Here is a 54,977-nt window from a genome sequence, read left to right on the forward strand (position 1 = left end):
GAATCTTCGGGAGATGCCAAGGTGATGCAGGATATCTTCAGTGGTTTTGCGGGGGCTTTGGGAACGGCGGTTTTGTTTATTTATGCTGTGTTGGTGTTGCTGTTTGCGAATTTTCTGCATCCGATAACTATTATGGCAGCCCTACCTTTGTCGATCGGGGGTGCTTTGCTGGGGCTGCTGGTGGGCCAGAAGTCTTTGGGGCTTTACGCTTTGATTGGGATCGTTTTGCTGATGGGAATTGTGACGAAAAACTCGATTTTGTTGGTGGATTACGCAATTCTGAATCAGAAGGAAGGAAAGCCGATGTATGAAGCGACGCTGGAATCTGGGGTGGCGCGCTTGCGGCCGATTTTGATGACAACCATCGCCATGATTGCTGGGATGATTCCCATCGCCCTGGGACTTGGTGCCGGTTCTCAGGTGCGCAGCCCCATGGCGATGGCGGTAATTGGCGGTTTGATGACTTCCACTCTCTTGACTTTGGTGGTGATTCCGGTGATTTTTACCTATATGGATGGTTTCCAAATCTGGATTTTTAATCTCGTGCGGGGTAACAAGGAAAAAGCCAAGAAAGCGCGATCGTCTATTCGTTTGTAGTCAGCAATTCCGTCCTATTCAAGGCTCTGTGTCCTCTGTGTTCTAGTAAGGTTAAATAATTCCCTAGTGCGGCGATCGGCTAAATGCTATCCTATTCACAATCCGGTAATTCGGTCTCTTGCCCTCGGATTCCTGCGCAGCCAACAACCATCTCAAATCTCAAATAAGTTGACATTTTATGAGTATTATGATAGCAATCAATGCCGAGCAGATCCACAATTTAGATTTGTCTCCGGTACAGACAGTAATTGACCAGTGGCTAGCAGCAGGGGCGATCGGCCAAAACGAACAACAGCTACAATTTGAAATAGAGTACCCGCGCGAAGATTTAGATCCGCGAGAAATTTCCGAAATCCCAGAGGTTCGGCTGTGGTTTATTCGCTTAGATGCTTATTATCCTTGGCTCCCCTTTCTGCTAGATTGGAAAGTCGGAGAATTAGCCCGCTATGCCGCCATGTTGGTGCCGCATCAGTTCCACCGCACCGAAGGAATTCAGTACAATCCTGAAGCTTTGGAAATGTTTTTGATGCACAAAATTTTTGTATTAACTGATTGGTTACATCAACAAGGAATTCCTAGCAAATCGAAGTTGCTGTCGATGTCGCAAATGTTGGGCTATGACTTGGATGATGCTTTTTTTGATGTGATTTTACCCCACAAATAGCCGATCGCACATCTAGTTTGCCAAAAATTATTCTTTCCCACCTAGAATATTAGACCAGCAACCCGAATTAGATCGCCACACAGATGAGTGTAGGCGGTTGCTACGCCAAACCCCAAACACCAGTCACTCTTTGTTCTAGTTGCAAGCCCCAACTTGAGCCAAGGTCTGTTCGGGTATTACCCTGAAATCATGTAGTGTAACTATAGTTTACAATTAAGTAGTAAAACCAAAAACACGGAAAAAAAATTTATTGATTCCGCGTCATGGAAATCCAGCCTGTTCCCCTCTTGATAAGGCGGTTGAAGCCGCCCGTGTCGCTTTTATCTCAGGTCTTTAGACACTGAGTTTCCCGCATACCGATTTTTATTATGAAAGATCTCACTCGTTATCGAAATATCGGCATCTTCGCCCACGTAGATGCAGGCAAGACCACTACAACCGAAAGAATCCTCAAGCTGACGGGTAAAATCCACAAGATTGGTGAAGTGCACGAAGGCGCGGCGACGACGGACTTCATGGAACAGGAGCAAGAGCGCGGGATTACGATTCAATCTGCTGCTACAACCTGCTTCTGGAATGAACACCAACTGAATATCATCGATACCCCAGGACACGTCGATTTCACCATTGAAGTCTACCGTTCTCTGAAGGTACTCGATGGTGGTATTGGTGTGTTTTGTGGTTCCGGTGGAGTTGAACCTCAATCGGAAACCAACTGGCGCTATGCTAACGATTCCAAAGTCGCTCGTGTCATCTACATAAATAAGCTCGATCGCACCGGTGCAGATTTTTACCGAGTTGTCAAGCAAGTCGATAAAATCCTGGCAGCTAAACCGATGGTAATGGTATTGCCGATCGGCATTGAAGAAAAATTCTGCGGCGTAGTCGATTTGCTCACCCGCAAAGCCTGGATCTGGGATGATTCCGGCGACCCCATGAACTATGAAATTAAAGATGTCCCCGCCGATATGGTCGATGATGTCGAAACTTGGCGCGAACAGTTGATCGAACTGGCCGTTGAGCAAGATGACACTCTGATGGAACAATATCTCGAAGGCAACGAGCCGAGTATTGAAGACCTCAAACGCTGTATTCGCAAAGGTACTCGCGATCGGGCCTTTTTCCCCACCTACTGCGGCTCATCCTTCAAAAACAAAGGCGTACAGTTAGTTCTCGATGCCGTCGTTGACTATCTGCCAAACCCCATGGAAGTCACACCGCAACCAGAAGTCGATCTTGATGGGAATGAAACCGGCGAATTTGCCATTGTCGATCCCAGCAGACCATTGCGCGCCCTAGCATTCAAGATCATGGACGATCGCTACGGTGCCCTAACCTTCACCCGCCTGTACTCAGGAACCCTGTCCAAGGGCGACACCATACTCAACACCGCCACAGGCAAAACCGAGCGCGTCAGCCGTTTGGTAGAAATGCACGCCAACTCTCGCGAAGAAATTGACTCTGCCCAAGCAGGTGATATTGTGGCGATCGTCGGCATGAAAAACGTCCGCACCGGACACACCATCTGCGACCCCAAAAATCCCGCCACCCTAGAACCCATGGTGTTCCCAGAACCCGTTATTTCAATTTCGGTCAGACCGAAACAAAAAGGCGGCGAAGAAAAAATGGGAGCAGCCCTCACCAAGATGGTACAAGAAGACCCATCCTTCCACATGGTGACGGATCAAGAAAGTGGCGAAATGATTCTAAAAGGCATGGGCGAGTTACACCTCGACATCAAAGTAGACATTCTCCGGCGCACCCACGGCGTCGAAGTAGAAGTTGGCGAACCACAAGTAGCCTACCGCGAATCGATTACCAAGCGCCTAGAAGACGATTACACCCACAAAAAGCAATCCGGTGGTTCAGGTCAATTTGCCAAAATCGGCTATGTAATCGAACCCGGTGAGCCTGGAAGTGGATTCATATTTGAGTCAAAAGTAACCGGTGGTAGTGTACCGAGAGAATATTGGCCAGCAGTCGAAAAAGGCTTTGAAAGCTGCGTCGATAAAGGTGTCCTAGCTGGATTCCCTTGCTTAGACTTGAAATTCACCCTCCTGGAAGGTGGTTTCCACCCCGTTGACTCATCCGCAATGGCCTTTGAAATTGCAGCCAAAGCGGCCTATCGCCAATCAATTCCGAAAGCTGGACCTCAATTGCTCGAACCGATTATGAATGTCGATGTATTCACTCCAGATGATTACATGGGCGATGTCATCGGCGACCTCAACCGTCGCCGGGGGATGATGAAATCTCAAGAAACAGGACAAACAGGAGCGCGGATCAAGGCAGACGTGCCCTTGAGCGAAATGTTTGGTTACATCAGTGACTTGCGTACCATGACCTCTGGGCGCGGACAATTCTCCATGTCCTTCTCCCACTATGCTCCTTGTCCCAGCAACATCGCTGAAGAAGTGATTAAGCAAGCCAAAGAGCGTCAAGCTGCGAAGTAGTTAATTGGCATTTTTACTGGTTCCCCGGCTCTGCCTGGGAACCTATGTCTAGAGGCTCTGCCTCGATCGCGCGCATGGTAGAATTCTACTGGTTCCCCGGCTCTGCCTGGGAACCTATGTCTAGAGGCTCTGCCTCGATCGCGCAGATGGTAGAATTAGAAAGCAAACATCGCAGTTAATCCAAAGTTGGTTTGCTCAACTAGAGCATGGCGAAAAAAAATAATAAGTACAGTGAGGTTCGACAAAAAATATGATTGAGTCGATCGCAACACTTTCACTAACAGACTTCCTCGCTCAACCAGATATTGAATCCTCACCTGCATGGGAATTGATTCTGGGACAAGCAGTTCAAAAAACTATGCCTACCCTTTTTCATTCGCGACTACAACACAACTTGGTTAACTATATCAACGATCGGACCGATCGGTTTGAAGCGATACCAGAGTTGCGCTGCTTGGTACTTCCCTACTCGCCAGTACCAGATATAGCGATTGTAGCAGGCGATCGGCTTACCGATGAAGACGGGCCACTTAACGGCGCACCGGATTGGTTAATTGAAATTCGATCGCCGGATCAAAGCACTTTAAAATTGCAGAATAAGATTCTTCATTGTCTCATTAACGGCACGCAATTAGCATGGCTAATTGATATATCTCACCAACAAGTTTGGGTATGGCAAGGTGAGGAGTTACCTATAATCTGTTCCGGTGCAGATATTTTGCCAGTTTTAGGTATTCCCCCGGAACTTACGGTTGATGCTGTGATGTCTATGATTCACCGACAATAGGCATTTTATATCAATTCCGGTTGCACTCAGACATAATATAGAGGAGACGGCAGTGCCAAGGAGTGTCAACTTAACCTGTCAGCCCGCCAAGTTCGTCTGTGGGCCCGGAGTCCGCCAGGGGTTGAAACCCCTGTCTAATAGCTAAAGTCCTCTCAAAGAGGACTAATGAGTTGAAAATTCTTCTCTTCAGTCCTCTTTTAGAGGACTTTAGCTTTGAGGCGGGGGTTTCAACCCCCGCCGGACTATGGGTTTGACCTTAAGTTGACACTCCTTGGGCTCTTGGAGTGTCCCTACAATTGATCGTGGTAGGGACACGGCACTGCCGTCTCCTCTGTCATTCCTAAATCAATATTTTAATTTTTTTTCGACACATCCTGAAATAGGTCATGCTTCCCCGACTCCTAAAACTTGTGCTACGGTGAGTTTCAGATCGGGAAAAGTCGTCGATGCGATCGCATTGCTTCCTTGAAAAACAGCTTCTTCATACAGTCCATCTACCCATATCAGCACGGTAACTTTTGCTTGACTGGGGTCAACGATCCAGTATTCAGGAATTCCCCGTGCGGCATATTCCGATCGCTTGTAGCGGTAGTCTCGATCTTCATTCACCTTACCCGGAGAAACCACCTCAACCACTAATGCAGGTGGTGGCATATCCTGTGTAATTGTAGCTCGTCTGCCATCGATCGCCGCGAATAATTCCTCAGTCAAGATTATCAAATCTGGCAAACGAACACGAGTCCGTTGACCCGTTACCACAATCTCCGTATCTTTGCAACAGATCAGATAAAAAGGAACGAGTTTGAGAAATTCTGACAGCAGGTAAATGGCAATTCGGTTATTTCGATTCGTTTCTGGAGGCACTTCAACTAATTCTCCGTCTATGAGTTCATATTTGGTGTCTGTCCCATCGTCATAAACAAGGTATTCTTCTAGTGTGAATTTTCTAGTCGCTGTCGTTGTCGTCATGGCGATCGCCCTTACCAATCTCTGTATTTAAACCTATGTCAATTATAATGTTAAGTTCCACATCCTGCCTAATATCAATTCCGGTTGTATCGGAATGATTTAACCGCGAAGGCGCGAAGTACGCGAAGGAAGAGAAGATAGAGTTTAATACAGGACGATGAAGAGAGGATTTTATATAAGTCATATCGTTTCCGGCTGCATCGGAATGATTTAACCGCAGAGAACACAGAGGACACAGAGGGAGAGAATAGAGATCTGAATCATTCAGATGCTACCGGATTTGATATAACTCATGATTGAATCCAGATTTTTCAATCCTTAATTTGAATAGGACTTGGGTTTTAAGCAACGGAGGAGACGGCTTTTGGAGTGTCCCTACATGATTATTTGGGGTAGTCCAAGGGCACTGCCGTGTCCGATTTCTTAAGTTTTTGTGTATAATTTCTGTTGATTTTTTCTAATCCTGTGATAATAATAAACAAGCTGCACTAAATTATTACTTAAGGGGAGTTTGAATGAACGTTTTACTTCTGTATCCACAATTTCCCAAGAGTTTCTGGTCTTTTGAGAAAACCCTAGCTTTACTCAATCGATCGGCAATGTTGCCACCTCTAGGTTTGGTCACAGTAGCTGCCATTCTGCCACAAGATTGGCAATTCAAGTTAGTCGATCGCAATGTGCGTCAAATTACCGAAGCCGAATGGGCCTGGACAGACTTAGTGATTCTGTCCGCAATGATTGTCCAAAAAGAAGATTTACTCATCCAAATTCAGGAAGCCAAGCGGAGAAATAAGCAAGTTGCTGTAGGTGGCCCCTATCCCACAGCATTACCCGACGAAGCAAAAACGGCTGGTGCAGATTATCTAATTTTAGATGAAGGTGAAATTACCCTACCATTATTTGTGGAGGCGATCGGCAACGGAGTCGCTTCAGGCATCTTCCGGTCTGGTGGCGAAAGACCCGATGTCACCGGCACACCCATTCCCCGATTCGACTTACTAGAATTTGAAGCCTACGCCGAAATGTCAGTCCAATTCTCACGAGGTTGCCCCTTCCAGTGCGAATTTTGTGACATTATCGTCCTCTATGGTCGCAAACCACGAACCAAAAACCCCGACCAGATTATCGCCGAACTCGATCGCCTATATGAACTCGGTTGGCGGCGTAGTATTTTCATGGTTGATGACAACTTCATCGGCAACAAACGCAACGTCAAACTATTCCTAAAAGAACTTCTACCCTGGATGGTAGAACATCAATATCCATTTTCCTTTGCCACAGAAGCTTCCGTAGATTTAGCCAACGACCAAGAATTAATGGATGCCATGGTCGCCTGTAACTTTGGTTCAGTCTTTTTAGGCATTGAAACACCAGATGAAGAAAGCCTAGCCCTGACTCAAAAGTACCAAAACACTCGGAGTTCTCTCAGCGAAGCCGTGGAGAGAATCACTCGCACAGGTATACGAGTAATGGCAGGATTCATCATCGGATTTGATGGAGAAAAACCAGGAGCTGGTGCACGAATTGTCCAGTTTGTAGAGCAAACATCAATTCCCACAGCTCTGTTTAGTATGCTGCAAGCCCTTCCTGATACAGCACTCTGGCATCGGTTAGCGAAAGAAGGACGACTACGCAAGGAATCTGCTAACATCAATCAGACAACTTTAATGAACTTTGTGCCGACAAGACCCCTCGAAGACATTGCTCAGGAGTATATTGAAGCATTCTGGGAATTATATGAGCCAAAGCGTTTTCTCGATCGCACATACCGTCATTATCGCCTCTTGGGAGAAGCAACCTATCCCAAAAAAGGCAAAGGTAGTAGCAAAAAAGTTAACTGGGTCACAATCCGGGCGCTACTGACAATTTGCTGGCGACAAGGCGTACTGCGCAGCACACGCTGGCAATTTTGGAGCCATTTGTTCAGTATGTACTACCATAACCCCGGTGGTGTCAGCAGCTATCTCTCCGTTTGCGCCCAAATCGAGCATTTCTTCGAGTATCGCCAGATTGTCCGCGATGAAATTGAAGCACAAGTGGCTGAGTTTCTAGCGACTGAATTTGAACCCATTAACTCAGATGAAAAGATGGCAGTGATTTAATTTTTGCTTGAACAATTAGGCTAGGAAGCGCTTACACCCATAGATTCTAGCGCCCTACGCAAATAATTGACGTCGATTTCGGTGCTAGTCAGAGCCAAAGCTCTGGCTGGTTTTTTGACATCAAGTTCTTCGATGTTTACTTAAGTAAGTGTCACCCAAAAAATACATTAACATCTGAGAAAATACACTTACGAATAAACACTTACACCAGCACTAAAAATTATGAGTAACCACCTCATCAAAAATTGTGGTATGATACATTTAATTTTTCCGGTCAAAATTTTAGTTTCAATAAATAATTGCTCGATTGCGATCGATTATGAACACTAAATTATCAGTATAAGTGGAGGCAGTTAAAATGTATGGTTTAGTGAATCGTGCGATTCAAGACATGGTATGCGATCTGTTTGATGAAGCTACTTGGGAAAAAATCAAACAGAAAGCGGAAGTTATAGAGCAGCAATTTCTGATTTTAGAAGCTTATCCCGATGATTTGACTCATCGTCTAGTTAAATCTGCTAGTCAAGAGCTTGGCTTATCTAGTGCAGAAATTATGCAAGCCTTTGGTGAATACTGGGTTAAATTTACGGCTACTGCGGGTTATCAAGAAATACTAGATATGGCCGGAGATACATTACCGGAATTTCTCGAAAATCTCGATGATTTACATACTCGGATTGGGGTGCAATTCCCTAAGTTGCAACCACCATCTTTTGAATGTACAGAAGTGGCCGAAAATGTGATAGACCTGCATTATCAGTCTACACGGGAAGGTCTGGCACCCATGGTAGTCGGGTTAGTCAAGGGTTTGGGCGATCGCTTCCACACAGCAGTTGATATCACCCAAACTGAATCCCGTGAAGCAGGATGCGAACGTGACACATTTCGGATTGAATACAGAGCCGAATAGACTGCAAAATATTCATGAATAAGCCACTGTATACACTGAATCCCCAGATTTTTTGTGAAATATTTCCATTTCATATAGGATTTAATCACAATCTGGAAATTGTCCAGGTTGGGGAGGTATTACAACGGACTCATCAAATCACATTATTAGGTGAACCAATAGATGGGCATTTTCAAATTCATCAGCCAGCGATCGCCTTTGACATTTTAAAGATTCAGAAAAAAATCAAATCATTATTTATTTTAGAATCGAAGCATAACTCTCTAAAATTAAAAGGGCAAATGGTCGATCTGAAAGAGGAACAGGTGATCCTGTTTATTTGCTCGGTGTGGAATCCAGACTCAAGCCTGCTATCCAAATTAGCTGTCAAGTTGAAAGACTTTGCAATTCACGATCTGACTCCCGATTTTTTGTTTTTGCAACAAACTAGCCAAACGGCTATTCGGGAAGTTCAAAGCTTGACGGAAGAATTAACTCAGCAGAAAATTCAGATTCAAGCATCACTAGAAGTGCAGAAAGAACTGACATCTTTATCCCAAAATCAATCACAACATTTAAAACAGGCTTTGAGTAACATTAAGGAAACACAATCACAGCTAATTCAAGCAGAAAAAATGTCAAGTTTAGGTATGTTAGTCGCCGGAATAGCCCATGAGATAAATAATCCGGTCACTTTTATTCATGGTAATTTGAGATATCTGCAAGAATACGTAGAAAGTCTGCTAAAATTATTACAACTTTATCAAAAATACTATCCGCAACCCCCATCAGAAATCGCCACAGAAGCGGATATAATCGATATCGTTTTTTTAGAAACTGACCTTCCCAAATTACTAAATTCTATCAAAATTGGCACGGAACGCATCTGCAAAATTGTGGATTCTCTCAAAAATTTTTCCCGCCATGATGAAGCGAAAAAGAAACCTGTAGATATTCATTCTGGCATTGATAGCACTTTGTTGATTTTACAGCATCGGCTGAAAGCTTATGGTAGAAATGCCGAGATTCAAGTGATTAAACAATATGGTGAATTACCCTTAATCAATTGCTACGCATCGTCAATTAATCAGGTATTTATGAATATTATCAGTAATAGCATAGATGCTTTGCGAGATGCAGAGGAAAATTGTGCCGACTGGAATCAAGAACCTACCATTGTGATTCAGACTTTAGTCAATGATACTCAGAATTTGGTAGTCAGGATTGCTGACAATGGTATGGGTATGGAACAATCGGCGATGGATAAAATATTTGACCCATTTTTTACAACGAAGCCCGTGGGAAAGGGTACGGGTTTGGGATTGTCAATTAGCTATGGGATTGTGGTGGAAAAACACGGGGGTAAGTTAAGCTGTATTTCTGCACCGGGAGAGGGGGCAGAATTTGCGATCGAAATTCCGCTGTTAAATTCCTAACTCTTGCACCCACCCATTCCCTTCTCTTAATAGCACTTATTTAAAGAAAATTATCACCAATCTCAGTAGGATGTTAAAACAATTGGAGTTAAGGAGATGTTAATAGCAAAGTTTTGGTCAAACTATAGTTTTCGTACTAAGTTATCTATGTTGATCGTGAGTTGTGTGGTTTTACCAACTATTTTAGTAATTCACAACATTCTTCATTTAGCTGAGAATTATTTACTGCAAAGGATGCAACAGACTCTACAAAAAAGTTTAGGAATCCTAGAGTGGCAAGTCAAACAAGTTGAAAAATTTCAGGCAGATATTGCTATCAGTTTAGCAGAAGCTGTAGAAAATACTAATATCGATATCAACGATCCTGTAACCGTAGACCAGCAATTAAAGGTTCTACAAAAAAGTATTAATCATTCGATAAAATTTTCTTTTCAACCTAGTTTTTCTATCCTGACTGATGCTCAGGGAAAAACTATTGCTCAAAATATTCAAATACTAAAAGATGACTTCACTCGCTATCCAGAATTACCTTCCCAGGGACAAGTACCAGCATCTTTAGTGTATGATGTAGTCCCCTTGGCTAGAAAAATAGACATGGGTACTTTGCCCATAGTTAATTATGCTATTAAAGAAGGAAAAATTTTATCTGGCTTAGAATTATTCAATTCCGAATTGTTGCAACAGATGGGTATAGAACGTCAGGCAAATATTGGTGAAAGATTTCAAAAAACCCAGGGATTGCCCATCAATAAACAACCTTTGTCTCCGGGAACTTACAATATTAATGCGGGAAAAATTGGATTAGTAATAATTGTTGTTTATCCCATTAAACGAGAAAATAAAGTTATTGGTAGTACCATTGTTGGTACGTTGCTAAACCGTAATTATCAGATTGTTGACACTGTAAGGCAAATTTCCGGTGCAACCACAGTGACTATATTTGCTCAAGATTGGCGAGTGAGTACCAATGTTCCCTATCCTGATGGTAAGACGAGAGCAATTGGAACAAGAGTTTCGAGAGAAGTTGCTGAAGCTGTGCTGGATAGAGGGGAAATATTTCTGGGGAATACTAACATCGTCGGTCAAAACTATATGACTGCTTATGCTCCTATTTATAACTACGAACATCAGCTAAATATCCAGACAAAACCAATTGGTATATACTATGTTGGCGATTCAGAAGTTCAGGTAAAAGAAGTGTTGATGAAACTGGCTTTAACAGGTTACACCGTGGGCATTAGTATTTTAATATTAGCTGTTGGTGTTGGGTTGATAGCAGCAAAGACATTTTCTTATCCTCTGCACCGTCTCACGGAATTTGCTCAACAAGTAGGACAAGGAAAGCAGGGAGTGCGACTGAAGTTAAATAACCGCAGCGATGAAATTGGTATCCTGACTCGTGAATTAAATCACATGGCAACTGCCATTGAAGAAAATTTGATTAGGTTAGTAGCTTCAGAATCTGCGCTGAAAGAAGCAGAAATAAATCGTCGCCAATTAGCCCAAGAAAAAGCAAGTCAGTTAGAAGCAACACTACAAAAACTTTACTCGACTCAATCCCAACTGATTCAAACGGAAAAAATGTCTAGTTTGGGACTGTTAGTTGCCGGCGTAGCTCACGAAATCAACAATCCAGTCAACTTTATTCACGGCAATCTTAAATATGCCAAGCAATATGTTGGAGGTTTAATGGAATTAATTGATTTATACCAAAGATTATATCCGAATTCCCTAGCAGAAATTAAAGCTAAAATGGAAGATATTGACTTAGATTTTATAGCCAAAGATTTACCAAAAATATTGAATTCGATGGAAATGGGAAGCGAAAGAATTCGCAAAATAGTTAAGTCTCTCCGAATTTTTTCCCGTCACGAGGAAGCGGAAATCAAACCTGTAGATATTCATGCTGGAATTGATAGCACTCTGTTAATTTTGCAGCATCGACTGAAAGCTAATGATGAATTTCTAGAGATTCAAGTGATTAAACAATATGCTGAATTACCCTTAGTCAATTGCTACGCTTCGTCAATTAATCAGGTATTTATGAATATTATTAGTAATAGCATAGATGCTTTGCGAGATGCAGAGGAAAATTGTGCTGACTGGAATCAAGAACCTACCATTGTGATTCGGACTTTAGTCAATGATGCTCAGAATTTGGTAGTCAGGATTGCTGACAATGGTATGGGTATGGAACAATCGGCGATGGATAAAATATTTGACCCATTTTTTACAACGAAGCCCGTGGGAAAGGGTACGGGCTTGGGATTGTCAATTAGCTATGGGATTGTGGTGGAAAAACACGGGGGTAAGTTAAGCTGTATTTCTGCACCGGGAGAGGGGGCGGAATTTGCGATCGAAATTCCGCTGTTAAATTCCTAATTCTGGCACTTGTTTATTGCTGTGTGGTTGAGATTAATTGACCGGATAGGATATAAAAATTGAGGGTAGAGCCACCAGATATACTTGGATTTAGGCACAGGTTTCAATCTATAGCAGTCCTTGCAGGAGTCGTAAAGTTTTTTACCCCACCCCAACCCTCCCCTTATCAAGGGGAGGGAGTAAGAAATTCACAAATGATGCGAGGATTGCTATATGTTATAATTAATCAAAGTTGAGGAATCATTATGTCAAAAGAAAGAAAAAGTAACAAAGAAGTCAAAAAGCCAAAGAAACAGCCTGATGGTGTTGCTAAGCCGAAAAATGACAACAAAAATTATGGTAGTACAGAAGGCCGCAAGTAGAGATAGCTGCCACTGTCGAAATTGCGCTTAAGGTTGTTCAATTTTCATTGTTGCCATTAGTAACAGAGATCGCGCCACGTTTCCAGGATATCCAGTATCAATTTATGTTCGATCGGACCTAGGCGGCGATCGCAAGAGAGAGCGGCATTTGCGATCGAGATTCCGCTCTAGTTTAAATTTAAAGCTCAACCAGTAGCAGCAATCGTGATTGTTTGCGTTTCCCAAGTTGCGACAGCACCCGCAGCAGTTAAACAGAAATAGCCACTGGCAGATTCCGACACTGTGGCTCCCGCTAACTGAGTACCCTCAAAGTTCGCTCCGATTAAGGTAGCTCCCCTCAAGTCAGCTTCGCTCAAGTCCGCGTAGCACAGCCTGGCCCAATCGAGATTGGCTTGCACCAAAGAAACTCCCGCCAAATTCGCCCTGGTTAAATTTGCTCCCGTCAACTTGACATTCCGCAACTGAGCTCCCGTGAGATTGGCTGCTTCCAAATTTGAGCCTTCCAAGTTGACACCGTTGAGTTTTGCTTCGCTGAGATTGACACCATTGAGATCGGTTCCACTCAAATCGATGCCGTTGATGTATGCTTTTTTCAGACAGATGCCCGTGAGTTGGGCTCCAAAGAGCATCGCACCGCTGAGTTTTGCCCCCCCTAAGTTTGCCCAGTTAAGGTTTGAGCCGGTCAGATTCGCGCCCCGCAGGTTGATGAATTGCAAGTCACCATTACACAAATTGGCGTTCCAGAGGATGGCACTCCGCAGGTTGCTACCGATGAGTAGAACGCCACTGAGTCGCGCTCTGGGCAGTTTTGCTTTGACTAGGAAAGCTCCGCTGAGATTGGCTTTGGTCAAATCGGAGTCCGCTAGTCGGACTTCGCCCATTTTGGCAAAACTGAGATTTGCCCTGTGAAGGTTAGCACCGCTGAGTTGTGCTTTGGTGAGAACAGCCCTGCTCAGGTTCGCCCCGACAAGATTAGCCTTTGAAAGGTTTACTCCAACTAAGATGGCTCCACTGAGGTTGGCTCCACTGAGGTTGGCTCCTGCAAAGTCTCTTTTGCCATTTTCATAGTCTTTGAGCAGCTCGGTTACTTCCATAGAAGTCTCATCTCGAAATATGAACTATTGCTAAAAATTTTATATCTAAATTTTATACCTAATCGAGTTATGGCGATCGCACTTGGCACAATTGTGAAAATTAACTTGATATTTCTCAATATATGTTGTTTTTTGTAATTTTTTATTAATAATTTGGTAACAATCTTGTGGGCGAACTACCTAAAATTTAGTGAGATGGTAGTCCACATCGCTCATAGGGAAATCTGTGTGACTGCAATATTGCCACCAAAACAGACATCCACATCAGTACCCGGTGCCCGATCGCGCTTGCTGTATTCACCCACATAATTAAAGTATTCTCCCTCCTGGCGATATACCAGCGGCAAAGGCTCAGTAGAAGGGCGACAAAACACAATTTCCGGTTCCGCACTTCCGGGTGCTAAATGTGGCAAATTCACATTCCAGAAACAACCAGATTTGGGTTCCCGATTGAGCAAATCTGCCAACACCTGCGATGTCCAACGAGTCGCCACTTCCCAGTCTATCTCCCAAGGTCTTTTAATCCAGTGGGAAATCGCCACACCAGGAATCCCGTGCATCGCCGCTTCCCGCACGGCGGCAACGGTACCAGAAAGGTAGACATCAACACCCAAATTACCGCCGGCATTAATACCGGAAAGTACCAAATCGGGTTTTGGACAAAGGTGATTGAGGGCAATGCGAACGCAGTCTGCGGGTGTTCCTCCTACAGCATACTCGACGGACGATCGGCGATCGACATGAATCGGACTGTGAGCAGTCACCTGGTGTCCACAGCCAGACAATTGCCCTTGAGGAGCCACCATTATCGTCTTGCCGTTTACCGCCTGCAAAAGAGCCTGAATGCCTGGAGCATCTATGCCGTCGTCGTTGGTTAAAATTATGGTCATTGCTTATTAGTTATTGGTTATTGGTTATTAGTTATTTCTCTGTATTCCCTGCTCGATTCCCCCCTTGGGGGGGGGTAGGGGGGGGTTGCCCAATACCCATTGGTGTCAACTTAAGCTCAAACCTAGTCACAGATGGCTGTTTGACTATTAAGGCCAGATCCCCCCTAGCCCCCCTTAAGAAGGGGGGAACCGGAATCTTCTCAAAGTCCCCCTTCCCCCCTAGGGGGGGGTAGGGGGGGGCTAGGGCGTGTTTTCAAACTACTCCTTAAGATTTAGATCCCCCTCGCATCCCCCTTAAAAAGGGGGACTTAAAGACTCTTTCCCCCCCTTTTTAAGGGGGGCTGGGGGGATCTTTGGGTTTGAAAACACGCCCTAGGGGGGGGGTGGGGATGCGAGGGGGATCTTGCAGTCGTCTATAAACAAAAGATACAAAGGATTTCAGGCGATTGTTGACACCAATGCCCAATGCCCAATGCCCGATGACCAATGCCCAATGCCCGATGCCCTGAAAACATATAATCCCAAAATCATCTGAACACATCACCAACTTGTGGTAAAGTTTTGTGTCGATCGCCCGATCGCCAAATATTAACACAAGTTCAGTTAAACGCGCTTACAGTAATGTTTTTGCCAATTTTCCCCATCGCTCAAACAATCGCCGCACCTCCTACCCAACAGCAACTGATTATCCAGCCAGAACTACCCCTACCGGAAAACGAACTAGATTTACCGCCACAGCCCAGCAGCAGTCCACTGAAAACCCTGATGCAGCGCCAGCAAGTGCGGATTTTGCCGGGACAACTTGACAACATCCCGGTTTTCAATAGCAACAGCCCGGAAGTCGTGCAAACCGAAGGCATCTTGCTCTCGACATTTCCCCAAGAAGCAAAACAAGTACCTTCGGCGCACTTAAACTTTCCCTTCAAAGGCAGATTTGACATCTTTGCTCACCACATAGCCAAGGCAAAAAATCGCGAACAAACTCGCACTTTATTTCAAGGAATAATTGTCTACAATCCCAATGACGAGCCTGTCACTTTGAATGTATTGCAAGGAGCGACTTATTTAACTCGGCCCGATGCTCTGTTTGTCGATTTGCCTTCCTATTTAGACAATCGATTCGGCACTGTGTTTGCTGGGCCTGGGAGCCGCATCACCAGTGATGTGCTGCGGGGGTACAGACAAGGGATTTTGCCGGCTGCGATCGAAATTCCAGCCAAGCAGAGCCGAATGCTGATGAATTTGCCCATACCTGTGGGGAATGTCACGCCTGCTTCTAATGGTCGATCGACTTTAATGCGAGTATCGAGCAGCAATTCGGTTTATGTTGCTAGTTTGGCGATGTTTGCTCCCAAAACTCCCGCCGGAGTCGAACAATATCCGACGTTAGAACAGTGGGAAAATATTTTAAATACCAAGGGTTTAGCAGGGCCGAGGGATTTAGCACCAACGGCGATCGGCTTAAATCCTGAGCAAAAAATTTATGGTCGGGTTGCGGGAGTAGCGTCTGGTTCCCAGTGGGAAGCTAAAATTACTGATAGTTCAAACACGGATTATTTAACTATTCCCAAACCAGGGGAGGAATTTTCCTATGCCTTGAGCACTACGGATACGGGTACTTTTGGCACTGGTCAAATTCAAAGTGCTAAAATGTTAGCTCGTTATCCCGATACGGCTTATTTTGCCCACGGTAATTATGGCATTCAATATAACTTAAGTTTTCCGCTTTATAACAAATCTCGCGAGTCTCAATCTGTGAGTATTAAGATGCAAACACCGATTAAGGCTAATACAGAATCGGGGGGATTGATGTTTTACGACCCTCCTGAAAATCGGATATTTTTCCGAGGTACGGTGCGGGTAATGTTTAGTGACGATCGAGGTAAGACTTTGACGCGCTACATTCACATCGTGCAGCGCCGGGGACAGCAGGGGGAACCTTTGGTGAATTTGAATATGAAGCCTGGGGAAAGGCGTTTGGTGCAGGTGGATTTCTTGTATCCGCCGGATGCGACGCCGCCGCAAGTGTTGACGGTGCGATCGAGTAATTAGTTGATGGTGATTGAGTTAGGACGATCGGCCAGTAGGTAGAATCTTACTGGCAACAATGATAAAGTTTATACAACTGCCGAATAAGGAGAATAGTTATGTCTGTTCAGATGCAAAGACGGCTATTTACAGTGCAAGAATATCACCTAATGGGTGAGGCTGGCATTTTGGGTGAAGATGACCGAGTGGAATTGATAGAAGGAGAAATTGTTCAGATGGCTGCAATTGGTACTCGTCATGCAAGTTCGGTTAAGCGTCTGATCGCTGTGTTCTCCGATTTGGAGAGAAGACGTGCGATTATAGGCGCTCAAGACCCGATCCAGTTAACAGAAAAAACTGAACCTCAACCGGATGTTGTATTGCTGCAACCTCGCGCTGACTACTACGCTACTGCACATCCAGTACCATCGGAAGTTTTGTTGTTAGTGGAGGTTTCTGATAGCACTGTTGGTTTCGATCGCGATGTGAAAGTTCCTAACTATGCTCGTTCTGGTATTCAGGAAGTATGGTTGTGGGATCTGGATGTGAATTGTTTAGAAGTTTACCGTTATCCGACGGCTAATGGCTATACTTCAATGCAAAAGTTTGAGCGGGGAGAAATGGTTGCGCCGCTAGCTTTTCCTGAGTTTGAAGTAAGCGTTGATTTTATTTTGGGTTAGAGCGATAAGGAAGTAGATAAGCTATCGTACATCTAGGAGGATATCGAGCAAATCCATTAGAATTGCAAATTTCCTAACCTATTCTCCATTCTCTTCAAAAAAACTTTCTAAATCCAGAAGGTCGCATCGCTTCAGGTGAGATGATATATTGGCTCATGGGCGATTATACCGATCGCGCTTGGTGGAATTTGGCTCGGATTTGAGCGATCGCCGTTTCACCATCCACTCCTTCACCGCGATCGAGTTGTGTGGCGGCGATGTCGATTTTGGCGCAAACTTCTTCTACCCAGCGATTGTATCGATCGCGTTTTTCCAGCAGCCGTAGCGCGTCAGCAATGATTTCGGTAACGTTGGTATAGCGCCCGCTAGCGAGTTGGGCGAGTATGAGTTGTTCTTGTTCGGAGGTGAGGGTGATGCTCATAGGTAAAGATCGGCTGGCTATTGTTTTATTGCATCGGGGGGATTGCACGTTTGTCTCTATTCTAATCTATGACTGATGGAGTCCGTAAATCTCCTCCTATTATTTTAAGCTAGAATTAATTACTCGTTTAGTTAAAAGGAGAATATTCTGTCAACCAACCGCGAGTATTATATACCAGAATTCTCTCTTACACAGCAAACAATACAGGGAGAGGATATCCCCTTACCAGATCCCGAAGCAGAAGGACGACCCCATACAACACTTGGAAAAAGAGATGGAAGTGATAATATTTGTTACCGCCAGTCAGCAACCTTTCCCTTATCAACTTGGCCGAAAGCTAATGGCTGCGATGTGCCTTGGGGTAGAGTAGATTGGACGGATCATAATCGACCCTCAGACCATTCCAACCCGCATATCCACGAATTCCGCTACAATTGGGAACAGAAAAGATGGGAATGTGGGGCGCAACAATTTTGGTGGTATCGCAGAGAAGTTGATTAACTAAAGGAGAAATTATGGATGCTTGTTTTGAAATATTACTTTCGACAAGACAAACTCTTGATTATTTAGAAGTTCATCAGGAAACTTTTACTTGGGGTGGCATAGAATATCCCCAAGGTGAAAAGTATTACGTTTGGGGCAAATATATAAAATTAGTAGAGCGGGAAATTCCAGCCCATATAATCAAGCGTTTACCCCCCGTTTACGGAAATCTGCAATGGGTGAATTTTTCGGTGCAAGGGAAAGGATTGGACTTGTTAGAATCCGAGGTGAATGGTGAGCAGATAGATTGGGAAGGCAAAAGTTTTGATGATTTTCTCAAGTTGATTCTGACTGAACAACCTCAATGGGTTGTGGTATTTGAATGGCACTGCGATCGCATAGATAGTCTATACGAACAAAATGTTAGTGAGTGCATTGGTCAGATTAAAAATAATTTGAAATGGGAGAATAATAGAGAGGGATTTCTCGTACTATCTGTCCCAGAAAATGAGATTTACTCATCGATGTCTGTCGGTGGTGTCGCACAGACCCAACCGGGGTTGAAACCCCTGGCTAATAGCGAAAGTCGGTTGAAACCGACTGAAAAGCTGAGATAAAAATCAAAAACTCTTTAGTCCTCTTTAGAGGACTTTCGCTATGAGACAGGGGTTTCAACCCCGGTTGGACTATGAAGCTAACCGAGGTTTCAGGACACTCGCACAACCAAAGAAACCGGGTTTTTTCCCGAATCTTCGCACTGTAACAAAGTATCTCACAAAAACCCGGTTTCTTTATGAACGCTACCGACTACCAATCAGTTGAATAGTGGCTAAATTTTAGTTAGCGTTGTTATCGTTGATGTCTAGATTTTGTATTGACAATTCTGAAGGTAGCGGTATAATTATTTGTAATAAGACATCAATTGTTATTTGATTGTTATCAATACTTATATTACTTATATTAACGGCGCTATTTTTAGGTAAAGCGTCTTGAATAGGTAATTTAGCAGGTGGCTTAGTTTTATATCCAGCATCCTCAAGCCATTCAGCAATATTTCTCCAATTTTCGATCTTTTCAATCCCTTTACCCACAAAGCCTTTAACGTATTTATAAATAGAGGCACACAGGTCAGTTTCCACACCTTTGGGATTCTTTTGTAGCTTTTCGGCGATTTCAGCGGGACTGTTGCCACAAAGCAACCCCCGCAGATGCAGCTTTTCAACGGGGGTGAGAGGTTTTCCCTTAACGGCGGCCAAGTCTGCGTACAGAGTTTTTAGATCCCAGCGGCTTTCTGCTTCGACGAAGCGATCGTTTGTGGATGCCATAAATAGGTGTGTGTGAAGTTCCTGATGGAAGTCTAACATAATTCCTGATGTATGTCAGATTATTATCAGACTCAGCTAGCTTATTATACTTGAAAGTTCAAGTTTAAGTGGTGCAATTCACAAGTTAAAATCTTTGTGGTAGGGCTTTTGAGTAATTACTGACTACAGTTAGTGTTACGACAGGGATTAGGGCTGAATTTTGGTAATTTTCTGGGTTTGACTCTAGTTTCGGGTACTGGTGGTAATTTTTTTAATTTATTTTCTGGGTTCTGCATAATTTTGTGGGTGTGGCCCCGATATATAAGTGAGAGGCTGCAATGCGGCTTCTGCGGACTGAGTTCTTTGTGAGTGCGATGGTGAAAGCTTTGCTATGCAGGACTTTCGCTGAGTGATACGCGACTTTAGACCACAAAAACAGTAGGGAAAAAGTAAGGATTACAGGATGATAGTTAAAAATCAAGCAGAAATACTCAGTAAATTTAAGAAGAAAGTCTTTTTTCAAGGCTTAATTTTATCTAGCATTTGTCTGGCGCTGACAGGCTGTCCAAAACCAGAACCTCCCCCACCAACAACCAAGTATCATTTTTACATCGTTCTGTCACCCATTAATCAAGAGCAAGTCACACAAGCCACAGCATTTTTGACCCAAGCTAAAGGCAAGGTTGATCCAAAAGCGCAAATTATTGTTCCAGGGAACCGCTACACAATCGCCAAGTTTTGTGAAAAGGACACACCTGAATTTCCCACTCCTGGTATTGAATTACCAGATGACAAAGCAGTATCAATGCAAGCTGTAACTGGGGAAGCAGAGAAAGTCTTAGCTCAGATATCGACTGGGCAAATAACCTGTAAGGCTAGTGCAGCATCCCTAGTCAATCTTGCACCTTACTTAAATGATGCTACATCTAAATACCCAGAAAAAATGATTGTCTTGATTCAAGCTCCTTGGAACCTCACTGATGTAGATAAAGTATTTCCAAAGATTAAAGATGGGATGGATAAATTAGCTCAATCAGGCAAAGTAGAAAAAATCATTTTATTTGGTGTCAATGACGGGGCTGCCAATCAAGTTGCTACCGCTTTTCAACAGTTAAATCAAGATGGTAATAGAAGGGCTGAGTCTCCAGCCACAAGTGTTCCACAAACGCTTACATACCTCAAAAAGATTCACAGTGATGTCTTAAAGTTAAACTAGCTGAATTTACATTTAATAGATCATGAATAACTACGATGAAACAGAAATAGAGAAAAATCTTCAAAGCCAATTTCCTGAAGATATCCGTAAGTGGTTGAGGAGAAACGATCCAGAACTCTATTTTATATTATTGTCAAAGTTGCTCCCCAAGTGTAAAGAACAACTGCTATTACAAAAAAAACTGAAGACTAGAGAGGAGGATTTGCAAAAATTAGATAAGTTGTTAAAAGATGCAGAAATTGAAGTAGCAGCTACAACAGCAGCACTTCGTTTTTGGGAGCGAGACACCCCAATCATTTTCCCAGGCGTGAGATTTGGGAGATTTAGCATCGGCTTTTGGTCTATTCCACCTTGGTCATTTTTTAACACTTTCTTTGATTGGATACTGAAAATAGGACTCAGTGTAGTACCCGTTCTTTCTTTATTCAGCATTTTCACTATTTCTGACTTGAATAACCTCCCATATACTCCGGGTGTTATAGCTAGTATTTTATGTGGAATCTCACTTGTTTGGTTGACCTCAGCCACAGTAACTAACTGGATAGTTTCTCAGGATCAAAATAAACCGCAGACTCAAGAAAATAATGAGTTACCAGAATCAATAGAGGAAGAAAATACAGGCCTGACTAGGTGGGACAAGTTTTATAGAGCTTGTTTTCCGCTGATTACCAAGTTGACTAAACTTATATTTCCTATTCCTATTTTGACAAGCTTGATCAAAATTGTAGTAGGGACTGATTTAAGAATTGATGGCGATACATTCTTGTTTTTTATAATTTGGCTGTTGGAAGCTTTAATTGGGTATGCTACCGTACCGCCACTAATTGATTTAGCAAGAAGCAACAATATCAACTTAAATACAGGTGTTCCCGAACCACTAGCAGCCCTGACGGGTGAGCAGAAATTTGAAATTCTTTTTGGTGTAAGTATCTTTGCTTTGATAAATATCATGTTTGCCATTGCTAAAGGTAGAACTTATCGAGTTAACTCTAATAAAAAAATAGCCCTGGGGAAAGCTATTGCTCGGAGAGACATGAATAAAATATTGTTAGCTAACTGCCAGAAAGAGATAGCATACCTAAAAGAAAAAAATCAAGCGCTTGAGCAACTTCTCAGACCCAATAAATTAATTGAGAAGTTTCACCAGGGAATTGAGAATCTCTCGATTTGGGCTAGAGCCGGTAAAAAATACAGCGATATTGATGAACCTAGTCCCAATCTAGAAGTTACCAATAATGGAAAGCTAAATACTCCAAGCATTCCCGTTCAGGAGAAATCTACTTCTGGCGAGGAAGGTTTACAAAATTCAACCAATTAGTAAACAATAGAGAATACAGAGGTAAACTATGACATCTGAAAATAATGAAGGCGAAAAAAGATTTAATGAACTAACTGCGGCTCTTTCATTAGCCCCGCTTTTAGCGGTGAATATTGCGGCTCCTACACCACAGCCTAATATACAGAACCGTCCCAACTATACTGACTATTCAGCCGTCCAAAAACAACAGCCTAAATCTTGTCCGCTCGACCAAGAATCAGAGAACGACTTAGAAGCACAAAACTATGAGTCTTTACCAGGGATTGCTCGACTTTCCAATTTCACTGAACAACTAGATCAGGTAGCAGAGTTACAGGCTGGAGAAGATAAAGAAAAACGAGAGAAAGAGAGGGAAATAAGTTTTAAAGAACGCAATATGGCAAATAGTTCAGGTTCTCCCGATCCTGAACAGGAAAGCGAAGAGGATGAATACGTTAGTGAGTACATGAAAGATATTGAGAGTCGATTGGAAGCTGGGACATTAACGCTTAAATCTCCCGAAGAAAAATCTGAAAGTCCACTCAGGGAATCTGAAACTGAATCTGAGTCCAGCGAATCAGAAGCAGAATCAGAGGGTGAGTACGTTAGTGAATATATGAAGGATATTGAGAGTCGCTTGGAAGCTGGGACATTAACCCTTGAATCTTCTGAAGAAAAATCGGAAAGTGAATTCAGCGAATATGAAACTCAATCAGAATCAGAAAGCCATAGTGAAATGAAATTGGGTTAAGAATCGAGTTGCAATATACGGTGATCAATATGCGGAACGCTGACGAAAATCAAGCAATACCACCAAAAGCTAATCAGTCTATTAATCAAATGGGGTCTGTAAATCCTAATGTCTCGAACCAACCGATAGAACAAGGCTCTATAAATCAACCCTTCAAGCCAAACGGTGAACAGATGATTCAGGGGTCTACTCCTTCTGGCTTGAAGAAAATGATTGAGCAAATTTATCGTGAAGAAAAAATGGATCAGGTTGTGATTGTTCTTGAGAAGGTAAAAAATGCTCGTCGAAGGTATGAAGACAGCTATTGGCTATATCGGATTTTTTTGCCAGGCCCTTTCTTGCTAGTTTGGAATATAAAAAAACTCTTGCAATCCAATAACGTTACTTCTCAATTAGTGAAGACTTTAGATCCTGATGAAGTAGCTCTACTGCTGTCTAATGTACTTTACGCCGTCTCGGTGCTGTTTGGATTCGTAATTTTGATTTCATTATCATTAAAAGTATCAAACTTACAATGGTGGTTTGTTACTGGAAGTGTATTTATGGGACTTTTAGCAATAAGAGTCATTTGGTATGAAAAAATAATTCGGGATACTCGCTGCGTCAAATTATATGACGATTTCAGCAATGCTATAGTGGCTCAAGAAGCAGAGGAGCGTCAGTTCATTGCAAACATTTGTGGCCTATATAACAAACTCAGAAACACCGAAAATGAATCTAAAGTTAACAGACTTCTAGATCGCATCAAAATAACAGATAAAGAAGAGTACAGAAGGCTTGAACTAGAAAGCCAAGAGAACTTACAAGCCCTTGAAGCAAGTGTAGCTTATGCTCAAACTAATGATGCACAAATGCGCCAAAAGCTCATAAATGAAACTGAGCTTGAGTATATGGCATCTAAATATCAAATCACAGGTGAGGGAATGTACGCGCAGGCACATCAAATAACTTTGGCAATGATTAGAAGTGAAGAGACAGTTCTAAAAGCACTTGCAGATGCCTTGGTAGGCGATGAGAAAGCAAACCGTGATATGTTGCGTTATATCCAACAGGAACTTGCAATATTAGGCGGTTTGAAAGGTGATTTAGGAAAAGATGGACGTGGGGCTTACGCTAAAGCGAATTTTAACGAAAAACTTCACGATCTTATGAAGACACGAGCTAAAAGATACGGGAGTACAGAACCATGATTGATTACATTGAAATTGAACTTTCTAATGGCAAAATTGTATCTTTTTTCTCCTATCCTTTGGATCAAGCGTTTGACTGCCTTGAGGGTAAGCTAGTTAATGAGGATTTATCTAATGCTTTAAAAGACCCAGCTAACTACAGGAACCTCCATTCAGACCAAGATGTAATCTTTCTTGGATTTGCCTCCGATCGACCTGGTGATCTTTACAGGTTTCCCCTATGGCTACCTGCTGATTTAATTACGAATCACATTTTAATTGGTGGAGCCATTGGAAGTGGTAAAACAACTCTAACTTACAGGCTAATAGCTGGCGCACTAGAGAATTTTGGAACAGTCATTATCGGTGAGGCAAAGAGTGGTAGAAATGGTTATGCTGAAGGTGCAGCATTTACCAATTTAGCTTTGTATTTGCATAATAGAAGCAACAGACCTGTATATCGGTGGCCTAGAGGTAACTGTTGGTTTAATCCTCTGCCGTATTTAAGGGATAAATCAGACAGAGATGGTTTTTTACAAGCGATACGTCGGTTAATTCAAGTAGGTGGCGATATGCAGTTGTATATTGACAACGCCCTTGAAATTGCCAGCCTGCTGATTGAATATATGCAGATGGATATAATAAACAATCCAAGAAAGTGTACTCTCAGAAATTTAGTTCACTTTCTCAGGTATCCGAGTGAAGTAGAAGAAAAAATCACTAAGCTGATTAACACTCTAGAATCACTAAAGGGACTTGATTCGAGAGGTGAGGCTGATTTAAAAAAATTAAAAAAAATTAAACATAGACTGCAAACATCAAATTTTTTTAGGATGCTGAAAGATGAGTATATGGGAACTCGTTCTGGGATAAACAGGCTGGCTAATGAAATAGAAAAAGACGAAGATGTACTGTATTACAGTGAACCGCATAATAAAGGTCGTGATGGTCAGCCACTTGTCGAATTAACAATCAATGACATACTCTACAATCGCTCACTGGTGATTGTAAGCCAGCCCCTAGCCAAGCCTAGTTCAGAGACTGTAGGCATTCTTTTTTGGGATTCTTTGTTGAATCAAATTTTAGAAATCGGACCAAATTTACCGACAAATAAAGCTGGCAAGCGTAGAGAAAAAGTAGCAGTTTTTTTAGATGAAACTCACCGTCTACCTGTTGGTCAGTTGGGAGATGCAGGTGATCTTCTTCGTCAGTTTGGTGTTGGCTTAATAGAAATTACTCCTGCGGTTGTAGATACTGTCAGATGGGAAAAGAATAAATCGGTTTGGCAAACGTTCATTTCTCTCAGCCCAGGAATTGATGCTGTTACCAAAGAAATATACGATCATCTTCCTCCCATTCCACAGGATGATATTACTATTAGACCTTATAAGGATGCTCAAGGAAGAACAAGAATTGGTTATGAAATTAATGATAAATCACCTCAAAAACAGGGAAATGATAATCCAGGGGTGTCTTGGCGTTCTCTCCAATATACGGGTAATAGAACAGCTTTACTATGGTTGAACAACAATAAAGCTCTTTTCTGGATTGATTTTGAAAGTGAACTTCTAAAGCACATTGATGGCTTACTCGAAGATTCGATTTCCCCCAAGGCTTCAAGGGCTGTAAAAGCAGCCATAGACTATGCGCTTGGATTAGTGAAAGAGTTTCGCGTATAGTGGTGTCGTGCTTTTTCTCAGTGATGCTACGCTGCCCTCATTAGATAGGAGCGATGAAGATGAATAACTATAGCAATTTTACAATCCAACTAGAAGCACCTAATTGCGAAAAATATGCTGACGCACCAGATGACTCATTAGGAGAACTTTCGCATTTTGAATTAGGCCTGAAACTATTTTGCTTTGAATGTGACCATCTAGTATCAATAGAAATCGGTGAAGAAAAACTAAACGTTTTTTTAGACCCCGATATTTGTATGCTCCTAGAAGATGAACTCCCCAAAAAACTTAGTGAGTTATCCCAAGGGAAACCCATCAAAATAGAATTTGTTGAAAGTGTTTGTCTTACTCTTGAATTGCAGCCCTTAACCAACGATAAAATTAGCTGTAATTTAAAAAAATTTGGATATTTATCTCCAAACCAGTTTACCCTAAAATCTAGAAATCTACACTTTGAACTGAATAAAACTCAAGTTATAACAGAGTTAAAGAAATTTGTAGAACAACTCATGGAAATGGCTCTAAATGGCGGCTATATCACCCCCGAAGAAAAGCAAGAATTCCTGATGCCACTCCGCGAAATTGCGCCTGCTTCGGCTATTTGTTAATTAAGTGCGATCGCCCTTAATGTCCAAAAGTGCGATCGCCTCCCATTCACCAAAAGTAATCTTCCATGATTTAATTAAAGTAGCGAACCCTTTTTCAGTGGCATGGCTGGGTACTTTTGATAAAGTGGGAGACATAAGATGAACGTTACTCAATTAATAGAAACATTAAATGCTAATAAATTCATGCGATCTGATGAAGAAGTAATGAGTTTTGACTTCACTTTAGCCGAACTTGCCCTACATCCTAACAGCGAATATTTGCCAACACTTTATCTAGTTTTCGATGACAGATGCGAACAACATGAAGTCATGTATGGTCTCATTCATTTTCTGGAGTCTTTTGAGCTAAAAGACCAGTTGCAGGCGTTTATTGATAGCATAGACCGGATGATTGTGAATGCTAAAGAATGGACAATGATTCTACTTTATGGAATTCTAAATCAGGATTTAGCCAGAAGTTTATATAGCCAGATGTTACATTCTAAGCATTCTAAAAATCGCGATTTATGTACGCATTTGCTGCGCGAAATAGTTGCTAATGAATCCCCTCCTTTATCTTCCCATGCTGAGTCAGTTATTTCCGGCGCAACTGCGATCGACATTAATATTGATGAAATTCAGACGGATCTGTCGAGCTTTCTTAAACTCATCCAAGATGGGAATATCTTGGTACTCTTGCAAGACGATCGGCCAATAGCCGAAATTAAACCTATCAGATAAAGCGTGTCGCCATTAGATAGGAGCGATCCCCTGATGAATAACTATATCAATAAAGAGGTAGATTGCGATTTACTGTTGGGTGGGGGCGGGTTTATTGATATTGTTTGTAGTTGTTAGATATTGTTGGTGAACCCGCCCCTACAGCAATCACTATCTACCGATCGGGCATCATATTAATTACAAAACAAACTCGGCTCTACATGAAAAAAACTCCCCAGAATCAATGCCAGCTCTTTACCAATATCCCGATCGCCATTAACGACTTCAGACACTCTTTTTTCAGATCCCATAACGAGCACCAAGTCCGCAGGCTGTAACTCTCTTTGTTCCATCAAAAACAGCAATATTGAATGAGGCGTTGCTGTGGCTGCTGGTGCATAGTATTCTTGCTCAAACTTTTCAATCAATGCAATCAGCAATTCATATAACTCATTTTCTTCAGGAGTGCGATCGCGCTGGTGCATCAACTCTTCCACCATAGCCAGAGCTTTCTCATTATCCGCTTCGTTTCTAATTATTTTCGGCTGGTACTGAGACAATAACTCTTTGTATTTATCTGGATTAAAAGTAAGGGTCATTTTTCCATTTCTCCTTATCATACTCAGCATGGGTGAGAATATATTTGATATAAACTAACTGGCTTTCATAATCAATACTAACTATTAATCGATAATTATTACCTTTGATATTAAAAACTGTAAACCCTCCAACAGCTTCGGCTTTAGGAAAAACAGATTGTACCTCAATTAAGTTAGACCATTTAGCCTTGCTAGCAATTTTAAACCAGTTATCCAAAGCTTCCCCGCAATCAGCATGAGTTTCGCTGTATTCACGCACCCGTCGGTAGCTGATTATGTGCATCTACTGTAAGCAATTTAAACTAAATTTCAGTTTAGCTTAACCAATTTATTTCGTCAAGTGCGATCGCCCTTAATCTCACTTCCGTAACTCTTTAGTATTTATCTCGATTTAAACAGTCCTCGACGCACTCTGACAAAGAAACCGGGTTTTTACCGAATTTACCGTGTGTAACCAAGTATTTCGTAAAAAACCCGGTTTCTGGACTCCCATAGACATTTGACGTGCTACACTCAGGGTATCGTCACAACCACAAACAGAATGCAAACCATTACCATCACAATACCAGACGATCGCCTGCACAAGCTCCAAGAAACCGCCAATCGCCTCGGCATTTCCCTAGAAGCATTACTGCTTGCGGGTGCTGAAAACTTACTCGCACCACCAGAAGCATCCTTCCACAACGCTATGGAATACGTCCTCAAAAAGAATGCTGAACTTTACCAAAAACTCGCCTAATGCGCTATCTAACTTTAACAGAAGTTTTAGAACTTTATCAGCGCATTATCGAGGAATCTGGCGGATAGTGAGTTATCCCAAGGGAAACCCATCAAAATAGAATTTGTTGAAAGTGTTTGTCTTACTCTTGAATTACAGCCCTTAACCAACGATAAAATTAGCTGTAATTTCAAAGAATTTGGATATTTATCTCCAAACCAGTTTACCCTAAAATCCAGAAATCAACACTTTGAACTGAATAAAACTCAAGTTATCACAGAGTTAAATAAATTTGTCGAACAACTCATGGAAATGGCTGTAAATGGCGGCTACATCACCCCGGTCGAAAAGCAAGAATTCCTGATGCCACTCCGCGAAATTGTGCCTGCTTCGGCTATTTGTTAATTAAGAGCGATCGCCCTTATTTTACCCCTGGGTTTCTATTCCCACAACCAGCCAAACAATTCACCGACAGAAACGGTAAGTTCCCTGGCAAACTCTGGAACTAAAATCAGTTGTTCTGGTTCGTCAAATGCGACGGGATGGTGTTGCGATCGAAATACAAAAACCGTCTGTTCTTTGGGGTCAATTAACCACCCCATTTCTGTTCCGTGTTTCAAGCAATGCAATATCTTTTTGATGAGTTTAGTTTGACTTTGATCTGGAGATAAAATTTCAATTATCCAATCCGGTGCGAGTTCAAACCGATTTGCTACACCACCATTTTCTTGACGCGGAATTCTCTCCCATACAAACACAGAAACATCGGGAACGATCGATCGACCTCCAAAGGTACAACGCAACTCTGGAAAAGCCCGTGCAATCTTATTAGGCTTCAGGGTTGCGTTAGCAGTTGTCACCATTTCACCTTGAATTGCGCTGTGTTCTCCTTGTGGCATAGGCTTTTGAATAATTTGACCTTCGATGTACTCGCTAGCAGGTTTCGTTTCAGGTTTCACGAGAAACTCGTTTAGGGTTAAGGATTTAGATGGAGTTTGTACCATGTTGGATTCCCAAACGCGGATGTCTTTTATCTTAATTTTAGCGGGGGTGGTATCGCAATAGGTAAAGAGTTTTATCAGACCATCGAAAAATCTACTAAAAAGTCTACATCACTATCCGATCGCGCTTCATCCCGCGCCACCGAACCAAACAAATCTAAAGACTTTACCCCCAAGGCTTTTAATCTTTCCTGGTGGGCTGCTAAAATTGCCAGTACATCTGCTCGTTTCATAATTAGTTCTCCCGACCCTTTCGCTATGGAATACGTCCTCAAAAAGAATGCTGAACTTTACCAAAAGCTCGCATAATACGCTATCTCACTTTAACAGAAGTCTTAGAACTTTATCAGCAGATTAGTAAACTTTTACTCGGAATGATTTAACCGCAGAGGACACAGAGAACGCAGAGGAAGAGAAGAGAGAGGGCAATAATTCTGATGATACCTAATTTGGTATAATATCGATTTTCTAGGTGTATCGGTATTGTATGATGTTAAATGTTATAGGGGCGGGTTTACTAAGAATAATTGCCAAGAATCTACAATCTCCTAAACCCGCCCCCGCCTATACTACAGTGTCAAAGACTGAGGATTTGTCTCAATCAATTTGGCTAAATCTTGCAAGAAAGAGGCCGCATCAGCGCCGTAAATAACTCGGTGATCGCAGGTAATATTCACCTGCATTTGCCGCTTCACTCCCATCAAACCTTCTTCATTAGCCACTACTTGCGGCCGCGAAGCGCCGATCGCCAAAATCGAGCCTTGACCTGGGGGCAAAATCGCGTCAAACTTATCTACTCCAAACATTCCTAAATTGGAAAGAGTGAAAGTTCCGGTGCTATATTCATCAGGCTTTAACTGTTTGGTGCGAGCGCGATCGACTAAATCCTTCCAAGTGCGGGAGAGGGAATAGATATCTAGGCGATCGGCATTTTGCAACACCGGCGTAATCAAACCGCCACCATCCATCGCCACCGCCACAGAAACATTAATATCAGCACGGTATTGAATCGCTGACTCCACATAACAAGCATTCAGCAGAGGATGTTTTTGTAAAGTTACTGCTACAGCCTTCGCCAGCAAAGCCGTCATGGTGACGCCCTTCGACTTAATTTGTTTGTAGAGTTTGTCCAGATTGTCCGTAGTAATTGTATAGCCGACGCGGAAACACGGCACGCTCAAACTGGCGTCCATATTACGCACCACAGCATTTTGCAGTGCATTCATCGGTACAGTTTGGCCAGTCATCGCCACTGCTGGAACAGGCTGTGCCACTGCTGGTTTAGGTGCTACGGGTGCGGGTGCTGCGGGTGCTGCGGGTGCGGGTGCGGGTGCTGCGGGCACTGTCACCAGTTGCTGAACGGGAGCGGGCTTAGCTTTACCCGCTGCGGCTTCCACATCCTCTGCAACAATTCTGCCGTGGGGGCCGCTACCTTTGATCGAATTCAAATCTACTTTAAATTCTTTTGCCAATTTCCGCGCGCGGGGAGAAACGACGCTGCGGCCGTTTTGACGGCTGACGTTTTGCTGCAATCCCGGAGATGAAGTTGTCGCGGCCACCGGGGCGGGGGCTGGTGTGGCCGCGGCGGCGGGGGTTGAGGCTGCTGCTCCTTGCTGCTGAGCGATGGCGATTTCAGCTTCAGTTTCTGCTACCAGGGCGATGGCGGTTCCTACAGGAGCAACTTCCCCCGCAGGGACGATAATGATTGCCAAAAAGCCTTCGTAGAAAGACTCTACGTCCATGTCGGCTTTGTCGGATTCAACTACTACTACGGTTTCACCTTTTTCTACTTTGTCCCCAGCGGATTTGACCCAGGAAACAATTTTGCCCTCTGTCATGGTAGAACTTAGGGCCGGCATGAAAACTTCGCGAATCATCTGTAAAAAGTCCTTTTTAGTTACTAATAGGTATTTGGGAATGGGGAATGGGGAATGGGGAATTGGGAATGGGGAATTGGGAATTGGGAATTGGGAACTCATGATTGTTTTGAGTTCATAGTCCGAAGATATATGAGTATTAACTCAAAACAACTGAGCAATCACCAATTACTAACTACTAATTTCCAATTCCCAATTCCCAATTTCTAATTGCTAAATATCGCCTCGAATTTCTTGGACAACTCCATCACGGAGGAGAACCTCTACTTGCATTTTTTGAATCAAGTTTTCTCCTAACCCGATGGTGAATGTACCGTCAATTTGACCTTGACTCACTTCTTGTTCCAGGTCTAGTACCTGCACTTGCTGGAGTTGTTGCAGGTTTTGGTTTTTTTGTTCTAGCAGTTCGCTTTTCCGTTGATTAACCTGGGTTTGAATGTTTTCTATTTGCTGCATTACTTGAGGACCAGGGGGGTGCAGGCTTTGCTTTTGGATTTCAGAAATCATCCGTTGTCCTTGCATTTCTAGCTGTTGTAGCTGAGAGTCGATTTGATTAATTTGGGCTTGGAGTTGCTGTTGAGCTTCTTCTTTCCAGCGGGGGGTAACGACGACTTTAACGTTAATCGATCGCTTCAAGAGTAATTTTGGTGTGGACAGTTCCATAAAGTTATTGTTTGTCTATTGGGAATTGGGAATTGGGAATTGGAAATTGGGAATTGGGAATTGGGAATTGAATGCGACTAACTGCTAGTTGCTAATTCTTCAAAAGCTATTAGCTGTCCTACCAATTTTTTGTGAGACCCCGTAGAATTTTATCCCCCCTAACCCCCCTTCATAAGGGGGGGACAAGATCGAGATCAAAGTCCCCCTTATTAAAGGGGATGCCAGGGGGATCAGAATATGTGCAACTTCACAAAAAATTGGTATCAGTCTGTCCCCGTCTTCAATCTCCTGTCGCTTGTCCCGATTCCCGATGCCCTGAGAATATTTTCAAAACATCCCGTCAATCATATCGCGGTAGTGTTCCGTCACAACCGGGCGCTTAATTTTCAGGGTTTGAGTCAGCATTCCATTTTCCATCGAGAATGGCTCCAAAATCAACCGGAACGGGCCAATGCGATCGTCGGCGCGGTATCCGGGGCGATTTTGCACCTCGCGGTTCAATTCTTGGCGAAATAAGTCTTGAATTATCTTGCTATTCCAGTCAATTTCGTGTATGGGAGGATTCTGAGTTGCCGCCCATTTCTCCACGGCTTCTGCATTGGGGACAATTAACGCACCCACAGATTTCCGGTCTTGACCGACTAGCATAACTTGGTCGATGTAGGGGCTGCGGAGACAGGCATCTTCGATGGGCTGAGGTTCGATGTTTTCGCCGTTGGTAAGGACGATCGTATCTTTGGCGCGTCCGGTTAAAATTAAATCGTTGCTGGGTGTCAGCCAGCCCAAGTCGCCGGTATCGAACCAGCCTTCGGGGTCGATCGCCTTTGCCGTCGCTTGGGGATTAAGATAATAACCAGCCATGATTTGCGGCCCCCGCGCCAATACTAAACCGCGCTTACCTACAGCCAGTTGTTGCCGAGTTTCCGGGTCTACTATCTTAACTTCCGTATGGGCGATCGGCTGTCCCGCCGAACCTTTGAGATTATGCCAAGGGCGACGAACCGTTAACACCGGGGAAGTTTCGGTTAAGCCGTATCCCACCAACAAACCGATATTCGCTATTTCAAAGAAATTGTCCAAGTGGGCCGCCAAAGAACCACCGCCACTAATTGCCCATTTGAAACGTCCTCCCGTAGCTTCCCGGACTTTTTGGTAAACCAGTTTTTCGGCGACGGCGTGGACTGGCCACAATAGAATGCTTTTGATGCGGGCGATTAGTTTTTCCGAAGCAGAAGCAGGTTTTAAATTGAGAGTCAATCCTTGGAAAATGCGACGGGCTTCTATGTATTGTTGGCTAGCAGATAACAGGAAGCTAACCAATTTTTGTTTATTAGCTGGCTGTTCCCGAAATTGCTTTTGTACTGCCTCGTAAATCGATTCCCAGATGCGTGGAACGCTCACCATGTACTGGGGTTTGTAAGTTTTGAAATCTTGTTTGAAGTAGCGAATATTGGTGTAAATCTGCGTGCATCCTTGGGAAAGCATGAAGTATTCGACAGTGCGTTCGTAGGCGTGCCAACTGGGGAGAATACTCAGAACACCTTCGCCGCCTTCGGGCTGGAGAATTGTGCCGAAAGTTGTGATTTGATGTAGCAGGTTGCCGTGGGTGAGCATCACACCTTTGGGTTTGCCGGTGGTGCCGCTGGTGTAGAGCAAAGTCGCGAGGCCTTGAGGCTTGTGGTTGCTGGGTTTGAGGGGGCGGTTTGCCCCTGTGGCCATGACTTGGGAAAATTTGACTGTGTTGAGGGTTTGGCTGGCTTCTGGTTCTTCGTCGGAGAGGAGGACGATGAGTTGGATGGGCAAATCGGGGAGGCTATGTTGGAGTTTTTTGAGTAATGCGCGGTTTTCGACTACTAAGGCCGTGCTACCGCTGTCTTGGATGATGTAGAGGAGTTCTTCGGGGTCGGCGGTGGCACCTCGGACGGCGTTGGCTGCGCCGGCCATCATGATGCCTTGGTCGGCTATCAGCCACCGGGGGCTGTTGTCGGCGAAGAGGGCGACGCGGGGAGGGATTGCTTCTGAGGGGTTTGGTTCGATGCCTAGGGCTTGGAGGCCTGCTGCGAATTGCTGGATTTGTCGGTACAGGTCGGTGTAGGTAAGCTTGATTTCGGGCTTGCTGTGGGGGTCGTGGAGGGCGACTATTTGACCGAATTTCTGTTGGGCGATCGCCCAAACTTCTGGTACGGATCGGATGGAGGTGTAATCGATCAGGCGGCTGAGGTTGGCGCGATCGCGATCGGTCAGTTGAGACAATGTGTAAGACGCTGGGCCGTTCATAGGGTATTTTCCGGGGTTTTGAGAGATAAAGTTATTGGGTACAAGTTTAATATCAGAGCTATTTTAGAACTTTGTGGCAGTGTCGTGACAGTTGGGAAACCTGCCATTGTCTTTTTAGAAAATTAGGGATACAAAATGATGAAATTTATAGTTGCACAAAAACACATTAATTTATCAAGGTTGATCGTAGTTGCTTTTAGTGCGATCGGGCTAGCATCATGTACAAATATACCTTGGGCGTTAGTCTCAGAACCGCAACCGGGAAACAGTGGACGAATAACATTTGCTGACTGGTGTCTCACGCGAGCAAAGTTGATTCCTGAAGCTAAACATACTGTTGATGTGTTGTTGGAGAAAGCAGAGACTAATGATTGCGATGCGGCCGATCGAAAACTTTCTAGTCTCACGGAGCTCTACATCAACAACGATCAAATCAGTGATATCAAACCGCTAGCATCCTTGACTAACCTGACACAGCTCGCCCTCGCCTTCAATGAAATCGGCGACATCAAACCGCTAGTATCCTTGACTAACCTGACCAATCTCTACCTCAGCTACAATCAAATCAGCGACATCAAACCGCTAGCATCCTTGAGTAACCTGACTGAACTCAGCCTCAATGGCAATAAAATCGGCGACATCAAACCGCTAGTATCCTTGACTAACCTGACTGTGCTCGACCTCACCTTTAATGAAATCAGCGACATCAAACCGCTAGCATCCTTGACTAACCTGAAGCAACTCGTCCTCCAAGGAAATCAAATCGGCGACATCAAACCGCTAGCATCCTTGACTCACCTGACTGAACTCGACCTCATCAATAATCCGAGCGGCGACATCAAACCACTAGCATCTTTGACTAAACTGACGAAGCTCTGGCTCAGTGGCGATCGGATCGCCGATATCAAACCGCTAGCATCCTTGACTAACCTGACGAAGCTCTGGCTCAAGGGAAATCAGAGCGGCGATATCAAACCGCTAGCATCCTTGACTAACCTGACTGAACTCGTCCTCGAAGGAAATCAGAGCGGCGATATCAAACCGCTAGCATCCTTGACTAACCTGACTCGTCTCATCCTCTTTGACAATAAAATCAGCAACATCAAACCGCTAGCATCCTTGACTAACCTGAAGGAGCTCAGTCTCAGGGACAATAAAATCAGCAACATCAAACCGCTAGAATCCTTGACTAACCTGACTCGTCTCATCCTCAACGGAAATAAAATCAGGGACATCAAACCGCTAGCATCTTTGACTAACCTGAAGCAACTCGTCCTCAGCAGCAATCAAATCAACGACATAAAACCATTGCAATCTTTGACTAACCTGACTGCGCTTGGTCTCAACAACAATAAAATCAGCGAGATCAAACCCTTACAATCTTTGACTAACCTGACTGTGCTCAACCTCGACGCCAATCAAATCAGCGACATCAAACCATTGCAATCCTTGACTAACCTGACGAAGCTCCAGCTCAGCGGAAATCCGATCGCACCCAAAACTTGCCCTCTCAAGCCAGAGTCTATCTGTCAGTGGTAACTCTGAATTTGGTTGCTTTTTTAAATGCGATCGATCGTTCAACCGTATATTACCAGCGATCGATCGTACCTAATATTAAATGCCTTTATTCAGACCTGATGTAAGTACCTAAAAATTCCAGTTGATTCATCATTTCTTCCGCAGACTTGCTACCAATCAAATTCAACAAACCGCGCAACTGTTCGCGAACAGAATAACTTTGTCGCGGCACAACAATAATTCCTGCATGACTGTTACCTACTGCAAAAAAGCTCCCGTGCAGCCGACAGAAATCTCGACTATTAAAAGTATAAATGACTCGACCTTGCTCTGTTGCCCATATCAATTGTTCTTCATCTATACGTCCTAAATTATTGGCATCTGAGACAGTTACTACATCAATCCCATTTTCTCGCAAGGCTTGCACGAAAGCTTTTCTGAGCGTATCTTCATCTAAATACAAACGAATCTGGCTCATTAAATTCTCCCAGCCCTGCGATCGGCTTCCAATCGCTCGTACTCAGCTAATTCGGCAGCTAAATCAGCCTCAATTTCCTTGCGGTTAGCGTGATAGTAAGATAGCGCTGCATAAATTTGTGCTAAATTTAAATAGGAAATTTCTTCAAGTATTGCTTCTGGGCTCATCCCTTGTTGATGCCAAACGGCAATTTGAGCGATAGAAATTCTAGTTCCCGCAATGCGGGGACGCCCTCCACAGGTTTCAGGCGTACTGACAACCAGCGTGCCGATGTCGATCGCAGTTGTTGACATATTTACCTCTTACGAAAAACTCAAATAAGCCAAAATATCCTGTTGTGTGAAATAGGGGAAATTATCTAGGATTTCTCGATCGTTCATCCCAGAAGTAAGACATTCCAACAGGTTATCAACCGTAATTCTCATGCCTCGAATACAAGGTTTACCGCATCGCTTACCAGGTTCGATCGTGACGATATTAGCGATGTCTTGTTTTGACATGGCCTTTTTCCTTTAAATTCTGTTCTCAATTTTAGCACAAACAGGACTTACGCATAGGTGTTTTGCAGTCATCGAAAAAGAGAAGCTGGATTTCGGCTGTCTCGTCAGTCATCAATACCATCCCACAGTTCAGAAATAGGATGCAATTTGCCTTCTTTAATTTGCTGGAGGGAGTTACGGAGGCTGGCTAGGACGAGTTCGGCGGGTTCGTCATCGGGATCTGCGGGCGGGGTGACGATATGGCGGCTGATTAATAGTTGGTAGAAGTCGTCCACAGACATTACAGCAAGTTGAGCGGCTTTATCTAGACTGAGGTTGTGCTGGTGATAAAGTACGATCGCGAGTTCGAGTCGCACATCGGCTTCAGTCAGGGGGAGATTGTCGGGAAGGTCGATCGTAATTTGCATGATTTAAGGTACTTTTTAATTTCAGATATTTGATATACTCCCCGCCGTAGATTGGTTGACAATTTGTGCAGGAAGTGGGTGCGAGTATCTGTTATTTTATTGTGTTGCTTAGCTATCCGAATCACTGAGTTCAACCTTGGCGGAAATCCGATCGCTCCCAAAATTTCCCCGATCGAGCTAGAGTCTATCTGTAAGTGGGAACCACCAACTCAACCATAAAACTTTACAGCCAGGTCAGACACGGCAATGGTGGGGGTCGTGGAGGGCGACGGTTTGACCGAATTTCTGTTGGACGATCGCCCAAATTTCTGGTACGGATCGGATGGAACTGTAATCGATCGGGTGGCTGAGGTTAGCGCGATCGCGATCGGTCATGGGAGATGCTGTACTGTTCATAGTTATTTTTGTGATTTGTGTGACATTAAATTCTTTTCTCTAAATTTAGTATGAAATGTATCCTAACTGTATGTGCTTGGGTAGGGACAGTTAACAAATCTGTCTCTACCCTTTAATTTTTATTCCCAGTTAATAATTTAATTTTAATGGGGATGTTGTGAATTTGTTTATTTTCAATCTGCTTCATTGTGTCCCCTAATTATTAATTATTTTTTGATAAAATTGGCGATTAGGTTGTTTAATTATTGGTGGTTTTTGCGGAAATATGAAAATGTATATCTACGATGATGTAAGTATAAACATTATGAGAGTTTTGCCCTTGGTGCTATTATAAATAACTATAGGTAAACTTTCAATAATTTGCCATAATAAAAATACACTTTTTTACCGCCGATCGCCCTGAAACATCAAGCAATGAAATATTCTGCATCCACTCCCAGAAGCCACAGCACAACCTCTCGCTTTGACGGTTTATCTTTAGACGATCGCAATCCCGAATTCATTAAACTGATGTTGCCGATCTGGGAGTGGCTATACCGCTACTATTTTCGCGTAGAAAGCGACGGCTGGCAATACGTCCCAGCGAGCGGAAAAATGCTGGTTGTGGGTTCTCACAACGGCGGAATTGTGGCACCAGATATGTTTATGTTCCTATACGAATGGTTCCACAGGTACGGCACCGAAAGGTTAGCCTATGGATTAATGCACCCGACGGTTTGGAAAGTTTCTCCTGAGCTTGCTAGCATGGCAGTGCAGTGTGGTGCGATCAAGGCCCATCCCAAAATGGCGATCGCAGCTTTGCGCAAAAATATTCCAGTGCTCGTCTATCCAGGCGGCGCAGAAGATACTTTCCGTCCCTATCACTTGCGCGATAAAATTTACTTTGCTGGACGCAAAGGATTTATTAAATTAGCCCTGCGAGAAACAGTTCCCATTGTACCAATTATCTCCCACGGTGCCCACGATACTTTGATGGTGCTGGGAGATTTTTATCAGGAAGTAAAGCAATTGCATGAATGGGGGATGCCGTGGTTATTTGGCATCGATCCGGTGGTGTTTCCGGTGTATTTAGGATTGCCTTGGGGATTGAGTTTTGGGCCTTTGCCCCATCTACCTTTGCCCGTACAAATTCGGACTCGCGTGTGCAAACCCATCGTCTTTGAGAGGTATGGTGCGGATGCTGCGGGCGATCGCGATTATGTTGATGCTTGTTTCGATTTAGTTACAATGCAAATGCAACAGGAATTAGACCGTTTAATTGCCAATTAAAAATTGCCACCTATAGGATTCTAGGTCCAAAGGAAGGAGAGGCATCGGACATTGGTAACAAATAACCACTCACCAATCACCAAAATTACACCTCAGAAGCCCGCAATTGTCCGCAGGCTGCATCCGCCTCCAACCCGCGAGAATACCGCACGCTAACAGCAATTTTCTTCTCCTTCAAAGCAGCCACAAAACCATTAACTCGATTGGGAGTAGGGCGCTGATATTCTGCTTCCTGGATGGGATTGTAAGGAATTAAATTGACGTGACACTGAAAACCGCGCAAATGAGTTGCTAACTCCGCTGCGTGCTCCGGTAAATCATTTACACCTGCTAACAAGACATATTCAAAACTCAACCGGCGCCCCGTAGATTGCACATATTCGCGACATTCTGCTACTAATTCATCCAAAGGATAAGGACGGGCGCTAGGAATTAACTCTTCGCGCAATCTTTGATTGGAAGCGTGGAGACTAACGGCGAGGGTAACTTGTAAATGATGTTCGGCTAATTGGCGGATGCGATTGCGAATTCCCACGGTGGAAATGGTGATGTTGCGTTGTCCAATTCCCACATCTTGATTCAAACATTTGACAGCAGCTACAACGTTGTCTGCATTCAGCAATGGTTCTCCCATCCCCATAAATACGATGTGGCTGACTCTACGCCCGAAATCTTGCTGAACTGTTAATACTTGATCGACGATTTCGTGTTTTTCTAAATTGCGCTTAAAACCGCCTTTTCCTGTAGCGCAAAAATCGCAGCCCATGGCGCAGCCCACTTGTGCAGACACGCACACTGTTAGTCGTTTTTCGGTGGGAATCCCTACGGTTTCAATGATTTGACCGTCGGCTAATTTTAGAAGATACTTGACGGTGGAGTCTGGTGCAACCGATCGATAGTGAATAGTCGATCGCCCGATCGGAATTTTCGCCACAGTCTCGCGCCACTGTTTCGAGAATACAGAAATCTCAGAAAGCGATCGAGCCCCTTTTTCATAAATCCACTGGTACAACTGCGAACCGCGATAAGCAGGTTGGCCCTGTTGCTGCACCCACTCCGTTAACTCAGCCAAACTCGCCCCCAACAAGGGCGGAATTTTACCAGCATTAACAGCAGAAGCAGCCGTCTTGGTAGACTGATTTGCACCCTTGGAATTACCAGAAGAGTACACCTGAGAAACGGAAGTACGAGGCATAGGTCATCACAAAATTTAAAGCCACCCTCTATCTTAAAACTTCTTGACCAAAGCTGCCGTCTCTTGGGGGGCGAAGTTGGCTAGAATCCACTTCATATCAAATCCTCTCTTCATTGGAATTATTAAACTCTCTCTTCTCTTCCTTCGCGTCCTTCGCGCCTTCGCGGTTAAATCATTCCGATACAACCGGAATTGATATCATAAATATTTTCTGCCAATTACTGTCAACAAAAAAAAGATGCTGCCTCTCTATCGAGGGCAGCTACTTTTGTAAAGCATTTTATTGTCTCTCAAAACTGCTGGATTAACCTTCAGTATTTCCCGATTTATTCGGTAGTTGCAAGTCATCAGGATCGACATAATGACAAACTGCTTTGTCTATGCAAATCAATGCCCAACCAGACTTATCGATACTCATCAGCTTGTAGGATGCTGGCTGAATAAAGAAACCTTTGTGATTGCGAGTCGCTGGCTTGATATTAACGTGGTTCTCAGTGCTCATAGTCTTCTAACTCCTGGTACTGTGTTGTTAACTAAGTCTGTACTCCGCTGGGCGGATTGCTGAATCGTGTGGCGCCCCCACACCAATCGCAAGCGATTTGGTTTGGGTTTCAGAGTCCTGTCAAGGATATCTAGAACTTCCTTCAAGGTACTCCAATTGTTTCCCTCTACAGCATTTTAAAGTGAGGAATGCGTCCAGCCCCACTGTTCGTATTAGCTAAGTTTTCAAATACTAGCACTGCCTTCCTGAGATTTCCATAAAGTTATTTATTGATTTATTACGACATCGTAATAAATCCCCAAGCCGATTTCTGCGATCCCCGCGCAAAAATCGACTGGTTTCCCTGGTTAAGGCTCAAAAAGCCATTGCTGAACGCGGGTGAGACTCTTCCAGTCCGGTTTTCTGCTTAACCCATCTTCAAAATTCTTTTTAACTTCTTCTAGCAACTCGTCGGATGCCATCAAGAGTTGCTGAGTTATTTCTACATGAGGCCGCACTCCTTTTTCTTTCAGGTCGAGGATGGCGACTGCTAGGTTGATCCGGGCTTGGGGGTCGTGAGGGTTCAATTTAACGGCGGTTTTCGCTGCTTTTTGGGCTGATGATGGTTTATCTTCCAATAGGTATAGCCATGCGAGACTAGCCCAAGCATTGCCGTTTTTAGGCGCTTTCAGGCACACTTCTTTGAACAGGGGAATCAAGTCTTTTGGGGCTTCTCCAGCTTGGTAGCGATCGAAACCATCTTTAAACAATTCTTCAGGGGTCATGGGAGTTGAGATTTGGAATTTGGAATTGAAAAGGGCATTGGGCAATTATTGATTGTTTGCCCAATTTTCAGGTTTATGTAGAAAAAGAACTACCGCAGCCACAAGTTTGGGTAGCGTTGGGGTTGGTAAACTGAAAGCCGCCGCCGATCATGGCGTCGCTGAAGTCGAGGACTAAACCGTAGAGATAGAGAATGCTTTTGCGATCGCACACTACCTGAAAGCCTTCGTAATCGAACACTTCATCGTCGGATTGGACGGTGCTGGGGTCTGCGAAATCCATCACATAAGACATACCAGAACAGCCACCCTGGCGCACTCCTACGCGCAAGCAGAGGTCTTTGCCTTGTTTTTCTCTCAGGCTCAATACTTGACGGACTGCGGAGTCAGTCATTTGAATGCCCCGCTTTTGGGAAATGGCTTGAGTCATAATTTTCTGAACTCCTGATACTATTTGATCCTAAGAGTTTCATCTTAATTCATCCATTGTACAGGTGTTGTCCCCCCCTTTCCCCCTAGGGTTTATGATTGAAAGGCAGCGGTTGACCCTTAGTGGGGCACCGCAACCATGCTTCACCCAACGGGCTTACTCTAATGGCAGCGCTGAATCGCTCTACTCTTCGTCGGCTACAAAACTTACCTCAAATTCCCAGCGTGTGGGAGGGCGATCGCCGACCCTTGTCTAATGCTGACTCACACGCGATCGTAGACGATGATGACTTCCTAGAGGGTGGTGGCGAGTGCATTCTCTGGGTAGATGGCTCTGAAGGGGTTGTCAGGGCTATGGATATGGTGGGCCCGGATGCTGGCCCAGAGGCGATCGTCCGGGCACTGCTGCGAGCGATGGAACATCCCCAAAGTCCCTCTCCCGCAGTCCGCCCTCAAAAAATAGTTGTCAAAAACCGAGAAATTCAATTTTATCTGCGGGGGGTACTTCAAGATTTAGGTATTGCGATCGACTATGTACCGGAATTACCCCTCATAGACGAAATATTTCGGGGAATGGAAGAGGTTGCCGTCAACAGACCTCCTGAATTGCCTCCTGAGTATGCTGATGTTCTCATGGAAAAAGCTGCTCAAATTTGGCATGATGCTCCGTGGCAGACTTTGAGAGAACATCAGATTATATCTATTGAAGTCAATCAATGGGATGTCGCCAGCCTTTACGTGTCTGTATTGGGTCAGGGCAGAATGGATTATGGAGTTTTGCTCTATCGCTCCCTAGAATCGTTGAAGCGGTTTCGAGAGCGAGTCGTTAATGATGATTCTTTTGAAGATTTGGAACAGGCTTTTTTAGGGCAAGATTGTTTGTTTCTCACCTTTGAAAGTGCCATGGAACTTGATGAAGATGAGGAAGAAATTGATTTAGCCGATTTGCCTCCATCGGAAATTGAACCGAATTTTGGCAACCTGCATCCTTTAGAAGGTTTGCGATCGATTCTTTATGAAGAAGAAGCCCTGACAATGTTAGTTGCTCTCGAAGCATTTCACCGCTTTTTCCGCAATAGTCGGCGTAAACTGGCAGCAGAAACATTTCCCACCCTCAGCAGCCGCTACCGCATCCCCGTTCCCCTGGCTGACGGCGAAACTCAGCAGGTATCGGTGAAAGTTTCCACGATGCCGGAGGTATCCGACGAATTGTGGCAGATGCTGGAAGATGATGATGACGATGATGACGATGATGAATTTGAAATGCCTCCACTGCGGGACGATTTAGTACCGCCTAATTCATTTTTGAGTCTCGGTGTCGTACCTTGGGCAACGGTAGATTTTTTGCGTGGCAATGCCCAGTTTTATCAAGGTGCAGAAGTTGATATTAATGCCAGTGGAGATGGTTTGCCGGTGGTGATGATTCAAACTTCCCATCCGAAGGCAAAAACCATGATTCAGGATTTGAAGGAAGCAGAAGGAGTCAAGGCAATTTGCTTTAATCCGGGAGAAGATCCTTTTCAAGATGAGCAATATGATTTGGGTATTCTGCAAGCTAAAAATGGCGATTTGTATTTGTTTGGAGAGTTTAATGAAGACGATCCAGTGCATCAAGCAGCCCGCCAAAAATGGGAGCGTCGCTGTCAATCAACTCAAGGTTGGTGTGGTTTGGTGATTGCTAAAGGGTTGATGGGTGCTTCTCGCGGCCAACCTCAACTTAAAGATATGATCGCTTTGTTTGAAGTGCGCTGGGTGTCTGCTAAAGATTTAGGCATTGGGCCACTGCAATTGATGCCGACGTTTTGATGTTAGTTGGCGGTTGACGGTTGACTGTTGACAGTTAACTGTCTTTCCTCAAATTTCTGATATTCTTAAATTTGTTACAATTTGTAAAAATACACTAAAGGATAGGGAAAATGCGGGTTGCGATCGCAGGTGCAGGACTGGCTGGAATGACAACAGCAGTCGATTTAGTGGATGCAGGCCACCAAGTAGAAATTTTTGAATCCCGCCCCTTTGTCGGTGGCAAAGTTGGCAGTTGGGTAGATCCAGATGGCAATCACGTTGAAATGGGTTTACACGTCTTCTTCGGCTGCTATTATAACTTATTTGCTCTCATGCAAAAAGTGGGAGCTTTTGACGATTTGCTCCTGAAAGAACACGTCCACACTTTTATCAATCGAGGTGGCGAAACAGGTAGTTTAGATTTTCGTTTCCCGGTAGGTGCTCCTTTTCACGGATTGAAGGCATTTTTCACTACATCTCAGCTATCGGTACAGGACAAAATCCAAAATTCCCTCGCCCTGGGAACTAGCCCCATCGTCCGAGGTTTGATCGACTTTGATGGGGCGATGAAAACTATCCGCGATTTGGATAAAATCAGTTTTGCTGACTGGTTTCGCAGCCACGGTGGCAACCAAAATTCCCTCAAAAGAATGTGGAATCCGATCGCCTATGCCCTGGGTTTTATCGACACTGAAAATATTTCAGCCCGGTGTATGTTGACAATTTTTCAATTCTTTGCCACCAAAACAGAAGCCTCGGTGATGCGAATGTTGGCTGGTTCTCCTAGCGAATATTTGCACAAACCAATTGTGGAATATTTAGAAAGCAAAGGCACAAAAATTTACACGCGGCGCAGAGTGCGAGAAATTCAGTTTCAAGAAGGTGCAGAAACTCGCGTCACCGGCTTAGCTGTAGCTAGTGGGGAAACTGAAGAAATTATTACTGCCGATGCCTATGTTTTTGCATTGGATGTGCCTGGAATTCAAAAAATATTACCCCCAGCTTGGCGGAAATGGTCGGACTTTGATAATATTTACAAGTTGGATGCTGTGCCGGTGGCGACAGTGCAATTGCGGTTTGACGGTTGGGTAACGGAATTGGACGATGAAGCCAAACGCAAACAATTAAGTCATGCTGTAGGAATTGATAATTTGCTATATTCCGCCGATGCAGATTTTTCTTGTTTTGCTGATTTGGCGCTGACAAGTCCCAAGGATTATTATAAGGAAGGGGAAGGTTCTCTGTTACAGTTGGTGTTGACTCCTGGAGATCCGTTTATTAAACAAAGCAATGAGGCGATCGCCCAACACGTACTCAAGCAAGTTCAGGATTTATTCCCATCAGCGCGGGAATTAAACATGACTTGGTATAGTGTAGTGAAGCTGGCTCAATCTTTGTATCGGGAAGCACCGGGAATGGATCTTTATCGGCCTGCTCAAAAAACGCCGATCGGCAATTTCTTTCTAGCAGGAAGTTACACTCAGCAAGATTATATTGATAGCATGGAAGGAGCAACACTTTCTGGCCATCAAGCGGCTAAGGCAATTCTGGAAGCTTACAGTCATTAGTCCTTAGTCCTTTTAATTAAACGTCATATACAGATGGCCCAAAACCTTACTGTATCAATAGCCTTCCTGAATTTCCCCCATCCCCGCCTTGGGCGGGGCTAGGGGGGCTGAATTCTTCCTTCTTACTTCTTGCTTCTTATATCAATTCCGGTTATATCGGAATGATTTAACCGCGAAGGCGCGAAGGACGCGAAGGAAGAGAAGAGAGAGTTTAATAATTCCGATGAAGAGAAGATTTTATATGATATCGTTGACCGTTGCACCGTCAGGTGATTTAACCACAGAGAACACAGAGAGAAATGAATAATTCCGATGAAGAGAGGAATTGATATTCCTTCCCCCCTAGGGGGGCAGGGGGGGGTTCTTCTTCCTTCTTCCTTCTTCCTTCTTCCTGAATTTCCCCCCTAGGGGGGCAGGGGGGGTTCTTCTTCCTTCTTCCTTCTTCCTTCTTCCTTCTACTTATGAGTTATTTTGCTAATTTGCTGGGTATTGGGCTAGGTTTATGTTTGCTGGGATGTTCGCCAACAATGCCTGTAGCAAATTCTGAGGTTACTGCTACTTTGGCATTGCAGCCTACATTGACAGCTTCCCAAGGTCAAGTTTTACCTGTTTCCGCTAAAGCTAGGATAGCCGATCGCTCGATCGAACTTGAAGTCGCTACCACCCCGGAACAACAGGCTATGGGTTTAATGTATAGAACTTCTCTACCTGATGACAGAGGGATGTTGTTTGAGTTCAAACCAGCGCGATGGGTGAATTTTTGGATGAAAAATTGTGAGATTTCTCTGGATATGATTTTTCTGCGGGATGGAGTGGTGACAGCCATCCAACCTGCGGCACCTCCTTGTACTGCCGATCCTTGTCCCACCTATGGCCCGGATACGATGGTCGATCGAGTCATCGAACTCCGTAGCGGGCGGGCTGCTGAACTTGGTCTCAAAGTTGGCGATAGAATTGCGATCGAGTTTATTTAACCGAATTAAGTCATTTTAGGTTGATTTTCCCGGAAAATTGGTCGAGGGACATGGCCCATTATTTTGAGAAATATTTAGAAACTTTACAAAAATTGATTAAATCTGTTAAATTATTAATAATTAAGCCAGTACAAGTACCAAAAGATTTGCTACGATGTCGATCTTAGTAAGTCCAGGACTGCTTGAGATAGCAGGTTGCGGTTGGAATCGCCAAATCTAACCTAGATTAATCAAGTAGATTTGCGGATTCTGCATTTTGGCAGATGAAGTTATACTCTGAACCTGGTTTAGTAGTCTTAAGTAGGTAGCAGAATTGATTTAGATTCGCGCTGCCAAGATGCAGAGGTATTCAGTTTAGGTTCGATCGCACATCCCTCGAACCCCCAGCGACAAAAATCGAAAACCTTTCACTTTTGGGGAAAGGTTGGCTTTAGAGTCGCACTCAGCAACCAAATTTCCATTTTTAACTGCAAATACTGTTTTAACAGATATCCACAGTTTCAAGACAGATTTTAAACTGGCTTATTACTCATCAAAAACATCAGGTTCGCATCAGAAAATGGTGTCCTACACTTGGAGGAAAAATTAATGACACCCGCTACTTATACTCGTTTAATTCGATTTTTACAAGAAGATTTGGCGATTTCTCGCGCGTCAATTGATGTCGCTGAACGTGTGGGCGGTAACGAACAGCGCCAACGCGATCGCGACCCGAATTCCCTGCCGATGGTATTGTGGCAGTACGGTTTGGTGACGCTAGAACAGTTAGATAAAATCTTTGATTGGTTGGCCCAAGCATATTAAAAGGATTTTAGATTTTAGATTTTAGATTTTATCTAAAATCTAAAATCCTTTAACAACTTGGATTAAGATTCAGCCAAAAGTTTCGCAGCAGCGGCAACACCGGCACCAGGAACAAAGCCTTCGTAACCCAATTCTCGCAGCACGACTTCTAGGGAGGAAATAGCTGCTAGAATATCGCGATCGCACACAAAGCCCAAATGACCAATTCGGAAGATTTTGCCCTTCAAATGGTCTTGTCCGTCGGCCAGGGAAATGTCAAATCTCTTTCTCATCAAAGTCCGCACCTTTTGTGCATCTACTTCGGCGGGCGGCATGACAGAGGTAATCGCAGGGCTGGCGCAACCATCAGCAGCAAATAAGGGCAAACCTAAAGCTTGTACAGCGGCGCGAGTAGTTGTCATCAACCGCTTGTGTCGCGCGAATACATTTTCTAATCCTTCCGCTTTCATCATCTGCAAAGTAACTTGCAGTCCAAAAAACATATTAACTGGTGGAGTAAAAGGAGTCGTATTTTTGGCAGCTTCTTTGCGATATTTGCCCAAATCTAAATAATAGCGGGGCAGTTTTGCAGTCTTGTAAGCTTCCCAAGCTTTCGGGCCCACGGCGACAAAACCCAAACCAGGAGGAATCATGTAAGCTTTCTGAGAACCAGAAGCAATCACATCAATTCCCCAAGCATCCATCGGCACATTCGCAGCACCTAAACTGGTGACAGCATCGACCATAATTAAAGCTTCACCGTGGGCTTTAACGTGGCGATTGATGGTTTCAAGGTCGTTGAGGACACCGGTGGAGGTTTCGGAGTGAGTGATGATGACAGCTTTGATTTGCTTTTCTGTGTCTGCTTCGAGTTTTTCGCGGAAGTTTTCGGGATCTAAAGGTAAGCCCCACTCAGCTTTGATGATTTCGACATTTAAACCATAAGCTTCAGCTACTTCGGCCCAGCGTTCACCAAATTTACCATTGGTGCCGACTAAAACGCGATCGCCCGCACTCAAGAAATTAATAATCCCAGCTTCCATCGCGCCGGTACCAGAAACGGTTAAACTCAGCACATCACTCTTCGTTTGGTGCAACCATTTCAGGTTTTCGGTACATTCAGCAAAAATCGCATCAAATTCCTTGCTGCGGTGTCCCATCGGGTGTTTTGCCATCGCCAGTAAAGCCGCTTCTGGTACCGGCGTCGGGCCGGGAATCATCAGCATTGATTTGTTATCCATGATATGTCCTAACTATTTCTGTGGGAGTTAGTAGCATAAATCAAAAAGTGAATGAGGAGACGGCAATGCCGTGTCCCTACCCCAAAATTATGCAGTGGCGATGTCGGCGGCAAGCAAGGCTAAAGCAGCACCCGGATCTGGCTGTTTGACTAGGGATTCGCCAATCAGGACGGCACGGGCACCAGCATTAGCAACTTGAGTGAGGTCTGCGGGAGTGTGGATTCCTGACTCGCTGACGATGAGGATGTCTTTGTCTTGAATTTCGGTTTGGCGCGAGGCTAATAGCTGGCTGGTGGTTTCTAGGCTGACGGAAAAGTCTGCTAGGTTGCGGTTGTTGATGCCGATTAGGTTGACGCCTTGGAGGGTTAATACGCGATCGAGTTCTTCTTGAGTGTGAACTTCGATTAAGGCGGTCATGCCTAATGTCTTGACAATTTTGACAAAGTATTGTAAGTCTTTATCAGATAGAATAGCTGCGATTAAAAGTACGGCATCTGCGCCATGAATGCGGGCGAGATAGATTTGGTAAGGATAGATGATAAACTCTTTGCAAAGCAGGGGTAAATCAACGGCGGAACGGATTTTGCTGAGGTTGTCGAAACTGCCTTGAAAGAATTTTTCATCGGTGAGTACGGAGATACAAGTTGCGCCGTTTTGTTGGTAGGATTGGGCAATTTCCACCGGATCGAAATCTTCACGAATTACGCCTTTGCTGGGGGAAGCTTTTTTGACTTCGGCGATGATAGCTGGTTTCGTTTTGCCGTTTTTAAGGGCGGCGAGAAAGTCGCGGGTTGGTGGTGCGAAGGGGAGTTTTTTGTGAAGTTCGGCTAAGGGCGTGCGATCGCGCTTTTGAGCAACTTCTACTTCTTTTTGCCAGACGATTTCTTCGAGGATGTGCTGGGGTTCGGCGTCGGGTACGGCGATTTTGTAGCTGAGGTAGAGTACGGAGACGGAGGTGCTGGGGGGACGGCGGCGGATTTGGAGCATGATAGGGGGGATTAAGGGCGATCGCGACAAGTTTCAACGTATTAATTATATATCAGATTGTAAAACTGATTATTTTTTGCAAAAGTGAGGCAATACTTCAATGGATACCAGATTAAGATACCAAGAAATCATCAAAACCATACTTCAGGAACACGCTAACTTCTACAATACTATACCTGATGGCTATCATTCTCAACTTTTATTTGATGATGAACGAGGAAGCTATTTAGTTTTGGATATTGGTTGGAATGATGACAATTACCTGCACGCCACACCAATCCACCTCGATTTAATCGGGAATAAAATCTGGATTCAATATGATGATACTGAAGAAGGTGTGGCTACCGATTTACTAGCAGCAGGTGTTCCTAATGAAGATATTGTACTCGGTTTTCGCCATCCTCAAGTGCGGCAATATACTGAATTTGGAACTGGCTTGAGCGGCCAAGATGAAGAAATTGTTGCTGAATCTGCTGTTATGCGATCGGCCTAAGCCGATAGATTATTCGGCGATTGAAATCGCGTCTAAACAAATGAAGTCCGCCGACGCGGACTAAGAGATATGAGAGATTGTGATTAATTGAACAGAAACAAACTCGGATTGACATGAAAAAACTTTCCCAAAGCCTCAGCTTGTTTTTTAGTAATTTCTAGTTGACTATTAACGATTTCAGTTACCATATCAATTGTGCCAATAATTTCTACTAAATCCGCTGGTTCTAAACTTCTAGCGTCCATCAAATGAAGAAGTCTTGAGTGGGGAGTTGAAGCATTTATTTTATAATGTGTTTCTTCAAAATCCTCAATTAGTTTGACTAAGAGTTCTAGGAGAGTATCTTCTTCGGGAGTTAGATTGTTCCGAGAAAGCAAACTTTCAACAATTTCTAAAAATATCTCGTTTTCATCTTCATTTTTGATGATGCGCGGTTGATATTGAGATAGCAAGCTGCTGTACTTGTCAGAGTCAAACATTTAGCGATCGTTCAGATGTTTTGCAGATATCTAATTTTATCAAATTTAAGGGCGATCGACCAAAACCCAAAATCTAAGAAACCGGGTTTTTTGCTAAATCACCGACTGTAACGAAAGATTCTCCGAAAAAACCCGGTTTCTGGCCACACCTAAAATTAAATAAACCGAGTTTTTGGCAATAATTCCTAATCCAAAATCCATCGCACTTTTGCGCCGCCAAAATCCTCGCGCTAACCCGCAAGTCCGCCGGGGGTTGAAAACCCCCGTCTCATAGCGAAAGTCCTCTAAAAGAGGACTGAAAAACCAATTCAATAAAGAAAGGTCGATCGCACATTTCCAAATTCCAGATAATTCAATGTAGGGAAACGGCATTGCCGTCTCCTTAGCGGGATTTGCTATATAATTTTTATTACTCACAGATTGGGCGGGAATAGTTAGTTTTGACATACTCTTTTAGTACGGGCCCCAGGATGAAAAATGTGCGTGAAGCGTAGCTATCCCGTAGGGAATCGCCCTCCGGGATTTTTTCAACTAATGAACGCCGTCCCAAGGATTGCATAACTTTCAAAAATTGCGATCGGGATAATTGCAGATTCTCTCAAAAATTTCGCTAGGCTGCCGTTAAATAAATCTTGAATGATTGTTGCCACTATTTTAACTTCTTGCAGAGCGTCTAAGTGTTTTCCCGTATTGACTAAACCAGGTTTTCTGTGATATTTAATACTTATTGAACCTCACCTGGTTACAAACTATGGCAAAAGGCGATCATATCTATACTCAACACCTTCCACACACTCATCATGGTATCGACTTTCATAGTTGGCAAGATACTTGAAGATGATGAAGCTTTGACTGAACGCGAACGTGAAGCACGAAAAAATGGAAGAATAGCAGGACAAGTTGCATCAACAATTGGAGGTGTTGGCGGAAGTATTGCTGCTGTTACGGTTGGTGGTAGCGCTGCTGTTGCTGCTGCTGTTGCGGCTCCCGCAGTATTAGGTATAGCAATTGCTTTAGGTACTTATCACCTACTCAAAGGCGAGTGAAAATTGATTTAGCTGCTGAAAGTGCGATCGCCCTTATACTATTGAAGTGCGATTGCTCTTTGGTATAATCAAAGAATCTCGATCGCAGACAGCCAAATGGAATCTCTACCCAATAACTGGGCGGATATTCAGCCTGATATCATATATCAAACGCTGGCTGATATGCTAGTATCTTTTAGCAAAAAGCAAATCCGCCTCGGCAAGAGATACGATCAAAACAATAAACATCTCAAAGCGATTCAAAATGGTAGAGTACCGCCCGATGGCAGTATAGGTCTTATTCCTTCTGAAGAAGAAGGATACGATCTCAAATCTAAGGTGTTAGGAGAAGGCGGAGATTACCGCTATCACGCAAAGTTTATTGAGGGAGTTTTACACTTTTCTGGTGTCAAGACAAGTCATTAAGGGACAATTAAGCTGATGAATGCCGTAACTTTGACAAATCACCAAATTTGGGATGAACTTGCTCAACTATTAGCACCGATCGCCCTGAATCACCTAATCGAGAAACATCTGCAATCCTGCAATTACAAAATACGCGGTTATTGGGATAGTAATAAATTTTATGAAGAGATTGCTTTTATTCATCCAATCTATGCTGAGTTAATCGGGCGATCGCTCGGCACAAATATCATCAACAACCATCCCACTTCTCACTGGATTAAACTGAAATTTTTACTCAAAGCCGATCTATCTGCGGTTGAAAACAACCTGGTTAGTGATGATGGCGATGATGAAATTGGCGAACTGACTCTGATTTTAGATGCCAATCTCAAAGTGATTGATGAAAACTGGCTAATTGATATCGAATCTCCTTTTGTTGTTGCTAAGATTTAGCCAGATTTGCAGCATTCTGCCTAAAGTGCGATCGCCTTAAAAATGTAAAAAGCGCTTGAAGCAATACGACAAAATTTAAATTGAGAGCGAGAAGGTATTTTATGGACACAGCTAAACGCCAACGCTTAGAAGCAGCAGGATGGACTGTCGGGACAGCAGAAGAATTTCTCGGACTTTCACCAGAAGAAACAGCTAAATCACTTACAACAAATACGATCGTTAACGATAAACTTAAGAACATCCTAACGCAACTTCGATCGCACTTCGAGCAAATCTACGACAGCCGCCTTGTCACAATGGTACTCTACGGTTCCCAGGCGCGAGGCGATGCACATCCCGATTCAGATATAGATGTGTTAGTAGTTCTCAAAGCGCCAGTTCAAGCCGGGGTCGAAATTGATAGAACTCTTCAGATTGTAGCAGATTTGTCGCTCCAAAATGATGAAGTGATTAGCTGCCAGTTTATGAATGAAGAAAAATTCACTAATTATCAAGGCCCTTTGCTCAGAAATATCCGTAAAGAGGGAATTTTAATATGACATCCGCTCAATTAAACTTACTCGCCAAAGCTCGTCAAAGCCTTGCAGCGGCAAAATTAATGTTAGATGGCGAATACCCGGATTATGCAGCCTCTCGCGCCTACTACACGATGTTTTATATCGCCGAAGCATTTTTAGAAGGTGAAGGACTATCTTTTTCTAAACATTCCGCAGTCATTAGTGCATTTGGTCGAGAATTTGCTCGTACAGGAAGAGTTCCTGTTAAATTTCACCGATACCTCATCAGAGCTCAGGAATTGCGAAATGCTGGAGATTACGGCGAACTTGATGCTGTTATGAGCGAGCAAGCCGCAGATTCGATCGCCCAAGCTGAAGAATTTCTCGAATTAGCCCAAAGTGCGATCGGCACTCTACCACCGCCCTAAATAACTGCGATCGCAATTTCATCTCCCTTAGCTTCCTCTACCATCAAAGCAAACTCCCGCAGATTTTTCACCGCAAAATATCCGCCCTCTTTGACAAAATCGCCACCGCAAGTGACAGGAATTCTTTCCTGATAAGCTTTCAGTGCCAAATTCAAATCATTTTCTTTCAATTCGAGATAGATTTTCTGCAACTTACCCACAACAAACCCCATCATTACTACCTTAGCAATTTTTTCGCCTTCTTCGCGATTGACTTTCACGACAAATCCTTGAATCTCGGTATTATCTAACGAAGTAATTAAATCGCTCAGAATCTCTAACTGAGAACGATTTTCTGCCGCTTCCAGCGTCTTGACAGCATCTCCCATCCGAGCTGGATAATCGGCAAACTCCCTTGTCAAGGGTAGCCCAATATCAAATACATCTCCAGCATCATTTTTTTTGACCCAAATCGCTCCTTTATTGTCATAAAGTCGGCTATGTTCGTGCCAGCCAGTTCTTTGTAAATATGCTACAATCACATTCACATCTAAACTATTGAAAATTTCAAAATCTCGTACAGTTACTTTCATGGGACACATCCTTTGCTAATGCGCTGCATAATTGACTCAAGAGCCTCTGCTGTAAACTGATTCCGGCGGAGCAATTCAACAGTAATGCGATTTGTATTTCTAGTTTCAGGCATTCCCCGCAACGATACCCAATAGGCACAATGTTTGAGCGACATTTCCGACTCAGACTGTTGTATCCATTCCCCGATATTTTCCGGTACTAAAACCACAATTAGTAGGCGGGGAATAAAGGTGGTGAATCTTAAGTCGTTATAATTTTTGAGATTGAGCGGATATCGCACAGATTCAGTATCAAGTACATCTCTTGAAGTACATTTTAACTGCAATTCGAGGCGGTGTGGTTGCATTGGATCGTAGCCGATCGCCTTGATACACAGATCGACGCTATCATAATCATTCTCAGGTTGATCTACAGAACAGCCGGCCACTGCCGCCACAGCACGCACGTAAGCTTTGCTAAATAATTCTTTTCGCTGATTCAATTCCATTTAAACACACTTCTCAAAAAGAGGCGGTCACGATCGCACATTGGTGTCAACAAACACGTCAAACATAGTACCAGTCTTTTGTTGCTCCCATAGGCTTTCGATCCCCCCTATGGCGTGTTTTAAAACCCGGAGATCCCCCCTAGCCCCCCTTAACAAGGGGGGGACAAGAGTCTTCTCAAAGTCCCCCTTCTTAAGGGGGATTTAGGGGGATCGAGACTAGACTACAAACGAGTTTTCTCAAGGGTTTAGACTTAAGTTGACACTAATCGGAACTCCGCCCCTACAGATTAATGACCGCCGGCCGCCCCAGCCGCCCGCTTAAACGCCTCATCTAACACTTCCGAAAGCGTCGGGTGAGTGTGCACTCGGAATGCTAAAGTGTGAACAGAATCCCGTTGCGCGATCGCATTTGCCGCCTCCTGAATCAAATCCGAAGCGTGCAAACCGAAAATGTGAACACCCAACAATTCCCCTGTATCCTTCCGGTAAATCACCTTAGCCGTACCGTCGGTTTCCCCTTCAGCAATCGCTTTAGAATTTCCCTTAAAATAAGTCTTGACAGAAGCTACCTCAAACCCTTCAGTTTTTCCTAACTCCTTCGCCGCAGGTTCCGTCATCCCTACATAGCTAATTTCTGGGTGAGTAAATGCCGCCGCTGGGATGCTCAAATAGTCAATTTCCCGATCGCGCCCACAGATATTTTCCACCGCCGCAATTCCCATCGCAGACGCAGTGTGTGCTAACATCATCTTGCCATTCACATCGCCGATCGCCCACAAATGCTTGACTGGTTCTCCACCAACCAAAACCTGCATCTTATCGTTAACTGGAATATAACCGCGCATCGTTTCCACAGCAACAGTTTCTAGCCCCAAATTCTTACTAACAGGAACTCGGCCAGTTGCTACCAAACAAGCATCTACTTCCAAAACTTCGACAAGTTCCTTAGTTTTGAAATCAGCTAATTCAATAATCACCGGCGAACCAGGAGTAATCTTTCTCGCCAAAACACCAACTTTTGTTTCAATATCGCGAGGTGTAATTAACACCCGTTCTGCTAACTTAGCAATATCTGGATCGAAAGTCGGCATTAATTGATCTAGAGCTTCAATCATCGTGATTTCACAGCCCAATGCAGTGTAAATATCGGAAAACTCCAAACCGATATAGCCACTACCAATAATCGCAATCCACTTCGGAAGCGATTCCAATCTGACAGCATCGTCGCTAGTAAACACAGTTTTGCCGT

General features: G+C 43.8%; 62 protein-coding genes (2 of these 62 running past the window's edge). 32 read left to right on the top strand and 30 right to left on the bottom strand.

All coding sequences use genetic code 11. The features are described 5' to 3' along the window. From AAFP11_RS01875 to AAFP11_RS01895, 5 genes are all read left to right on the top strand, one after another. A protein-coding gene (locus tag AAFP11_RS01875) for an efflux RND transporter permease subunit (RefSeq protein ID WP_341735489.1) crosses the window boundary here: on the top strand, positions 1-597 show its final stretch. The gene continues 2,523 nt to the left of window position 1, outside the view; only the last 597 of its 3,120 coding nucleotides appear in the window; its start codon lies off the left edge, out of view; its stop codon occupies positions 595-597. Positions 598-775: 178 nt separating this feature from the next. After that, complete coding sequence (locus AAFP11_RS01880; RefSeq protein ID WP_341735490.1) at positions 776-1,261, top strand: CRR6 family NdhI maturation factor; 486 nt, start codon at positions 776-778, stop codon at positions 1,259-1,261. Positions 1,262-1,629: 368 nt separating this feature from the next. Beyond that, entirely contained in the window at positions 1,630-3,714 is a 2,085-nt protein-coding gene (gene fusA, locus AAFP11_RS01885; protein WP_341735491.1) for an elongation factor G, read from the top strand. A 44-nt stretch (positions 3,715-3,758) separates the two neighbouring features. Continuing rightward, positions 3,759-3,893: a hypothetical protein gene (locus AAFP11_RS01890; protein ID WP_341735492.1), complete on the top strand. Its 135-nt coding sequence runs from the start codon at positions 3,759-3,761 to the stop codon at positions 3,891-3,893. A gap of 71 nt (positions 3,894-3,964) precedes the next feature. Continuing rightward, positions 3,965-4,501: a Uma2 family endonuclease gene (locus AAFP11_RS01895; RefSeq protein WP_340550058.1), complete on the top strand. Its 537-nt coding sequence runs from the start codon at positions 3,965-3,967 to the stop codon at positions 4,499-4,501. Positions 4,502-4,885: 384 nt separating this feature from the next. Here the strand turns inward: AAFP11_RS01895 and AAFP11_RS01900 are convergent, their stop codons facing one another. Next, positions 4,886-5,470 carry a Uma2 family endonuclease gene (locus AAFP11_RS01900; protein WP_341735493.1) on the bottom strand — a complete coding sequence of 195 codons (585 nt, stop codon included), beginning with the start codon at positions 5,468-5,470 and terminating at the stop codon, positions 4,886-4,888. Continuing rightward, the gene (locus AAFP11_RS01905) at positions 5,448-5,654 is read right to left on the bottom strand and encodes a hypothetical protein (protein WP_340520947.1); all 207 of its coding nucleotides are present in this window, start codon (positions 5,652-5,654) and stop codon (positions 5,448-5,450) included. The genes AAFP11_RS01900 and AAFP11_RS01905 overlap by 23 nt, the downstream gene beginning before the upstream one ends. Positions 5,655-5,985: 331 nt before the next feature. On the opposite strand from AAFP11_RS01905, the gene AAFP11_RS01910 reads away from it, so the two are divergent. The 4 genes from AAFP11_RS01910 to AAFP11_RS01925 all read left to right on the top strand — a co-directional run bounded on the left by AAFP11_RS01910 (position 5,986) and on the right by AAFP11_RS01925 (position 12,279). After that, positions 5,986-7,572 carry a B12-binding domain-containing radical SAM protein gene (locus AAFP11_RS01910; protein WP_341735494.1) on the top strand — a complete coding sequence of 529 codons (1,587 nt, stop codon included), beginning with the start codon at positions 5,986-5,988 and terminating at the stop codon, positions 7,570-7,572. A 358-nt stretch (positions 7,573-7,930) separates the two neighbouring features. Beyond that, positions 7,931-8,482, top strand: a complete 552-nt coding sequence (locus tag AAFP11_RS01915) for a heme NO-binding domain-containing protein (RefSeq protein ID WP_340541682.1) — start codon at positions 7,931-7,933, stop codon at positions 8,480-8,482. A 14-nt stretch (positions 8,483-8,496) separates the two neighbouring features. After that, on the top strand, positions 8,497-9,897 hold the full coding sequence (locus AAFP11_RS01920) for an ATP-binding protein (protein WP_341735495.1): 1,401 nt from the start codon (positions 8,497-8,499) through the stop codon (positions 9,895-9,897). 96 nt (positions 9,898-9,993) lie between these two features. After that, on the top strand, positions 9,994-12,279 hold the full coding sequence (locus AAFP11_RS01925) for a cache domain-containing protein (protein ID WP_341735496.1): 2,286 nt from the start codon (positions 9,994-9,996) through the stop codon (positions 12,277-12,279). Positions 12,280-12,826: 547 nt separating this feature from the next. Here the strand turns inward: AAFP11_RS01925 and AAFP11_RS01930 are convergent. Further along, positions 12,827-13,735, bottom strand: a complete 909-nt coding sequence (locus tag AAFP11_RS01930) for a pentapeptide repeat-containing protein (protein WP_341735497.1) — start codon at positions 13,733-13,735, stop codon at positions 12,827-12,829. A gap of 212 nt (positions 13,736-13,947) precedes the next feature. Next, positions 13,948-14,625 carry a 5'/3'-nucleotidase SurE gene (gene surE, locus AAFP11_RS01935; RefSeq protein WP_341735498.1) on the bottom strand — a complete coding sequence of 226 codons (678 nt, stop codon included), beginning with the start codon at positions 14,623-14,625 and terminating at the stop codon, positions 13,948-13,950. A 621-nt stretch (positions 14,626-15,246) separates the two neighbouring features. Here surE and AAFP11_RS01940 point away from each other — a divergent pair. Both AAFP11_RS01940 and AAFP11_RS01945 read left to right on the top strand, forming a co-directional pair. After that, positions 15,247-16,677 carry a DUF3370 domain-containing protein gene (locus tag AAFP11_RS01940; protein WP_341735499.1) on the top strand — a complete coding sequence of 477 codons (1,431 nt, stop codon included), beginning with the start codon at positions 15,247-15,249 and terminating at the stop codon, positions 16,675-16,677. 95 nt (positions 16,678-16,772) lie between these two features. Then, the gene (locus tag AAFP11_RS01945) at positions 16,773-17,333 is read left to right on the top strand and encodes a Uma2 family endonuclease (RefSeq protein WP_341735500.1); all 561 of its coding nucleotides are present in this window, start codon (positions 16,773-16,775) and stop codon (positions 17,331-17,333) included. 163 nt (positions 17,334-17,496) lie between these two features. Here AAFP11_RS01945 and AAFP11_RS01950 read toward each other — a convergent pair whose 3' ends face one another. Then, complete coding sequence (locus tag AAFP11_RS01950; RefSeq protein ID WP_341735501.1) at positions 17,497-17,754, bottom strand: type II toxin-antitoxin system ParD family antitoxin; 258 nt, start codon at positions 17,752-17,754, stop codon at positions 17,497-17,499. A 515-nt stretch (positions 17,755-18,269) separates the two neighbouring features. Between AAFP11_RS01950 and AAFP11_RS01955 the strand changes: the two genes are divergently transcribed. Next, the gene (locus tag AAFP11_RS01955) at positions 18,270-18,854 is read left to right on the top strand and encodes a hypothetical protein (RefSeq protein WP_341735502.1); all 585 of its coding nucleotides are present in this window, start codon (positions 18,270-18,272) and stop codon (positions 18,852-18,854) included. Positions 18,855-19,073: 219 nt separating this feature from the next. Here the strand turns inward: AAFP11_RS01955 and AAFP11_RS01960 are convergent, their stop codons facing one another. After that, positions 19,074-19,601 carry a helix-turn-helix domain-containing protein gene (locus AAFP11_RS01960; protein WP_341735503.1) on the bottom strand — a complete coding sequence of 176 codons (528 nt, stop codon included), beginning with the start codon at positions 19,599-19,601 and terminating at the stop codon, positions 19,074-19,076. Positions 19,602-20,004: 403 nt separating this feature from the next. Here AAFP11_RS01960 and AAFP11_RS01965 point away from each other — a divergent pair, with 403 nt between their 5' ends. The 6 genes from AAFP11_RS01965 to AAFP11_RS01990 are packed head-to-tail and all read left to right on the top strand — an operon-like array spanning position 20,005 to position 26,261. Next, positions 20,005-20,757 carry a hypothetical protein gene (locus AAFP11_RS01965; RefSeq protein ID WP_341735504.1) on the top strand — a complete coding sequence of 251 codons (753 nt, stop codon included), beginning with the start codon at positions 20,005-20,007 and terminating at the stop codon, positions 20,755-20,757. Positions 20,758-20,779: 22 nt separating this feature from the next. Then, positions 20,780-22,075, top strand: a complete 1,296-nt coding sequence (locus tag AAFP11_RS01970; RefSeq protein WP_341735505.1) for a hypothetical protein — start codon at positions 20,780-20,782, stop codon at positions 22,073-22,075. Between the two features lie 28 nt (positions 22,076-22,103). Continuing rightward, positions 22,104-22,805 carry a hypothetical protein gene (locus AAFP11_RS01975; RefSeq protein ID WP_341735506.1) on the top strand — a complete coding sequence of 234 codons (702 nt, stop codon included), beginning with the start codon at positions 22,104-22,106 and terminating at the stop codon, positions 22,803-22,805. A gap of 29 nt (positions 22,806-22,834) precedes the next feature. Continuing rightward, positions 22,835-23,995: a hypothetical protein gene (locus AAFP11_RS01980; protein ID WP_341735507.1), complete on the top strand. Its 1,161-nt coding sequence runs from the start codon at positions 22,835-22,837 to the stop codon at positions 23,993-23,995. After that, the gene (locus AAFP11_RS01985; protein ID WP_341735508.1) at positions 23,992-25,653 is read left to right on the top strand and encodes a hypothetical protein; all 1,662 of its coding nucleotides are present in this window, start codon (positions 23,992-23,994) and stop codon (positions 25,651-25,653) included. The genes AAFP11_RS01980 and AAFP11_RS01985 overlap by 4 nt, the downstream gene beginning before the upstream one ends. Before the next feature lie 59 nt (positions 25,654-25,712). Next, a complete protein-coding gene (locus AAFP11_RS01990) occupies positions 25,713-26,261 on the top strand; it encodes a hypothetical protein (RefSeq protein WP_341735509.1) in 549 nt (182 codons plus the stop codon). On the opposite strand, the gene AAFP11_RS01995 is transcribed toward AAFP11_RS01990, so the two are convergent. Beyond that, positions 26,262-26,396 carry a hypothetical protein gene (locus AAFP11_RS01995; protein WP_341735510.1) on the bottom strand — a complete coding sequence of 45 codons (135 nt, stop codon included), beginning with the start codon at positions 26,394-26,396 and terminating at the stop codon, positions 26,262-26,264. Positions 26,397-26,399: 3 nt separating this feature from the next. Here AAFP11_RS01995 and AAFP11_RS02000 point away from each other — a divergent pair, with 3 nt between their 5' ends. Continuing rightward, entirely contained in the window at positions 26,400-26,981 is a 582-nt protein-coding gene (locus tag AAFP11_RS02000; protein ID WP_341735511.1) for an Imm30 family immunity protein, read from the top strand. 173 nt (positions 26,982-27,154) lie between these two features. On the opposite strand, the gene AAFP11_RS02005 is transcribed toward AAFP11_RS02000, so the two are convergent. Then, positions 27,155-27,559, bottom strand: a complete 405-nt coding sequence (locus tag AAFP11_RS02005) for a transcriptional regulator (protein WP_341735512.1) — start codon at positions 27,557-27,559, stop codon at positions 27,155-27,157. Further along, a complete protein-coding gene (locus AAFP11_RS02010; protein ID WP_341735513.1) occupies positions 27,543-27,842 on the bottom strand; it encodes a type II toxin-antitoxin system HigB family toxin in 300 nt (99 codons plus the stop codon). The genes AAFP11_RS02005 and AAFP11_RS02010 overlap by 17 nt, the downstream gene beginning before the upstream one ends. Before the next feature lie 258 nt (positions 27,843-28,100). Between AAFP11_RS02010 and AAFP11_RS02015 the strand changes: the two genes are divergently transcribed. Beyond that, positions 28,101-28,298: a DNA-binding protein gene (locus AAFP11_RS02015; RefSeq protein WP_341733123.1), complete on the top strand. Its 198-nt coding sequence runs from the start codon at positions 28,101-28,103 to the stop codon at positions 28,296-28,298. 419 nt (positions 28,299-28,717) lie between these two features. On the opposite strand, the gene AAFP11_RS02020 is transcribed toward AAFP11_RS02015, so the two are convergent. From AAFP11_RS02020 to AAFP11_RS02040, 5 genes are all read right to left on the bottom strand, one after another. Next, a complete protein-coding gene (locus tag AAFP11_RS02020) occupies positions 28,718-29,281 on the bottom strand; it encodes a Uma2 family endonuclease (RefSeq protein WP_341735514.1) in 564 nt (187 codons plus the stop codon). A gap of 74 nt (positions 29,282-29,355) precedes the next feature. Next, positions 29,356-29,511 (bottom strand): nucleotidyltransferase domain-containing protein, encoded by a 156-nt coding sequence (locus AAFP11_RS02025; RefSeq protein WP_341735515.1) that lies wholly within the window; start codon positions 29,509-29,511, stop codon positions 29,356-29,358. A 336-nt stretch (positions 29,512-29,847) separates the two neighbouring features. After that, positions 29,848-31,155, bottom strand: coding sequence for a dihydrolipoamide acetyltransferase family protein (locus AAFP11_RS02030; RefSeq protein ID WP_341735590.1), 1,308 nt, complete (start codon positions 31,153-31,155; stop codon positions 29,848-29,850). 213 nt (positions 31,156-31,368) lie between these two features. After that, positions 31,369-31,818 (bottom strand): YlqD family protein, encoded by a 450-nt coding sequence (locus AAFP11_RS02035; RefSeq protein WP_341735516.1) that lies wholly within the window; start codon positions 31,816-31,818, stop codon positions 31,369-31,371. 327 nt (positions 31,819-32,145) lie between these two features. Next, on the bottom strand, positions 32,146-34,095 hold the full coding sequence (locus AAFP11_RS02040; protein WP_341735517.1) for a long-chain fatty acid--CoA ligase: 1,950 nt from the start codon (positions 34,093-34,095) through the stop codon (positions 32,146-32,148). Positions 34,096-34,230: 135 nt separating this feature from the next. Between AAFP11_RS02040 and AAFP11_RS02045 the strand changes: the two genes are divergently transcribed. Continuing rightward, a complete protein-coding gene (locus AAFP11_RS02045; RefSeq protein WP_341735518.1) occupies positions 34,231-35,634 on the top strand; it encodes a leucine-rich repeat domain-containing protein in 1,404 nt (467 codons plus the stop codon). Between the two features lie 85 nt (positions 35,635-35,719). Here the strand turns inward: AAFP11_RS02045 and AAFP11_RS02050 are convergent, their stop codons facing one another. From AAFP11_RS02050 to AAFP11_RS02070, 5 genes are all read right to left on the bottom strand, one after another. Further along, positions 35,720-36,091 (bottom strand): DUF5615 family PIN-like protein, encoded by a 372-nt coding sequence (locus AAFP11_RS02050; RefSeq protein WP_341735519.1) that lies wholly within the window; start codon positions 36,089-36,091, stop codon positions 35,720-35,722. Continuing rightward, positions 36,091-36,384 (bottom strand): DUF433 domain-containing protein, encoded by a 294-nt coding sequence (locus AAFP11_RS02055; protein WP_332946314.1) that lies wholly within the window; start codon positions 36,382-36,384, stop codon positions 36,091-36,093. The genes AAFP11_RS02050 and AAFP11_RS02055 overlap by 1 nt, the downstream gene beginning before the upstream one ends. A gap of 9 nt (positions 36,385-36,393) precedes the next feature. Continuing rightward, positions 36,394-36,591, bottom strand: a complete 198-nt coding sequence (locus AAFP11_RS02060; protein WP_341735520.1) for a DUF433 domain-containing protein — start codon at positions 36,589-36,591, stop codon at positions 36,394-36,396. Positions 36,592-36,695: 104 nt separating this feature from the next. Next, positions 36,696-36,998 carry a UPF0175 family protein gene (locus AAFP11_RS02065; RefSeq protein WP_341735521.1) on the bottom strand — a complete coding sequence of 101 codons (303 nt, stop codon included), beginning with the start codon at positions 36,996-36,998 and terminating at the stop codon, positions 36,696-36,698. A gap of 234 nt (positions 36,999-37,232) precedes the next feature. After that, entirely contained in the window at positions 37,233-37,394 is a 162-nt protein-coding gene (locus tag AAFP11_RS02070) for a hypothetical protein (protein WP_341735522.1), read from the bottom strand. Positions 37,395-37,808: 414 nt separating this feature from the next. Between AAFP11_RS02070 and AAFP11_RS02075 the strand changes: the two genes are divergently transcribed. Next, on the top strand, positions 37,809-38,663 hold the full coding sequence (locus AAFP11_RS02075; protein WP_341735105.1) for a lysophospholipid acyltransferase family protein: 855 nt from the start codon (positions 37,809-37,811) through the stop codon (positions 38,661-38,663). 85 nt (positions 38,664-38,748) lie between these two features. Here AAFP11_RS02075 and rlmN read toward each other — a convergent pair whose 3' ends face one another. From rlmN to AAFP11_RS02095, 4 genes are all read right to left on the bottom strand, one after another. Further along, on the bottom strand, positions 38,749-39,858 hold the full coding sequence (rlmN, locus tag AAFP11_RS02080) for a 23S rRNA (adenine(2503)-C(2))-methyltransferase RlmN (protein WP_341735523.1): 1,110 nt from the start codon (positions 39,856-39,858) through the stop codon (positions 38,749-38,751). 304 nt (positions 39,859-40,162) lie between these two features. Further along, the gene (locus tag AAFP11_RS02085) at positions 40,163-40,360 is read right to left on the bottom strand and encodes a hypothetical protein (RefSeq protein ID WP_340524632.1); all 198 of its coding nucleotides are present in this window, start codon (positions 40,358-40,360) and stop codon (positions 40,163-40,165) included. Positions 40,361-40,707: 347 nt separating this feature from the next. After that, complete coding sequence (locus tag AAFP11_RS02090) at positions 40,708-41,124, bottom strand: tetratricopeptide repeat protein (RefSeq protein ID WP_340524629.1); 417 nt, start codon at positions 41,122-41,124, stop codon at positions 40,708-40,710. A 73-nt stretch (positions 41,125-41,197) separates the two neighbouring features. Further along, the gene (locus AAFP11_RS02095; protein ID WP_340524627.1) at positions 41,198-41,551 is read right to left on the bottom strand and encodes an iron-sulfur cluster assembly accessory protein; all 354 of its coding nucleotides are present in this window, start codon (positions 41,549-41,551) and stop codon (positions 41,198-41,200) included. A 164-nt stretch (positions 41,552-41,715) separates the two neighbouring features. Between AAFP11_RS02095 and AAFP11_RS02100 the strand changes: the two genes are divergently transcribed. The 4 genes from AAFP11_RS02100 (at position 41,716) to AAFP11_RS02115 (ending at position 46,681) form a co-directional block, all read left to right on the top strand. Beyond that, a complete protein-coding gene (locus AAFP11_RS02100; RefSeq protein ID WP_341735524.1) occupies positions 41,716-43,356 on the top strand; it encodes a hypothetical protein in 1,641 nt (546 codons plus the stop codon). A gap of 110 nt (positions 43,357-43,466) precedes the next feature. Then, a complete protein-coding gene (gene zds, locus AAFP11_RS02105) occupies positions 43,467-44,903 on the top strand; it encodes a 9,9'-di-cis-zeta-carotene desaturase (protein ID WP_341735525.1) in 1,437 nt (478 codons plus the stop codon). A 461-nt stretch (positions 44,904-45,364) separates the two neighbouring features. After that, positions 45,365-45,877 (top strand): DUF192 domain-containing protein, encoded by a 513-nt coding sequence (locus AAFP11_RS02110; protein WP_341735526.1) that lies wholly within the window; start codon positions 45,365-45,367, stop codon positions 45,875-45,877. A gap of 588 nt (positions 45,878-46,465) precedes the next feature. Beyond that, positions 46,466-46,681 carry a DUF2949 domain-containing protein gene (locus tag AAFP11_RS02115; RefSeq protein ID WP_340525937.1) on the top strand — a complete coding sequence of 72 codons (216 nt, stop codon included), beginning with the start codon at positions 46,466-46,468 and terminating at the stop codon, positions 46,679-46,681. 62 nt (positions 46,682-46,743) lie between these two features. On the opposite strand, the gene AAFP11_RS02120 is transcribed toward AAFP11_RS02115, so the two are convergent. Further along, the gene (locus tag AAFP11_RS02120; RefSeq protein WP_341735527.1) at positions 46,744-47,901 is read right to left on the bottom strand and encodes an alanine--glyoxylate aminotransferase family protein; all 1,158 of its coding nucleotides are present in this window, start codon (positions 47,899-47,901) and stop codon (positions 46,744-46,746) included. An 87-nt stretch (positions 47,902-47,988) separates the two neighbouring features. Beyond that, complete coding sequence (trpC, locus tag AAFP11_RS02125) at positions 47,989-48,888, bottom strand: indole-3-glycerol phosphate synthase TrpC (RefSeq protein WP_341735528.1); 900 nt, start codon at positions 48,886-48,888, stop codon at positions 47,989-47,991. 100 nt (positions 48,889-48,988) lie between these two features. On the opposite strand from trpC, the gene AAFP11_RS02130 reads away from it, so the two are divergent. Then, a complete protein-coding gene (locus AAFP11_RS02130) occupies positions 48,989-49,381 on the top strand; it encodes a XisI protein (protein WP_341735529.1) in 393 nt (130 codons plus the stop codon). A gap of 83 nt (positions 49,382-49,464) precedes the next feature. On the opposite strand, the gene AAFP11_RS02135 is transcribed toward AAFP11_RS02130, so the two are convergent. Both AAFP11_RS02135 and AAFP11_RS02140 read right to left on the bottom strand, forming a co-directional pair. After that, positions 49,465-49,860 carry a transcriptional regulator gene (locus AAFP11_RS02135; RefSeq protein ID WP_341735530.1) on the bottom strand — a complete coding sequence of 132 codons (396 nt, stop codon included), beginning with the start codon at positions 49,858-49,860 and terminating at the stop codon, positions 49,465-49,467. A gap of 93 nt (positions 49,861-49,953) precedes the next feature. After that, positions 49,954-50,307 (bottom strand): hypothetical protein, encoded by a 354-nt coding sequence (locus AAFP11_RS02140; RefSeq protein WP_341735531.1) that lies wholly within the window; start codon positions 50,305-50,307, stop codon positions 49,954-49,956. Between the two features lie 353 nt (positions 50,308-50,660). Here AAFP11_RS02140 and AAFP11_RS02145 point away from each other — a divergent pair, with 353 nt between their 5' ends. The 5 genes from AAFP11_RS02145 to AAFP11_RS02165 all read left to right on the top strand — a co-directional run bounded on the left by AAFP11_RS02145 (position 50,661) and on the right by AAFP11_RS02165 (position 52,668). Continuing rightward, positions 50,661-50,906, top strand: coding sequence for a hypothetical protein (locus AAFP11_RS02145; protein WP_341735532.1), 246 nt, complete (start codon positions 50,661-50,663; stop codon positions 50,904-50,906). A gap of 96 nt (positions 50,907-51,002) precedes the next feature. Beyond that, complete coding sequence (locus AAFP11_RS02150; RefSeq protein ID WP_333277188.1) at positions 51,003-51,311, top strand: hypothetical protein; 309 nt, start codon at positions 51,003-51,005, stop codon at positions 51,309-51,311. A gap of 15 nt (positions 51,312-51,326) precedes the next feature. Continuing rightward, on the top strand, positions 51,327-51,743 hold the full coding sequence (locus tag AAFP11_RS02155) for a hypothetical protein (protein ID WP_341735533.1): 417 nt from the start codon (positions 51,327-51,329) through the stop codon (positions 51,741-51,743). Between the two features lie 101 nt (positions 51,744-51,844). Continuing rightward, positions 51,845-52,282 carry a nucleotidyltransferase domain-containing protein gene (locus AAFP11_RS02160; protein WP_341735534.1) on the top strand — a complete coding sequence of 146 codons (438 nt, stop codon included), beginning with the start codon at positions 51,845-51,847 and terminating at the stop codon, positions 52,280-52,282. Next, positions 52,279-52,668 carry a HEPN domain-containing protein gene (locus tag AAFP11_RS02165; RefSeq protein ID WP_341735535.1) on the top strand — a complete coding sequence of 130 codons (390 nt, stop codon included), beginning with the start codon at positions 52,279-52,281 and terminating at the stop codon, positions 52,666-52,668. Before AAFP11_RS02160 ends, AAFP11_RS02165 begins: the two co-directional genes overlap by 4 nt. On the opposite strand, the gene AAFP11_RS02170 is transcribed toward AAFP11_RS02165, so the two are convergent. The 3 genes from AAFP11_RS02170 to lpdA all read right to left on the bottom strand — a co-directional run. Then, positions 52,665-53,240, bottom strand: a complete 576-nt coding sequence (locus tag AAFP11_RS02170; protein ID WP_341735536.1) for a hypothetical protein — start codon at positions 53,238-53,240, stop codon at positions 52,665-52,667. The genes AAFP11_RS02165 and AAFP11_RS02170 overlap by 4 nt on opposite strands. Next, entirely contained in the window at positions 53,237-53,728 is a 492-nt protein-coding gene (locus AAFP11_RS02175; protein ID WP_341735537.1) for a DUF4365 domain-containing protein, read from the bottom strand. Before AAFP11_RS02175 ends, AAFP11_RS02170 begins: the two co-directional genes overlap by 4 nt. A 287-nt stretch (positions 53,729-54,015) precedes the next feature. Continuing rightward, positions 54,016-54,977: the 3' portion of a dihydrolipoyl dehydrogenase gene (gene lpdA / locus AAFP11_RS02180; RefSeq protein WP_341735538.1), read on the bottom strand. 478 nt of this gene lie beyond the right edge of the window; only the last 962 of its 1,440 coding nucleotides appear in the window; the start codon falls outside the window, past its right edge — the gene reads right to left on this strand; the stop codon is at positions 54,016-54,018.

This window comes from Microcoleus sp. CAWBG640 (genome assembly GCF_020883015.1).
GTDB lineage: Bacteria > Cyanobacteriota > Cyanobacteriia > Cyanobacteriales > Microcoleaceae > Microcoleus > Microcoleus anatoxicus.

What these genes read in the sequence shown, in the direction of transcription:
- AAFP11_RS01880 (WP_341735490.1), top strand. Translation starts at nt 776, where the DNA reads ATGAGTATTATGATAGCAATCAATGCCGAGCAGATCCACAATTTAGAT.
- fusA (WP_341735491.1), top strand. Translation starts at nt 1,630, where the DNA reads ATGAAAGATCTCACTCGTTATCGAAATATCGGCATCTTCGCCCACGTA.
- AAFP11_RS01890 (WP_341735492.1), top strand. Translation starts at nt 3,759, where the DNA reads ATGTCTAGAGGCTCTGCCTCGATCGCGCGCATGGTAGAATTCTACTGG.
- AAFP11_RS01895 (WP_340550058.1), top strand. Translation starts at nt 3,965, where the DNA reads ATGATTGAGTCGATCGCAACACTTTCACTAACAGACTTCCTCGCTCAA.
- AAFP11_RS01900 (WP_341735493.1), bottom strand. Translation starts at nt 5,470, where the DNA reads ATGACGACAACGACAGCGACTAGAAAATTCACACTAGAAGAATACCTT.
- AAFP11_RS01905 (WP_340520947.1), bottom strand. Translation starts at nt 5,654, where the DNA reads ATGACTTATATAAAATCCTCTCTTCATCGTCCTGTATTAAACTCTATC.
- AAFP11_RS01910 (WP_341735494.1), top strand. Translation starts at nt 5,986, where the DNA reads ATGAACGTTTTACTTCTGTATCCACAATTTCCCAAGAGTTTCTGGTCT.
- AAFP11_RS01915 (WP_340541682.1), top strand. Translation starts at nt 7,931, where the DNA reads ATGTATGGTTTAGTGAATCGTGCGATTCAAGACATGGTATGCGATCTG.
- AAFP11_RS01920 (WP_341735495.1), top strand. Translation starts at nt 8,497, where the DNA reads ATGAATAAGCCACTGTATACACTGAATCCCCAGATTTTTTGTGAAATA.
- AAFP11_RS01925 (WP_341735496.1), top strand. Translation starts at nt 9,994, where the DNA reads ATGTTAATAGCAAAGTTTTGGTCAAACTATAGTTTTCGTACTAAGTTA.
- AAFP11_RS01930 (WP_341735497.1), bottom strand. Translation starts at nt 13,735, where the DNA reads ATGGAAGTAACCGAGCTGCTCAAAGACTATGAAAATGGCAAAAGAGAC.
- surE (WP_341735498.1), bottom strand. Translation starts at nt 14,625, where the DNA reads ATGACCATAATTTTAACCAACGACGACGGCATAGATGCTCCAGGCATT.
- AAFP11_RS01940 (WP_341735499.1), top strand. Translation starts at nt 15,247, where the DNA reads ATGTTTTTGCCAATTTTCCCCATCGCTCAAACAATCGCCGCACCTCCT.
- AAFP11_RS01945 (WP_341735500.1), top strand. Translation starts at nt 16,773, where the DNA reads ATGTCTGTTCAGATGCAAAGACGGCTATTTACAGTGCAAGAATATCAC.
- AAFP11_RS01950 (WP_341735501.1), bottom strand. Translation starts at nt 17,754, where the DNA reads ATGAGCATCACCCTCACCTCCGAACAAGAACAACTCATACTCGCCCAA.
- AAFP11_RS01955 (WP_341735502.1), top strand. Translation starts at nt 18,270, where the DNA reads ATGGATGCTTGTTTTGAAATATTACTTTCGACAAGACAAACTCTTGAT.
- AAFP11_RS01960 (WP_341735503.1), bottom strand. Translation starts at nt 19,601, where the DNA reads ATGTTAGACTTCCATCAGGAACTTCACACACACCTATTTATGGCATCC.
- AAFP11_RS01965 (WP_341735504.1), top strand. Translation starts at nt 20,005, where the DNA reads ATGATAGTTAAAAATCAAGCAGAAATACTCAGTAAATTTAAGAAGAAA.
- AAFP11_RS01970 (WP_341735505.1), top strand. Translation starts at nt 20,780, where the DNA reads ATGAATAACTACGATGAAACAGAAATAGAGAAAAATCTTCAAAGCCAA.
- AAFP11_RS01975 (WP_341735506.1), top strand. Translation starts at nt 22,104, where the DNA reads ATGACATCTGAAAATAATGAAGGCGAAAAAAGATTTAATGAACTAACT.
- AAFP11_RS01980 (WP_341735507.1), top strand. Translation starts at nt 22,835, where the DNA reads ATGCGGAACGCTGACGAAAATCAAGCAATACCACCAAAAGCTAATCAG.
- AAFP11_RS01985 (WP_341735508.1), top strand. Translation starts at nt 23,992, where the DNA reads ATGATTGATTACATTGAAATTGAACTTTCTAATGGCAAAATTGTATCT.
- AAFP11_RS01990 (WP_341735509.1), top strand. Translation starts at nt 25,713, where the DNA reads ATGAATAACTATAGCAATTTTACAATCCAACTAGAAGCACCTAATTGC.
- AAFP11_RS01995 (WP_341735510.1), bottom strand. Translation starts at nt 26,396, where the DNA reads ATGTCTCCCACTTTATCAAAAGTACCCAGCCATGCCACTGAAAAAGGG.
- AAFP11_RS02000 (WP_341735511.1), top strand. Translation starts at nt 26,400, where the DNA reads ATGAACGTTACTCAATTAATAGAAACATTAAATGCTAATAAATTCATG.
- AAFP11_RS02005 (WP_341735512.1), bottom strand. Translation starts at nt 27,559, where the DNA reads ATGACCCTTACTTTTAATCCAGATAAATACAAAGAGTTATTGTCTCAG.
- AAFP11_RS02010 (WP_341735513.1), bottom strand. Translation starts at nt 27,842, where the DNA reads ATGCACATAATCAGCTACCGACGGGTGCGTGAATACAGCGAAACTCAT.
- AAFP11_RS02015 (WP_341733123.1), top strand. Translation starts at nt 28,101, where the DNA reads ATGCAAACCATTACCATCACAATACCAGACGATCGCCTGCACAAGCTC.
- AAFP11_RS02020 (WP_341735514.1), bottom strand. Translation starts at nt 29,281, where the DNA reads ATGGTACAAACTCCATCTAAATCCTTAACCCTAAACGAGTTTCTCGTG.
- AAFP11_RS02025 (WP_341735515.1), bottom strand. Translation starts at nt 29,511, where the DNA reads ATGAAACGAGCAGATGTACTGGCAATTTTAGCAGCCCACCAGGAAAGA.
- AAFP11_RS02030 (WP_341735590.1), bottom strand. Translation starts at nt 31,155, where the DNA reads ATGATTCGCGAAGTTTTCATGCCGGCCCTAAGTTCTACCATGACAGAG.
- AAFP11_RS02035 (WP_341735516.1), bottom strand. Translation starts at nt 31,818, where the DNA reads ATGGAACTGTCCACACCAAAATTACTCTTGAAGCGATCGATTAACGTT.
- AAFP11_RS02040 (WP_341735517.1), bottom strand. Translation starts at nt 34,095, where the DNA reads ATGAACGGCCCAGCGTCTTACACATTGTCTCAACTGACCGATCGCGAT.
- AAFP11_RS02045 (WP_341735518.1), top strand. Translation starts at nt 34,231, where the DNA reads ATGATGAAATTTATAGTTGCACAAAAACACATTAATTTATCAAGGTTG.
- AAFP11_RS02050 (WP_341735519.1), bottom strand. Translation starts at nt 36,091, where the DNA reads ATGAGCCAGATTCGTTTGTATTTAGATGAAGATACGCTCAGAAAAGCT.
- AAFP11_RS02055 (WP_332946314.1), bottom strand. Translation starts at nt 36,384, where the DNA reads ATGTCAACAACTGCGATCGACATCGGCACGCTGGTTGTCAGTACGCCT.
- AAFP11_RS02060 (WP_341735520.1), bottom strand. Translation starts at nt 36,591, where the DNA reads ATGTCAAAACAAGACATCGCTAATATCGTCACGATCGAACCTGGTAAG.
- AAFP11_RS02065 (WP_341735521.1), bottom strand. Translation starts at nt 36,998, where the DNA reads ATGCAAATTACGATCGACCTTCCCGACAATCTCCCCCTGACTGAAGCC.
- AAFP11_RS02070 (WP_341735522.1), bottom strand. Translation starts at nt 37,394, where the DNA reads ATGAACAGTACAGCATCTCCCATGACCGATCGCGATCGCGCTAACCTC.
- AAFP11_RS02075 (WP_341735105.1), top strand. Translation starts at nt 37,809, where the DNA reads ATGAAATATTCTGCATCCACTCCCAGAAGCCACAGCACAACCTCTCGC.
- rlmN (WP_341735523.1), bottom strand. Translation starts at nt 39,858, where the DNA reads ATGCCTCGTACTTCCGTTTCTCAGGTGTACTCTTCTGGTAATTCCAAG.
- AAFP11_RS02085 (WP_340524632.1), bottom strand. Translation starts at nt 40,360, where the DNA reads ATGAGCACTGAGAACCACGTTAATATCAAGCCAGCGACTCGCAATCAC.
- AAFP11_RS02090 (WP_340524629.1), bottom strand. Translation starts at nt 41,124, where the DNA reads ATGACCCCTGAAGAATTGTTTAAAGATGGTTTCGATCGCTACCAAGCT.
- AAFP11_RS02095 (WP_340524627.1), bottom strand. Translation starts at nt 41,551, where the DNA reads ATGACTCAAGCCATTTCCCAAAAGCGGGGCATTCAAATGACTGACTCC.
- AAFP11_RS02100 (WP_341735524.1), top strand. Translation starts at nt 41,716, where the DNA reads ATGGCAGCGCTGAATCGCTCTACTCTTCGTCGGCTACAAAACTTACCT.
- zds (WP_341735525.1), top strand. Translation starts at nt 43,467, where the DNA reads ATGCGGGTTGCGATCGCAGGTGCAGGACTGGCTGGAATGACAACAGCA.
- AAFP11_RS02110 (WP_341735526.1), top strand. Translation starts at nt 45,365, where the DNA reads ATGAGTTATTTTGCTAATTTGCTGGGTATTGGGCTAGGTTTATGTTTG.
- AAFP11_RS02115 (WP_340525937.1), top strand. Translation starts at nt 46,466, where the DNA reads ATGACACCCGCTACTTATACTCGTTTAATTCGATTTTTACAAGAAGAT.
- AAFP11_RS02120 (WP_341735527.1), bottom strand. Translation starts at nt 47,901, where the DNA reads ATGGATAACAAATCAATGCTGATGATTCCCGGCCCGACGCCGGTACCA.
- trpC (WP_341735528.1), bottom strand. Translation starts at nt 48,888, where the DNA reads ATGCTCCAAATCCGCCGCCGTCCCCCCAGCACCTCCGTCTCCGTACTC.
- AAFP11_RS02130 (WP_341735529.1), top strand. Translation starts at nt 48,989, where the DNA reads ATGGATACCAGATTAAGATACCAAGAAATCATCAAAACCATACTTCAG.
- AAFP11_RS02135 (WP_341735530.1), bottom strand. Translation starts at nt 49,860, where the DNA reads ATGTTTGACTCTGACAAGTACAGCAGCTTGCTATCTCAATATCAACCG.
- AAFP11_RS02140 (WP_341735531.1), bottom strand. Translation starts at nt 50,307, where the DNA reads ATGTCAAAACTAACTATTCCCGCCCAATCTGTGAGTAATAAAAATTAT.
- AAFP11_RS02145 (WP_341735532.1), top strand. Translation starts at nt 50,661, where the DNA reads ATGGTATCGACTTTCATAGTTGGCAAGATACTTGAAGATGATGAAGCT.
- AAFP11_RS02150 (WP_333277188.1), top strand. Translation starts at nt 51,003, where the DNA reads ATGGAATCTCTACCCAATAACTGGGCGGATATTCAGCCTGATATCATA.
- AAFP11_RS02155 (WP_341735533.1), top strand. Translation starts at nt 51,327, where the DNA reads ATGAATGCCGTAACTTTGACAAATCACCAAATTTGGGATGAACTTGCT.
- AAFP11_RS02160 (WP_341735534.1), top strand. Translation starts at nt 51,845, where the DNA reads ATGGACACAGCTAAACGCCAACGCTTAGAAGCAGCAGGATGGACTGTC.
- AAFP11_RS02165 (WP_341735535.1), top strand. Translation starts at nt 52,279, where the DNA reads ATGACATCCGCTCAATTAAACTTACTCGCCAAAGCTCGTCAAAGCCTT.
- AAFP11_RS02170 (WP_341735536.1), bottom strand. Translation starts at nt 53,240, where the DNA reads ATGAAAGTAACTGTACGAGATTTTGAAATTTTCAATAGTTTAGATGTG.
- AAFP11_RS02175 (WP_341735537.1), bottom strand. Translation starts at nt 53,728, where the DNA reads ATGGAATTGAATCAGCGAAAAGAATTATTTAGCAAAGCTTACGTGCGT.